Annotated in this window: 55 protein-coding genes (1 of these 55 running past the window's edge); 35 read left to right on the top strand and 20 right to left on the bottom strand. The window is 36.7% G+C overall.

The features are described from left to right. From QOL71_RS03455 to serS, 11 genes are all read left to right on the top strand, one after another. Nucleotides 1-1,619 carry the 3' portion of a peptidylprolyl isomerase gene (locus QOL71_RS03455; RefSeq protein WP_283415585.1) on the top strand. The gene continues 541 nt to the left of window position 1, outside the view, so only the last 1,619 of its 2,160 coding nucleotides appear in the window; its start codon lies beyond the left edge, outside the window; the stop codon is at nucleotides 1,617-1,619. 119 nt (nucleotides 1,620-1,738) lie between these two features. Then, a complete protein-coding gene (locus QOL71_RS03450) occupies nucleotides 1,739-2,692 on the top strand; it encodes an MlaD family protein (protein ID WP_283415584.1) in 954 nt (317 codons plus the stop codon). A gap of 3 nt (nucleotides 2,693-2,695) precedes the next feature. Then, a complete protein-coding gene (locus QOL71_RS03445; RefSeq protein WP_283415583.1) occupies nucleotides 2,696-4,012 on the top strand; it encodes a 4Fe-4S dicluster domain-containing protein in 1,317 nt (438 codons plus the stop codon). Between the two features lie 49 nt (nucleotides 4,013-4,061). After that, the gene (locus QOL71_RS03440) at nucleotides 4,062-4,847 is read left to right on the top strand and encodes a (Fe-S)-binding protein (protein WP_283415582.1); all 786 of its coding nucleotides are present in this window, start codon (nucleotides 4,062-4,064) and stop codon (nucleotides 4,845-4,847) included. 142 nt (nucleotides 4,848-4,989) lie between these two features. Then, entirely contained in the window at nucleotides 4,990-5,478 is a 489-nt protein-coding gene (locus tag QOL71_RS03435; protein ID WP_283415581.1) for a hypothetical protein, read from the top strand. A gap of 28 nt (nucleotides 5,479-5,506) precedes the next feature. Further along, nucleotides 5,507-6,223 carry a class I SAM-dependent methyltransferase gene (locus tag QOL71_RS03430; RefSeq protein ID WP_283415580.1) on the top strand — a complete coding sequence of 239 codons (717 nt, stop codon included), beginning with the start codon at nucleotides 5,507-5,509 and terminating at the stop codon, nucleotides 6,221-6,223. A 16-nt stretch (nucleotides 6,224-6,239) separates the two neighbouring features. Beyond that, entirely contained in the window at nucleotides 6,240-7,361 is a 1,122-nt protein-coding gene (locus tag QOL71_RS03425; RefSeq protein ID WP_283415579.1) for a glycosyltransferase, read from the top strand. Next, nucleotides 7,361-9,007: an asparagine synthetase B family protein gene (locus QOL71_RS03420; protein WP_283415578.1), complete on the top strand. Its 1,647-nt coding sequence runs from the start codon at nucleotides 7,361-7,363 to the stop codon at nucleotides 9,005-9,007. The genes QOL71_RS03425 and QOL71_RS03420 overlap by 1 nt, the downstream gene beginning before the upstream one ends. A 32-nt stretch (nucleotides 9,008-9,039) precedes the next feature. Then, nucleotides 9,040-10,251, top strand: a complete 1,212-nt coding sequence (locus QOL71_RS03415) for an oligosaccharide flippase family protein (protein ID WP_283415577.1) — start codon at nucleotides 9,040-9,042, stop codon at nucleotides 10,249-10,251. A 21-nt stretch (nucleotides 10,252-10,272) separates the two neighbouring features. Continuing rightward, nucleotides 10,273-10,779, top strand: coding sequence for a hypothetical protein (locus QOL71_RS03410; protein WP_283415576.1), 507 nt, complete (start codon nucleotides 10,273-10,275; stop codon nucleotides 10,777-10,779). A gap of 69 nt (nucleotides 10,780-10,848) precedes the next feature. Further along, nucleotides 10,849-12,120 carry a serine--tRNA ligase gene (gene serS, locus QOL71_RS03405; RefSeq protein WP_283415575.1) on the top strand — a complete coding sequence of 424 codons (1,272 nt, stop codon included), beginning with the start codon at nucleotides 10,849-10,851 and terminating at the stop codon, nucleotides 12,118-12,120. Nucleotides 12,121-12,383: 263 nt separating this feature from the next. On the opposite strand, the gene QOL71_RS03400 is transcribed toward serS, so the two are convergent. Both QOL71_RS03400 and ruvC read right to left on the bottom strand, forming a co-directional pair. After that, entirely contained in the window at nucleotides 12,384-14,510 is a 2,127-nt protein-coding gene (locus QOL71_RS03400) for a helix-turn-helix domain-containing protein (protein WP_283415574.1), read from the bottom strand. Nucleotides 14,511-14,629: 119 nt separating this feature from the next. Next, complete coding sequence (ruvC, locus tag QOL71_RS03395; protein ID WP_283415573.1) at nucleotides 14,630-15,184, bottom strand: crossover junction endodeoxyribonuclease RuvC; 555 nt, start codon at nucleotides 15,182-15,184, stop codon at nucleotides 14,630-14,632. Nucleotides 15,185-15,286: 102 nt separating this feature from the next. Here ruvC and QOL71_RS03390 point away from each other — a divergent pair, with 102 nt between their 5' ends. Next, nucleotides 15,287-18,019 carry a M16 family metallopeptidase gene (locus tag QOL71_RS03390; protein WP_283415572.1) on the top strand — a complete coding sequence of 911 codons (2,733 nt, stop codon included), beginning with the start codon at nucleotides 15,287-15,289 and terminating at the stop codon, nucleotides 18,017-18,019. Between the two features lie 80 nt (nucleotides 18,020-18,099). Here the strand turns inward: QOL71_RS03390 and QOL71_RS03385 are convergent, their stop codons facing one another. The 5 genes from QOL71_RS03385 to QOL71_RS03365 all read right to left on the bottom strand — a co-directional run bounded on the left by QOL71_RS03385 (nucleotide 18,100) and on the right by QOL71_RS03365 (nucleotide 21,974). Further along, on the bottom strand, nucleotides 18,100-18,828 hold the full coding sequence (locus QOL71_RS03385) for a DUF3108 domain-containing protein (protein WP_283415571.1): 729 nt from the start codon (nucleotides 18,826-18,828) through the stop codon (nucleotides 18,100-18,102). Between the two features lie 269 nt (nucleotides 18,829-19,097). Further along, entirely contained in the window at nucleotides 19,098-19,544 is a 447-nt protein-coding gene (locus QOL71_RS03380; protein ID WP_283415570.1) for a DinB family protein, read from the bottom strand. Nucleotides 19,545-19,549: 5 nt separating this feature from the next. After that, nucleotides 19,550-19,930 (bottom strand): VOC family protein, encoded by a 381-nt coding sequence (locus QOL71_RS03375; RefSeq protein WP_283415569.1) that lies wholly within the window; start codon nucleotides 19,928-19,930, stop codon nucleotides 19,550-19,552. A gap of 12 nt (nucleotides 19,931-19,942) precedes the next feature. After that, nucleotides 19,943-20,980: a ferrochelatase gene (hemH, locus tag QOL71_RS03370; RefSeq protein ID WP_283415568.1), complete on the bottom strand. Its 1,038-nt coding sequence runs from the start codon at nucleotides 20,978-20,980 to the stop codon at nucleotides 19,943-19,945. Nucleotides 20,981-21,095: 115 nt separating this feature from the next. Continuing rightward, nucleotides 21,096-21,974, bottom strand: coding sequence for a NifU family protein (locus QOL71_RS03365; protein ID WP_283415567.1), 879 nt, complete (start codon nucleotides 21,972-21,974; stop codon nucleotides 21,096-21,098). 313 nt (nucleotides 21,975-22,287) lie between these two features. On the opposite strand from QOL71_RS03365, the gene QOL71_RS03360 reads away from it, so the two are divergent. From QOL71_RS03360 to QOL71_RS03350, 3 genes are all read left to right on the top strand, one after another. Continuing rightward, a complete protein-coding gene (locus QOL71_RS03360; protein ID WP_283415566.1) occupies nucleotides 22,288-22,806 on the top strand; it encodes a gamma carbonic anhydrase family protein in 519 nt (172 codons plus the stop codon). A 39-nt stretch (nucleotides 22,807-22,845) separates the two neighbouring features. Continuing rightward, nucleotides 22,846-23,763 (top strand): YihY/virulence factor BrkB family protein, encoded by a 918-nt coding sequence (locus QOL71_RS03355; RefSeq protein WP_283415565.1) that lies wholly within the window; start codon nucleotides 22,846-22,848, stop codon nucleotides 23,761-23,763. A gap of 129 nt (nucleotides 23,764-23,892) precedes the next feature. Next, on the top strand, nucleotides 23,893-24,981 hold the full coding sequence (locus tag QOL71_RS03350; protein ID WP_283415564.1) for a DUF4407 domain-containing protein: 1,089 nt from the start codon (nucleotides 23,893-23,895) through the stop codon (nucleotides 24,979-24,981). Nucleotides 24,982-25,008: 27 nt separating this feature from the next. Here QOL71_RS03350 and QOL71_RS03345 read toward each other — a convergent pair whose 3' ends face one another. Then, nucleotides 25,009-25,356 (bottom strand): hypothetical protein, encoded by a 348-nt coding sequence (locus QOL71_RS03345; protein ID WP_283415563.1) that lies wholly within the window; start codon nucleotides 25,354-25,356, stop codon nucleotides 25,009-25,011. Between the two features lie 248 nt (nucleotides 25,357-25,604). On the opposite strand from QOL71_RS03345, the gene QOL71_RS03340 reads away from it, so the two are divergent. From QOL71_RS03340 to QOL71_RS03325, 4 genes are read left to right on the top strand one after another with little or no spacing between them, the layout of a single operon-like run. Beyond that, nucleotides 25,605-26,108 (top strand): phage tail protein, encoded by a 504-nt coding sequence (locus QOL71_RS03340; protein WP_283415562.1) that lies wholly within the window; start codon nucleotides 25,605-25,607, stop codon nucleotides 26,106-26,108. Between the two features lie 17 nt (nucleotides 26,109-26,125). After that, nucleotides 26,126-26,698, top strand: a complete 573-nt coding sequence (locus tag QOL71_RS03335; RefSeq protein WP_283415561.1) for a phage tail protein — start codon at nucleotides 26,126-26,128, stop codon at nucleotides 26,696-26,698. A gap of 30 nt (nucleotides 26,699-26,728) precedes the next feature. Beyond that, nucleotides 26,729-27,310, top strand: coding sequence for a phage tail protein (locus QOL71_RS03330; protein ID WP_283415560.1), 582 nt, complete (start codon nucleotides 26,729-26,731; stop codon nucleotides 27,308-27,310). Nucleotides 27,311-27,321: 11 nt separating this feature from the next. Continuing rightward, nucleotides 27,322-28,014 carry a T9SS type A sorting domain-containing protein gene (locus QOL71_RS03325; RefSeq protein ID WP_283415559.1) on the top strand — a complete coding sequence of 231 codons (693 nt, stop codon included), beginning with the start codon at nucleotides 27,322-27,324 and terminating at the stop codon, nucleotides 28,012-28,014. Nucleotides 28,015-28,081: 67 nt separating this feature from the next. Here QOL71_RS03325 and guaB read toward each other — a convergent pair whose 3' ends face one another. From guaB to QOL71_RS03290, 7 genes are all read right to left on the bottom strand, one after another. Further along, a complete protein-coding gene (gene guaB / locus QOL71_RS03320; RefSeq protein WP_283415558.1) occupies nucleotides 28,082-29,542 on the bottom strand; it encodes an IMP dehydrogenase in 1,461 nt (486 codons plus the stop codon). A 170-nt stretch (nucleotides 29,543-29,712) separates the two neighbouring features. After that, the gene (locus QOL71_RS03315; RefSeq protein WP_283415557.1) at nucleotides 29,713-31,353 is read right to left on the bottom strand and encodes a BamA/TamA family outer membrane protein; all 1,641 of its coding nucleotides are present in this window, start codon (nucleotides 31,351-31,353) and stop codon (nucleotides 29,713-29,715) included. 71 nt (nucleotides 31,354-31,424) lie between these two features. Then, on the bottom strand, nucleotides 31,425-32,219 hold the full coding sequence (locus tag QOL71_RS03310; protein WP_283415556.1) for an SDR family oxidoreductase: 795 nt from the start codon (nucleotides 32,217-32,219) through the stop codon (nucleotides 31,425-31,427). Nucleotide 32,220: 1 nt separating this feature from the next. Continuing rightward, nucleotides 32,221-33,444 carry a 3-phosphoshikimate 1-carboxyvinyltransferase gene (locus tag QOL71_RS03305; RefSeq protein WP_283415555.1) on the bottom strand — a complete coding sequence of 408 codons (1,224 nt, stop codon included), beginning with the start codon at nucleotides 33,442-33,444 and terminating at the stop codon, nucleotides 32,221-32,223. Between the two features lie 80 nt (nucleotides 33,445-33,524). Beyond that, on the bottom strand, nucleotides 33,525-33,851 hold the full coding sequence (locus QOL71_RS03300; protein WP_283415554.1) for a nucleotide pyrophosphohydrolase: 327 nt from the start codon (nucleotides 33,849-33,851) through the stop codon (nucleotides 33,525-33,527). Beyond that, complete coding sequence (locus tag QOL71_RS03295) at nucleotides 33,851-35,233, bottom strand: hypothetical protein (protein ID WP_283415553.1); 1,383 nt, start codon at nucleotides 35,231-35,233, stop codon at nucleotides 33,851-33,853. The genes QOL71_RS03300 and QOL71_RS03295 overlap by 1 nt, the downstream gene beginning before the upstream one ends. Nucleotides 35,234-35,360: 127 nt before the next feature. Continuing rightward, on the bottom strand, nucleotides 35,361-35,960 hold the full coding sequence (locus tag QOL71_RS03290; protein ID WP_283415552.1) for a T9SS type A sorting domain-containing protein: 600 nt from the start codon (nucleotides 35,958-35,960) through the stop codon (nucleotides 35,361-35,363). A gap of 220 nt (nucleotides 35,961-36,180) precedes the next feature. On the opposite strand from QOL71_RS03290, the gene QOL71_RS03285 reads away from it, so the two are divergent. From QOL71_RS03285 to QOL71_RS03235, 11 genes are all read left to right on the top strand, one after another. Further along, on the top strand, nucleotides 36,181-38,262 hold the full coding sequence (locus tag QOL71_RS03285; RefSeq protein ID WP_283415551.1) for an alpha-ketoacid dehydrogenase subunit alpha/beta: 2,082 nt from the start codon (nucleotides 36,181-36,183) through the stop codon (nucleotides 38,260-38,262). Nucleotides 38,263-38,507: 245 nt separating this feature from the next. Further along, entirely contained in the window at nucleotides 38,508-39,107 is a 600-nt protein-coding gene (locus QOL71_RS03280; RefSeq protein WP_283415550.1) for a TetR/AcrR family transcriptional regulator, read from the top strand. A gap of 91 nt (nucleotides 39,108-39,198) precedes the next feature. Further along, nucleotides 39,199-40,281, top strand: a complete 1,083-nt coding sequence (gene paaE / locus QOL71_RS03275) for a 1,2-phenylacetyl-CoA epoxidase subunit PaaE (protein WP_283415549.1) — start codon at nucleotides 39,199-39,201, stop codon at nucleotides 40,279-40,281. 293 nt (nucleotides 40,282-40,574) lie between these two features. Then, nucleotides 40,575-41,534 (top strand): 1,2-phenylacetyl-CoA epoxidase subunit PaaA, encoded by a 960-nt coding sequence (paaA, locus tag QOL71_RS03270; protein ID WP_283415548.1) that lies wholly within the window; start codon nucleotides 40,575-40,577, stop codon nucleotides 41,532-41,534. A gap of 60 nt (nucleotides 41,535-41,594) precedes the next feature. Continuing rightward, nucleotides 41,595-41,882, top strand: a complete 288-nt coding sequence (paaB, locus tag QOL71_RS03265) for a 1,2-phenylacetyl-CoA epoxidase subunit PaaB (RefSeq protein WP_063970555.1) — start codon at nucleotides 41,595-41,597, stop codon at nucleotides 41,880-41,882. Nucleotides 41,883-41,966: 84 nt separating this feature from the next. After that, nucleotides 41,967-42,722, top strand: coding sequence for a 1,2-phenylacetyl-CoA epoxidase subunit PaaC (paaC, locus tag QOL71_RS03260; RefSeq protein ID WP_283415547.1), 756 nt, complete (start codon nucleotides 41,967-41,969; stop codon nucleotides 42,720-42,722). 127 nt (nucleotides 42,723-42,849) lie between these two features. Then, nucleotides 42,850-43,335, top strand: a complete 486-nt coding sequence (gene paaD / locus QOL71_RS03255; protein ID WP_283415546.1) for a 1,2-phenylacetyl-CoA epoxidase subunit PaaD — start codon at nucleotides 42,850-42,852, stop codon at nucleotides 43,333-43,335. Nucleotides 43,336-43,496: 161 nt separating this feature from the next. Continuing rightward, nucleotides 43,497-44,651, top strand: a complete 1,155-nt coding sequence (locus tag QOL71_RS03250) for a 3-hydroxyacyl-CoA dehydrogenase NAD-binding domain-containing protein (RefSeq protein ID WP_283415545.1) — start codon at nucleotides 43,497-43,499, stop codon at nucleotides 44,649-44,651. A 36-nt stretch (nucleotides 44,652-44,687) separates the two neighbouring features. Then, a complete protein-coding gene (pcaF, locus tag QOL71_RS03245) occupies nucleotides 44,688-45,893 on the top strand; it encodes a 3-oxoadipyl-CoA thiolase (protein ID WP_283415544.1) in 1,206 nt (401 codons plus the stop codon). 99 nt (nucleotides 45,894-45,992) lie between these two features. Then, complete coding sequence (gene paaZ / locus QOL71_RS03240) at nucleotides 45,993-48,038, top strand: phenylacetic acid degradation bifunctional protein PaaZ (protein WP_283415543.1); 2,046 nt, start codon at nucleotides 45,993-45,995, stop codon at nucleotides 48,036-48,038. Nucleotides 48,039-48,118: 80 nt separating this feature from the next. Further along, nucleotides 48,119-48,874, top strand: coding sequence for an enoyl-CoA hydratase/isomerase family protein (locus QOL71_RS03235; RefSeq protein ID WP_283415542.1), 756 nt, complete (start codon nucleotides 48,119-48,121; stop codon nucleotides 48,872-48,874). Nucleotides 48,875-49,143: 269 nt separating this feature from the next. Here QOL71_RS03235 and QOL71_RS03230 read toward each other — a convergent pair whose 3' ends face one another. The 5 genes from QOL71_RS03230 to QOL71_RS03210 all read right to left on the bottom strand — a co-directional run bounded on the left by QOL71_RS03230 (nucleotide 49,144) and on the right by QOL71_RS03210 (nucleotide 52,410). Then, a complete protein-coding gene (locus tag QOL71_RS03230; RefSeq protein WP_283415541.1) occupies nucleotides 49,144-49,491 on the bottom strand; it encodes a hypothetical protein in 348 nt (115 codons plus the stop codon). A 96-nt stretch (nucleotides 49,492-49,587) separates the two neighbouring features. Then, entirely contained in the window at nucleotides 49,588-50,271 is a 684-nt protein-coding gene (locus QOL71_RS03225) for a response regulator transcription factor (protein WP_283415540.1), read from the bottom strand. Nucleotides 50,272-50,275: 4 nt separating this feature from the next. Further along, nucleotides 50,276-50,998: a sensor histidine kinase gene (locus QOL71_RS03220; RefSeq protein ID WP_283415539.1), complete on the bottom strand. Its 723-nt coding sequence runs from the start codon at nucleotides 50,996-50,998 to the stop codon at nucleotides 50,276-50,278. A gap of 23 nt (nucleotides 50,999-51,021) precedes the next feature. Next, nucleotides 51,022-51,648 (bottom strand): hypothetical protein, encoded by a 627-nt coding sequence (locus QOL71_RS03215; protein ID WP_283415538.1) that lies wholly within the window; start codon nucleotides 51,646-51,648, stop codon nucleotides 51,022-51,024. Between the two features lie 3 nt (nucleotides 51,649-51,651). After that, nucleotides 51,652-52,410, bottom strand: coding sequence for a hypothetical protein (locus QOL71_RS03210; RefSeq protein WP_283415537.1), 759 nt, complete (start codon nucleotides 52,408-52,410; stop codon nucleotides 51,652-51,654). A gap of 260 nt (nucleotides 52,411-52,670) precedes the next feature. On the opposite strand from QOL71_RS03210, the gene QOL71_RS03205 reads away from it, so the two are divergent. The 5 genes from QOL71_RS03205 (at nucleotide 52,671) to QOL71_RS03185 (ending at nucleotide 57,237) form a co-directional block, all read left to right on the top strand. Further along, nucleotides 52,671-52,922 carry a type B 50S ribosomal protein L31 gene (locus tag QOL71_RS03205; RefSeq protein WP_283415536.1) on the top strand — a complete coding sequence of 84 codons (252 nt, stop codon included), beginning with the start codon at nucleotides 52,671-52,673 and terminating at the stop codon, nucleotides 52,920-52,922. 117 nt (nucleotides 52,923-53,039) lie between these two features. Next, nucleotides 53,040-54,200, top strand: a complete 1,161-nt coding sequence (locus QOL71_RS03200) for a GlmU family protein (RefSeq protein WP_283415535.1) — start codon at nucleotides 53,040-53,042, stop codon at nucleotides 54,198-54,200. A gap of 139 nt (nucleotides 54,201-54,339) precedes the next feature. Beyond that, nucleotides 54,340-55,992 carry an Ig-like domain-containing domain gene (locus QOL71_RS03195; RefSeq protein ID WP_283415534.1) on the top strand — a complete coding sequence of 551 codons (1,653 nt, stop codon included), beginning with the start codon at nucleotides 54,340-54,342 and terminating at the stop codon, nucleotides 55,990-55,992. Continuing rightward, nucleotides 55,989-56,429, top strand: a complete 441-nt coding sequence (locus QOL71_RS03190; RefSeq protein WP_283415533.1) for a heme-binding domain-containing protein — start codon at nucleotides 55,989-55,991, stop codon at nucleotides 56,427-56,429. Before QOL71_RS03195 ends, QOL71_RS03190 begins: the two co-directional genes overlap by 4 nt. A gap of 61 nt (nucleotides 56,430-56,490) precedes the next feature. After that, a complete protein-coding gene (locus QOL71_RS03185; protein WP_283415532.1) occupies nucleotides 56,491-57,237 on the top strand; it encodes a DUF3575 domain-containing protein in 747 nt (248 codons plus the stop codon). Nucleotides 57,238-57,671: the final 434 nt, after the last annotated feature.

Genomic DNA, 57,671 nt, shown 5'->3' with positions numbered 1-57,671 from the left:
AAAAAGAAGCGGAATTGATGATGAAGTTCCGTGATGATATGGCAAACATCGATTTTGTAAAAGTTGATTATTTAGAATTCTCTAAAAAGAATGATGTAAAAGTTACAACACAAGATCTTGCAGATTATATCAAACAACATCCGACGAGATTCAAAGCTACAGCAAGCAGAAATTTAGCTTATGCTTATTTTCCTGCGACACCAAGCGCTCAGGATGATGCTGCAACTTTGAACGAGTTGAACAAGCTATACCTTAAAGGGACGGACGCTTCTAACGGGACTGAAAACTTCCAGAATACAAAGAACGATTCTATGTTCGTTGAATTGAATTCTGATGTGCCATTCATTCCTCAGTATGTTAGTCCAACGCAATTGCCGGCAGAATTGAAAGATAAAATTGCAACAGCGGCTATCGGACAGATTTTTGGACCATACAAAGAGCAGAATCTATATGTAGTTTCAAAATTATTAGATAAAAAACCGTCTGATTCTACAGAAACAAGACATATTTTGATTTCTTACAAAGATACAGAAATCGGGAAGCAAGATAAATCTGTTACAAGAACCAAGGAACAGGCTAAGAAATTGGCAGACAGTATCTATGCGGCCGTGAAAGCTAATCCGGCAACTTTTGCAGATGATTTGAAATTCTCTGATGACAAAGGTTCTGCAGCACAAGGTGGTAACGTTGGATGGACCACGCCAGCTCAGCCGAAATTTGTACCGGAATTCCAGAAGTTTGTGAATGATTCTCCGAAAGGTGCAACTGGTGTAGTAGAAACACAGTTCGGTTATCATATCATCAATATCCTTGACAAAAAATCAGGCTCTATGACTTACAAAATCGCTCACTTGGCGAAAAATGTAAAAGCATCAGACAAAACTGAAAATCAAGTTTTGACCCAGGCTACAAGATTTATACAGCAAACAGAAGGAAAGAGCTTTAATCAATTCAAAAACTTAGCTGAAAAAAATAAATACAGATTCGACAATCCTAAAACTGTAGGCCGTTTCCAAGGAACGCTTCCGGGACTTAATACGGATAAAGATGCTGATGTCATTGCATGGGCTTTTGATAAAAAAAGAGAAATTGGTGATACAGATATTTTCACGGTAGAAGGAACAGGTGACAGAATTGTTGCTTATGTTGTCGGAAAACAAGACGAAGGTCTTGCAGATCCTGAAACTGTAAGAGATCAGATTGAACCAATTGTGAAAAATAAAGTTCTTGCGAAGAAAATTATTGAAAAAATCAATGCCGGAAAATATACATCGCTTGATCAGGCTGCGAAAGCTTTTGGAACAACAAAAGGCAATGCGGATGTTAATTTGTTCAATCCTTCTGTAAACGGTGCTATGGAACCAAGAGTTGCAGGAGCTGCATTCGGTGTTGCAACAAACAAATTGTCTCAGCCAGTTGAAGGAATGACAGGTGTATATCTTGTGGTTAAAAAATCTGTTAAAACGAACAAACTGCCAGGAGATATCAAACAAATTACTGAGTCTATCAAACAACAGAATTCTCAGCAATTCACAGGAGCTTTCTTGAAGAGTCTTCAAGATAATGCTAACATAAAAGATTACAGAATTGAAGTTTGGGACAAAACTGCTCAACGATAATTTGGCATAATATTGAAAAACAACAAAAGCGGCACAATTGTCGCTTTTGTTGTTTTTTTATTTATAATAATTATAACTCCAATATTCTTATATTTGCTAATTAGTAAACCAATTAAAACGTGAAGTTAAGTAAAGAATTAAAAGCAGGACTGATTGCAATTTTTGCCATTATTGCTTTCGTGATATTATATCAGTTTATGAAAGGGAAAAATCTCTTCACTACAGATAATGTTTTTTTTGCAAAATATGATAATGTAGAAGGCTTATCAGTATCTAATCCGGTCTCAATCAATGGATTGAAAGTAGGACAGGTTGATGAGATAAAACCGATTACTTCAAAAGACGGAAGATTACATTTTGTAGTTAAATTAACAGTTGATAATACGTTTCAGTTTTCCAACCAATCTACTGTTGAGATCTTTGAACCAGGATTAATGTCCGGCAAGGAAATGAGAATCAATCTGTCATATGGCGGAACAGTTGCAAAAGACGGAGATACGCTGAAAGGAAATTATCAGCTGTCGATGCTTAACTCTCTGTCATCTCAGGTAAAACCGGTTAAAGATCAGCTTTCCGGCGTCTTGTTAAAATTAGATTCAACTTTAGCAAGTACCAACAAAATTGTCGATGAGCAAAACAGAAGAGAAATCAAATTGCTGTTAGCTAATCTCAACAAAACAATCGAATCCTTCAAAGCAACATCCGATAGGACCAATGCAATTTTAGCTTCTAATGAGAATGGATTACATGAAGTAGTTGCCAATGCCAATCAGACATTATTAACGGCCAATAAAACTTTGGACAAATATGGTTCGGTTGCAGAACGTGTCGATATCAACAAACTGAATGGAACAATCGATCAGTTTAACCAGACAGCTAACAAGCTAAATAACGTTATTTCCGGCATACAAAACGGAGAAGGTTCCCTTGGTAAATTGATGAAAGATGAAGAACTTTACAATAATCTAACAAAAACTTCAAACAATCTTAATCAGCTGGTAGAAGATGTGAAAGCGAATCCAAAAAGATATGTTAATTTCTCAGTTTTTGGTAAGAACTCAGATAAAAAGTAATTTATGCAATACATTGACAATGTTATTTTTGTAATTCTATTGATTGCCGGCTTTGGACTCTTCGGAAAAAGTCTGAAAGAGCTTTACCGTAATATCAAACTCGGGAGAGAAATCGACCGAACCGACAGAAAAGCAGAACGATGGGCAATTATGACCAGAGTAGCGCTTGGACAGAGCAAAATGGTAAAACGTCCAATTGCTGGGATTTTACACATTTTCGTTTATGTTGGATTTGTTATTATCAATATAGAATTGCTGGAGATTATCATTGATGGAATTTTCGGAACGCATAGATTTTTGCAGGGAATTTTAGGAGATTCTTTTTACTCTTTCTTTACTTCAACATTGGAAGTTCTTGCGGCATTGGTTGTATTTGCAGTAGTTATATTTTTTATCAGAAGAAATTTTTATGGTGTCAAGAGATTGACAATGAAAGAACTGTTCGGTTGGCCAAAAAAAGATGCTAACTGGATTCTGATTATCGAATTTGCTTTGATGGTCGCTTTTTTCACAATGAACGGAGCTGATCATTATGCAGATTCTACTCGTTTTGCAAGTAATTTTCCAATTTCAGAACATTTGTTTCCTTTCTTTGGAAATTTCAGCTTGGAAACACTTCATGTAATTGAGAAATCGGCTTGGTGGTTTCATTTTGTAGGGATTTTGTTCTTCATGAATTACCTCTATTATTCTAAGCATCTTCATATCATTTTTGCATTCCCGAATACTTGGTTTTCTAATCTAGAGAAAAAAGGAAAATTCAACAATTTGGATTCAGTAACCAAAGAAATCAAATTAATGATGGATCCGAATGCCGATCCTTATGCAGCTCCTCCGGAAGGTGAAGCAGAAGCTCCTTCAAAATTCGGAGCGGAAGATATTTTTGACTTGAATCAGCATCAGCTTTTGAGTGCTTATTCCTGCACAGAATGTGGACGCTGTACTTCGGTTTGCCCGGCAAATATTACAGGTAAAAAACTGTCTCCAAGATTGATTATGATGAAAACCAGAGACCGTCTGGAAGAAGTAGGAAAAAATCTTAATAAAAATGGAGGTAAGTTTGTCGATGATGGTAAAAAGTTACTGAACGATTACATTACCAAAGAAGAACTTTGGGCATGTACAACCTGTAATGCCTGTGTAGAAGCCTGTCCGGTTTTGATTGATCCTTTGTCTATCATTTTCGAGATGAGAAGATTCTTGGTAATGGAACAGTCTGCAGCGCCACAGGAATTAAATCTGATGATGACGAATGTTGAGAATAATGCCGCACCTTGGCAATATAATCAGGCTGACAGACTGAATTGGACCAACGATTAATCTTGAAGCAAAGATATTTTACATTAATACAAAATACATTTTACAACAAATGGATTTCACTATAAAAACAATGGCAGATTATGCTGCGGAAGGCAAATCTCCGGAAGTTCTCTTCTGGGTTGGTTGCGCCGGAAGTTTCGATGATCGTGCGAAAAAAATCACACGAGCATTCTGCAAAATCCTTAATAAAATCAATGTAGAATTTGCTGTTCTTGGTCAGGAAGAATCTTGCACCGGCGATCCTGCAAAACGTGCCGGAAACGAATTTGTTTTCCAAATGATGGCTTTGACCAATATCGAAGTTCTTAACGCTTACGATGTCAAAAAGATCGTTACGGCTTGTCCGCATTGTTTCAATACTTTGAAAAATGAATACCCAAGTCTTGGCGGAAATTATCAGGTTTTGCATCATACCCAATTCCTGAAAGATTTGATGAATGAAGGAAGATTAAAAATCGAAGGTGGAAGCTTCAAAGGAAAAAAAATTACGTTTCACGATCCTTGTTATCTTGGAAGAGGTAATGACGAGTATGAAGCACCAAGAATGCTTCTGGAAAAGTTGGATGCAGAATTGTTGGAAATGAAGCGTTGCAAAACCAACGGTCTATGTTGTGGAGCTGGTGGAGCACAGATGTTCAAAGAACCGGAAAAAGGAAATAAGGATATCAATATCGAAAGAACAGAAGAAGCACTGTCATTCGAGCCAAAAGTAATTGCAACTGGTTGTCCGTTTTGTAATACGATGATGACCGATGGCGTGAAACATTTCAATAAAAATACTGAAGTAGAAGTCAAAGATATTGTAGAGCTTTTGGCGGAAGCAGAAGATTTATAAAATCGCGTAAAATAAAATTTAAAAACCTCAGAATTTCTGAGGTTTTCGTTTTAAGGGATTTAGATAAAAATCCGTAATTTTATAAATTGAAACAACAAATAAAATTGCAGTCAGGCGATTTTGTAAAAATAAATTCATTATTATGAAAATCGAGGAATCCAATATTGTAGAAACAAACGATTACCGCGTTATTATATATCCAGCATCAAGACCTTTTACGGCAAAAGAAAGTAAGACCATTGCGGAAAAATTATATGATTTTTTAGGCGATTGGGCGGCTCATGGCAAAGCATTATCTTCATCGTTCAAGATTGAAAAAAATCAGTTTATCATTATTTGCGTTGATGAGGAAAAAGAAGCGGCTTCGGGTTGTAGTATTGATGCGCTTGGAAAGGTAATGAGAGAGTTGGATGCAGAATTTGATTTGGGATTATTTGACAGGATGAAAGCCAGTTATGTGGAAAATGGAGAAGTTAAGACATTAAAGTTATCAGACTTCAAAAACAAGATAAGAATCGGCGAATTGTCAACAGATATTGAAGTTTTTGATTTTTCTAAAAATACTTATCTCGATTTTCTAAGTCATTTTTTGCAACCATTCAGCAGAAGCTGGGCATCATCAATCAAATAATTTTATTGGGAATACATATTCAGTTTCTATGAATAATGATAAAATCAAGGATTTTTACAATGATTTCGTAAGCTATCAAACCCAATCAGGAGTCAACGAAAGAATCTATACTTTATATAAAAAAATGCAATCTCTGGGCCTTAATTCTGATTCCAATATTCTGGAATTAGGATGTGGAATTGGAGTAATGACAAAGCTGTTGACCAATTCTGTTAAAACCGGATATATAGAGTCAGTAGATCTGAGTGATAAGTCAATAGAATTAGCAAAATCAAAAATACACAAACAAAACGTATCATTTTATACAGATGATGTAGTAAGCTATCAGCCAAAGAAAAAGAAGTTTGATTTCATAACTTTATTTGATGTCATAGAACATATTCCTCTGGAACTTCATCCTGATCTTTTCAGGAATTTGTCAGAAATAGCTGATGATAATACGAAGATCTTGATTAATATTCCTAACCCTGATTTTATTGATTTCCATATGCACGATGAGTCTGCGTGGCTACAAATTGTGGACCAGCCGATTCCTTTGCATTTCGTTGTAGCTAACTCAGAATCTAATGGTCTTCAGGTTTCTAACTTCAATACTTATAGCATTTGGGTGGAGAATGATTATCAGTTTTTTGTCATTCAGAAAAAACAACCTTATAAGAAAGTTTTACTCAGTGAAAAAAGAACGATTGCCAAAAAAATATCGAATAGATTAAAAAATATCTATATTGGTTTAAGATACAGGTAGTTTTCAAAACTTAATCATGAAACTCAAAGTCCTTTTCATTTCTTCCTGGTTTCCCAATAAGCTGGAACCAACCAACGGTAACTTTGTGCAGCGACATGCAGAAGCCGTTGCAACATTGCATGACGTAGAAATATTGCATACAATCGGAGATTTTGCCCAAAAAGAAACTTTTATTTTTGATGACAAAGTGGTAAATGGAATCAGAACTCTCATTGTTTATTATAAAAACTCAAAAAATCCTGTTCAGAATTTTTTGCGGAGAATGAAAGCTTATAAATCAGGGTTTGCTAAGATGCAAAAGCCTGATCTGGTACATGCTAATGTTCTTCATAATAATATGCTTTTTGCGGTTTATCTGAAGAGAAAGTATAAGATTCCTTTTGTTGTAACCGAACATTGGACAGCGCTTAGAAAAATCAATCATGCAACAACGTCTTTAATAATCAAAAAAATAGCAACGTTTATTGGAAATCGAGCTTCAGTAATTTTACCGGTCAGCAATGATTTGAAAATCAGCCTTGAAGAATTGGGAGTCAAGTCGCCGATGAAGGTCGTGCCCAATGTTGTAGACACCAGCCTTTTTGAGCCGGATCATTCTGCACAGGAGATTTTTACATTTGTGCATATTTCCAACTTAATTCCGAGAAAAAATGCAGATAAAATACTAAAAGTTGCTATAAAATTATTGAAGGAAGGCTATCAGTTAAAACTGAAAATAGGTGGCGACGGCGATACAAAACCATTACGGGAAATTGTGAAAAAAGAAGGTTTTGAAAATCACATCGAGATTTTTGATACGTTAACGCTAACCGAAGTTTCTCAAAAACTAAAAACTTCGGATTGCTTTATTCTTTTCAGTAATGATGAGAATCAGCCTTGTGTGATTGCAGAATCTTTTGCTTCCGGAATCAAAGTGATTTCTACAAACGTTGGCGGGATTTCGGAATTTTTCCCGGAGAATTTCGGAATACTTGTCGATAGGCCGGACGAAATTCTTCTGGAAAAGGCAATGAAACAATTAATCGAAAACCAGTCTCCACGAGATATTGAAAAAATATCAATTTATGCAAAACAGACTTTTTCCAAGGAAAGTATTGCAACACAGTTCACGGAGATCTATAAAAATGTGATACGTTAATGTCGGGATTCAGGATTCATATTGTTGATAATCATGGCAAGACGTCGTCATTCTTTGTTAAGGATTATGACTCTTTTGTGATTAATGATGACCAGGTTGAAATTGCTGTTGAAGGTGTCATTCTCAATAAAAAAAAACTTTTACAAAATTCCGGATTCTCGGATTTCACAGATTTTTTTCTGGATCTTTATCAAAAAGTGAATGTGAATTCTATTAAAGAACTGGACGGAGAATTCCGTGGCTATATTTGGGATAAATTAGGACATAAACTTTTTGTTTTTACTAATCCGACTTCTACGCAAAGTGTTTTCTACACAAAGCATGATCAGCAGATATTTATAGATTCCTCTCTTGTTCGGCTAACCAAAACTCTTAAGGAAAATAAAATCTCTGTTACGCCGGATATTCAGAATATTTACAAGCTGTTGACTTTCGGAAATATGCTGGAAAACGATACACCGGTAGAAAATATTTTCAAAATACTGGACGGCCATTTTATAGAGGTTGACCTGAATAATCTTGCAATCGTTGAAAAAAAATATTTTGATCTGGAAGGAATCGATTATTATAAAAGCTCCAGAGAAAATGCAATTCACGATCTGGATTCAATATTTTCAGACAATATTCTTATGGAATATGAGAAGGACAACGAATTGAATTCAAAGCATTTTGCCTTACTAAGTGGAGGATTAGATAGTAGAATCGCTTTACTGTATGCGAATCAGCTTGGAGAAAAGCCGGATGAAGCGTTTTGTTTTTCACAATCTGGATATCTTGACGAAACGATCTCAAGACAAATAGCAAAAGATAATGACATTCCTTATACTTTTCAGTCTTTGGACGGAGGAAGTTATCTGAACTATATTGATCAGCTTACGGAATTATCACAAGGTTGCGGACTTTTTACTGGTGGCATCCATATCCAATATGCTTTTGAAAATCTAGAAAACAAAGATTTTAAAATTATTCATAGCGGATCCATTGGAGACGGTATTTTAGGCGGTTTTAATACAGTTCCTTATAAACAAAAGCCGGGAGAATTTAAGATTGTTATTAATGGCAAATTTCTTCCAAAAGTTAAATCAGATTTCGATAAGATTCTAAATCAATATGAGTCCGAAGAACTTTTCTATCTCAGAAATGTTGCTTATAACAGGACTATTCTTGGATCTAGAGTGATACAGCAATTCGGTTACCAGACATCACCGTTTATGTCCAAAAAAATATTGGAATTTGCGATCAGTCTTCCCGAAAAGTGGAAAATCAATCAAAAACTCTATCTGGATTGGTTGAATCAATGCATGCCAAATGCTGCTGATTATATCTGGGAAAAAACGGGCATGAAACCTAACGCCCAATGGAAAAGTACGATCGGTCCGAAAGTGAAAAAAAGAATTTCCAAAATATGGAATGCCAAAATCACTAAGAAACCTAATAAAACAAGTATGTATCCTTATGAGTTTTATTATAATAACTCCCGGGATATCCAGAATTATTATCAGAATTATTATTCGGACAACATCTGGCGACTGGAAAACTATCCTGAACTAAAAAATGATGTCCGGCAATTATTTGAGCAAAAAGATTTTTTTCAGAAAAGCCAGGGAATCAATATTTTGGCTATTTTTAAATTATTTTTCAATTAGTGGGGAACTTATCCGACTTTCTTAGAAATTTTTTGAAAAACAAAGGTCATTTCGTCTTTGGATCATTGCTTATTGCTAAAATTTGTGGATTTATAGGTTCTGTTGTAATCATAAGATTATTGCCTGAAAAAGATTTTGGTTTGATAAGTATTGTCGCTTCGTTATTTGCTGTTTTTTTTGCCTTCAGCGGATTTGGCAGCCAGCAGATTCTTCTCAGATACGGATCTATTGTAAAAACAGAAGAAGAAAAGAACAAACTGTCTTCATATCTTCTAAAACAAGGCTTTTTCTATCAGATTTTGTTGAGTGTTATTTTCCTTATCACATCACTTTTTTATCTGGACAAATTTGAAAAAATCATTTGTCTTTTTGTGGCGTTTGCAATCAGGTTAATTGGCTATTTTTTTTACAATCATATTCAGTCACAATTAAGAATTAGTGGAAAAAACAAAGAATTTGCAAGATTGAATAATATCGTTAATATCTCAGGTTTGCTCCTGATTATTATTCTTACTTATTTTTTTGGAATTACGGGATATTTGATAGCGCTGGTTCTGGCACCGTTCACTGCATTGTTTTGGTTTAAAGATATTAATCTGTCATTAGATACTGATATCGGTTTCCCCAGAAAAGAACTATGGAAATATGGTCTTTTTACAGCGGGAACAGCCGTTTTGAGTGATGCTTTATTTTCTTTGGATATTATATTAATGGGATTTTTGATGACCGAATCTTCTGTTGCAGATTACAAAGCGGCAATTCTGATCCCTTCCAATCTTACATTCATTGCATTGACTTTTATGCAGAGCGATTTTCCTGAACTAGCCAAAAATCACAACGATAAAAAATTTCTGAGCTACTATATATCCAATTATTATAAAATATTCATTCCGCTATGTGTAGCGATTTTTGGAGTCCTATATTTTTTGAAAGATGATATTGTAGTTTTATTTTTCGGCGAAAAATATAAAGGAATTGAACCGGCATTCATTATCTTAACATCAGCATTTTTGCTCAATATGTTGCTGAGAAATCTCTACGGAAATCTTCTTTCTGCGGTTGGAAAAATGGAATATAACACGATTATCTCTGCTTTAGCATTAGTTATTTTATTAGGATTATCATTGGTTTTAGTTCCGAAATACGGAGTGGAAGGAATGGCAATCGCACAATCGGTAACATTATTGACAACAGGATTATTATTAATGTCCGGATTCTTTTCTTACATCCGAAAATTGTCATGAAAGTATTTTATCTTTGCAGGGATGAAACTAAAAATATCCATAATTTTATCGGCAATAGTTCTCTTATTCTCTTGTAGAGGAGATGGTGATGATGTCCAGACAATTGATCAGGTTCTGAGACTTTATGTGAAAAATTCTACAGGTCAGGATCTTTTAAATTCTAAAATACCTGGTTCATATTCTTCCGTTACGTTATTGGATCAATTGGATGAAATAACTGCCAATAAGCCTATCTCCGGCTATTCTCTGCTCAAAGATGCAGATACTGTTGTTTATATGGATTATGCTGCGGGCGCTATCAGGCTGTTAAAAGACTCTATCAGCCCGGAACTTAAAACTTACAAATCCCGGTTTATAATCAGATATTCAAAAACGGCTAATTCTCAAACCGTAAATGATGACGACATCATTGAGATTGAATACAAATGGACACCTTCTGTGTTCGAATTATCCAAACTTTGGTACGATAACGAACTCAAATTCACAAAAGTTCAGGGACAGCCAAACATTGTCAGAATCGTGAAATAAAATCCTTAAATTTGCAATTGTCAGAAAAAATTATTCTGATACGAAATACTATCAACCAACAACCCAACTATGTTACAGGTTAATTTTTTGCGCGAGAACAAAGAGCGCGTTTTGGAAGGCTTGAAGAAAAGAAACTTCAAGGAATTAGATTTGGTCGATGCGGCAATCAATGCTGACGACGAAAGAAAAAAACTGCAATTTGAGCTGGACTCACAACTTTCCGAGATGAACAAAATTTCGAAAGAAATCGGAATTCTGATGAAAGACGGTAAAAAAGAGGAAGCTGAAGCTGCAAAATCCAAAACTTCGCAATACAAAGAATCGAGCAAAGAATTGGAATCCCAACTGAAAGAAGTTGAGAAAAACCTTATCAACATCCTCTACCAGATTCCAAATATTCCTTACGAGAAAGTAGTTGCCGGCGTTTCTGCCGATGATAATGAAATCGTTTATGAATCTACAACAGTAGAAGGTCTTGGCGAAGGCGCCATTCCACACTGGGAATTGGCTAAAAAATATAATTTAATCGATTTTGAATTGGGCGTGAAAATTGCCGGCGCAGGTTTTCCTGTTTATCTGGGAAAAGGCGCACGTTTGCAGAGAGCTTTGGTTCAATATTTCCTGGACAAAAATACAGATGCCGGTTATCTGGAAGTGAATCCGCCACACGTGGTGAACGAAGCTTCCGGTTACGGAACGGGACAATTGCCTGATAAAGAAGGACAAATGTATTATGTTGGAGCAGATGATTTATACCTGATCCCAACAGCTGAGGTTCCTGTTACCAATATCTACCGTGATGTCTTGCTGGACGAAAAAGATTTGCCGATCAAGAATACTGCTTTTTCGCAGTGTTACAGAAGAGAAGCGGGAAGTTACGGTGCACACGTGAGAGGCTTGAACAGACTTCACCAATTCGAAAAAGTGGAAATTGTGAGAATCGAGAAGCCGGAAAATTCTTATGCTGTTTTGGAAGAAATGGTAGAACACATCAAATCCATTCTGGAAGATCTGGAATTGCCGTACAGAATCCTGAGACTTTGCGGTGGCGACACAGGTTTTGCTTCAGCAATGACTTACGACTTCGAAGTCTGGAGTGCGGCGCAGGAAAAATGGCTGGAAGTAAGTTCTGTTTCCAATTTTGAAACGTTCCAGGCTAACCGTCTGAAATGCCGTTATAAAGGTAATGAAGGTAAATCCCAATTGGTTCACACCCTTAACGGTTCTGCAATGGCTTTGCCAAGAATCATGGCAGCTTTGCTGGAAAACAACCAAACGCCGGAAGGTATCAAATTACCAAAGAAAATCGCAGAGTATGCGAGATTTGAATTGATTAATTAATTTGAGGAATTAGAATTTATCGCAAAGGCACAAAATTCTATTTTACATAAATCTTAAAAGTCGCAAATTGTACTTTTGCGACTTTTTTGTATTTATATTAAACTAATCTTTGTCATTCCAAAGGAATCTCGACAGTTAAGTTTAGATTTCCCACGGAATGACAAACTTAATGCAAAAGTATTATTGAGGCAAACGCCTTTGCGAACCTTAAAAATATTTTCAAGAATGTCAAAAAACCTTGCGAAATTTGCGTTTAGAATAAATTATTTCTTCAAATTCAAAAAATAATTCCAGATCAATCGGATTTCTCCGTAATCAAAATCTGAAGGCAAAATAGACTTCCAATTGTTTACATTATCCTGAGGATTAGAATTGAATAATTTTTCGAAAGCTTCTATTTTACTTTTTGGATAGATTCTCAGCAAATCATTTCTGTCCAATAAATTTTGCTCGGCATATTTTGAAAGATGACCGAAAATTGTAGAGTTCACTAATCCTCTTTCTTTAGCAATTTCAGCAACAGTTTTCCCATTTTGGAACAATTGATACGTCAAAACGTGAGTTGGAACTTTCTTGATGGCCATAGAGACTTCAATATCTTTTTCTTTATCGAATAAAGGCGTTTCCAATAGGTAAACCTCTTTCAAATCCTTCAGATAATCTTCAATATCATCCAGCCATACGCGAAAATCTTCATTAAAAGCTTTCAACCCTTTAACACCTTTGGTCTCCGAATAGAAATCCTTGAGTGGAGAAAACACCTTCTCATTCACATTCGTGAAAAAGAAATTAACCGCACCTTTTGCTTTAATTTCAATCTCAATCCATTCTTCCTCACCTTGCAAGAATTTCTGAGTTTTCTGAACTAAGATTCTCTCGAATTTTTGAAAGATAGTGATATAATTTTCAATGTCAGCTTTCAGACAATGATAGAGATAATCTGCTTTTTCTTTGTCAATGAACTTACTGCTTCGGCTAATCACCATCCAGTTTTCCAAAGCGGACTGAAACCAGACACAATCAATCCTTCTAATGACTTTTTGGATGCTGTAATCGTATTTTTCCGCATTAATGATTTCCTCAATTTTTGCATTGGCATGCGTTTCATCCTGGAATTTCGAAACCCTTTTATCACTGAAAATAACTTCAGGTGTGATTTTGGATTTAAGGACGATTCCTTCCAACGTTCGACAACGTGATAATGCAACATAAACCTGTCCGGAAGCGAAACTTTTTCCTGCGTCGATGATCAATCGGTCAAACGTCAAACCTTGACTTTTATGGATCGTAACCGCCCAAGCCAAACGGATTGGAAACTGTTTGAAGCTTCCCAGAACTTCTTCTTTGATATTTTTCTCATCATCCAAAGAATATTTTTTCTGTTCCCAGGTTTCCGCTTTTAGTGTGATTTCTTCTTCGCTTCCGTCGAGAACGACAGAGATTTCGTCCTCATCGAGATAAGAAATTTGTGCTAATTTTCCGTTGTAATATTTTTTATCGGACGAAGTATCATTTCGGATGAACATGATCTGCGCACCGACTTTCAGTTCCAGAACTTCATCATTCGGATATTGCGTTTCCTTGAATTCTCCTACGACATCGGCTGCATAGGAATGAAGTTTTCCGCCCAGTTCTTTTAATTTTTTCTGATTGATATCATCCGCCATTTTGTTGTGCGAACAGAGATAAACATAGGCTTCATCTTTCGGATCGAAGTCGGGCTGATACCTTTTGTTCAAAGCTTCAAAATCGATATCTTCTATTATTCCGTCTCGGATGGCATTTAGGATTTCCAGGAAATGTTCATCGGTTTGTCGGTAAACTTTGGTCAGCTCCAGCGTGATAAAATTACTTCCTTCCAAAGCTTTGGCGTTAAAAAAGAAAGGTGAAGAATAATACATTGAAAGAATGTACTCATCTCTTACAACCGGCGGCAACTGGTAAAGATCACCAATAAATAACATCTGAACGCCTCCAAACTTTTGCTGATTCCGACGGACATGTCTCAATGCAAAATCCATCATATCCAGAACATCGGCACGCAGCATTGATGCTTCATCAATAATGATGATCTCGATTTCACGGAGTAGTTTCAGCTTGTCTTTCCGGTATTTGAAATGCGGCATCAGATCCGCAATGTTGTTGGCAAGATTCTGGTCGATTCTTTCCGTGGTTGGCAGAAAAGTCCTGAGCGGCAAACCAAACATAGAATGAATAGTTACGCCACCTGCGTTAATTGCAGCAATCCCGGTTGGCGCTACAACAATGTGTTTTTTCTTGGTTTTTTTTACAAAATCATTCAGAAATGTAGTTTTCCCGGTTCCGGCTTTTCCTGTTAAAAAAATGCTTCTGTTGGTGTGTTCTACGATTTCAAAAAGAGAGTCATTCATCGATCCAAAGATAAAGAATCAGGAGAAACGAATCAAGAAATAAGAATCAAGGAAAAGATTTAATAAAAAGGCTTCAAGAGCCTGAGCCTGACAAAGATCTATCAGTCGTCAACCAACTACTACTTAATCCTATCCGGATTTTGTTTCAAAAAGCTATCCCAGCCGGAGTAAGATTTATCAGTAGAGATATTTCCTGAGTTGAAGTGGTGACAAACGGCAACGGCTAATCCGTCAGATGCATCCAGATATTTTGTCGGGAATTCTTTCAGTTTCAGGAGATTTTGCAGCATTCCTGCAACCTGTTCTTTGCTGGCATTGCCGTTTCCGGTTATCGCCATTTTTACTTTTTTGGGAGAATATTCTGTAATCGGAACATTTCTGTGAAGGCTTGCGGCCATTGCAACGCCTTGAGCTCTTCCCAGTTTCAGCATACTCTGAACGTTTTTTCCAAAGAAAGGCGCTTCCAAAGCTGTTTCATCAGGGTGGTATTCATCAATTAATGCCAGAGTTTTGTCGAAGATAATTTTAAGTTTGGTTTCGTGATTTTCATATTTTTTAAGAATCAATTCGTGAATTGCAATTAGTTCCATTTTATTTCCCTTAACAGAAATAATTCCAAATCCCATAACACTTGTCCCCGGATCGATACCCAAAATTATTTTTTCGACTAGCATAATGGCAAAATTACGTTAATGTTTTCATAAAAACCTGTCTTTACAATATATTTTCACAATGAAAGTTATTAAATTTAGAAACCAAAAAATTAACAATCAAACATGAAGAATTTTTTACTGACTGCGGCAGTCGTATTCTACGCAGGTTATGCAACACCTGTGTTTTCTCAAAAAGCCGAAACACCAAAATTTATTAGTAATACGGAGGGAATCAAAGAATATTCCCTGAGTAATGGGATGAAGGTCCTTCTGATGTCTGACCCTTCTCAGAGTAACGCTGTTGTAAACATTGTTTATAATGTTGGTTCCAAGCACGAAGGTTATGGCGAAAAAGGAATGGCTCACTTGCTGGAGCATATGTTATTCAAAAGCACCAAAAAGTTAGGCGATATCAAAAAAATGCTGTCCGACAAAGGTGGAAATGCTAACGGGACAACCTGGTATGACAGAACCAATTATTATGAGGTTTTCCCTTCTAATGATGAGAACTTGAAATGGTTTCTGGAAATGGAAGCCGACAGAATGGTAAATGCCACAATTCTTCAGTCGGATCTGGATAAAGAATTTTCTGTTGTAAGAAATGAATTCGAGATTGGGGAAAATAGCCCAAGTGGAGTTTTAATGGAGCGTATTATTTCTGCTGCATACCTTTGGCATAATTACGGAAACAGTACAATTGGGAGCAAGGAAGATGTTGAAAGAGTAAAAGCTGTGACACTTAGAAAGTTTTATGAAAAATATTACCAGCCTGATAATGCGACTTTGATTGTTGCAGGAAAATTCGATGAGAAAAAAGCGTTGGAATATATTGCGCAATATTTTTCCACCATTCCAAAGCCTGCAAGAGTTCTGGAAACTCCTTACACAGTAGAACCGGCTCAGGACGGCGAACGTTTTGTGGAACTGAAGCGTGCTGGTGACAGCAAGGTAGTTGGAGCATTGTACCACACTGTCCCTTATGCGGATAAAGACTATGCGGCGCTGGACGCTTTGCAAGAGATTTTGACCGCTGATCCGTCCGGATATCTTTACAAAGCGATGATCGACTCTCACAAAGCAGCGTCAGTCTACGCTTATCAGCCGCTGGTTAGAGATGCAAGTTATATGTATTTTGGTCTGGATATACCGGCGGACAAAGATCTGAAAACAGCGGAGAATGATTTCCGTGCAGAGCTGGATAAAATCGCTACCATCAAATATACAGAACAGGATGTTGCAAGAGCAAAAGCTAAAATCCTAAAGCAAATAGAGAACATCAAAAATAATACGATTGGTTATGCTGTTAATCTGACAGAGATCGTTGGTGCCGGGAACTATAAGCTCGGAATGCTTTATCGTGATACGGTAGAAAAACTGACTGTTGCAGATATCCAGAGAGTTGCGACCAAATATTTCAAAACCAATAACAGAACGGTGGGTGTTTTCATCCCTTCAAAAGATGAGGTTAGAGTTAAAAATATCGAGTACACCGATGATCAGATCGCAACGTTGACCAAGGATTACAAAGGGAAAGCTTTGGAAAGAGAAGCAGCTCCTTTCGAAGCCAGTATCAAAAATCTGAAAGCCAATCTCACAGAAGGGAAATTGAGCAACGGGATGAAATATGGCTTGATCAAAAAAGACATCAAAGGTGGCAAAGTACTTGGTAGTTTCCGTTTCCCTGTAAGTAATGCAAAGGATCTGAATGGAAAGGCTGATGTCGGCTCTCTAATGGCTCAGGTGCTTAAAACCGGGACTAAATCTCATACCAAGGAACAAATCCAGGATATGCTGGACGAATGGAAGTCTAACATCAATTTCGGATTCAGTGGCCAGACATTGTTTGTGAATTTCAGCACGTACAAAGAAAGTTTGCCAAAAGTAACATCATTAATCAAAGAAATTCTGACCGAATCTACTTTCCCGGAAGCTGAATTAGTAAAGACTGTGAACGAGTATAATACTTATTTGGAAAGTTCATTGAACGATCCGCAGTCTATCGCTTTCACAGAGATCGAAAAAATCACTGAGAATTATCCTAAAGAAAGCATCTATTACACAGCTTCTACACAGGAACAGATTGATAACAATAAGAAAGTGAAAAGAGAACAGCTGGTTGATTTCTACAACAAAATATTGGGAGGTAACAATGGTGTTGGTTCTGTGATTGGTGATGTAGATACTAAAACAACAGCTGCATTATTAGAATCAACTTTTGGAAAATGGAATTCAAAATCAACTTACGAGTTCATCAAACCAGAATTATTCGCTACCAAAAAACAAGACAAAGATTACCTTACTCCGGATAAAGAGAACGGAGCAGCGGTTGGGAAGATCAGTTTCTCTATGGATAGAAAATCTCCGGATTATCCAGCCTTTGTGATTGCCAACGAAATGTTAGGAAGTGGAGGTTTCTTAACGGCGAGAATCCCGACAAGACTTCGTGAGAAAGAAGGAATCAGCTATGGTGCAGGCTCTTACATCAACATTCCAATTGATAACAACGTAGCGTCTTGGGCTTGGTATGCGTTCTTCAATCCGACAAAAAAAGAAGCAGTGAACAAAGCTTTGAAAGAGGAAGTGAACAAAGCAGTTAAAGATGGTTTCACAGAAGAAGAATTCAAATCTAACTTAACGTCTTGGCTTAACTCCAGAAAAACCGGTCTTGGAAACGATAATACCTTGATGGGATTGGTAAATTCTCAACTTCAATATGGTCAGTCTTTGGACGAGTATGATGCTTTAGAAACAAAAGTTTCTGCGCTTAAAGTCTCTCAAGTCAATGATGTCCTTAGAAAATACATCAGCGAAGACAAGATGACTTCAGTTTTTGCGGGAGATTTCAACAAAAAATAATCTCTTAATTATTATTATAGAAACCCTTTCAGAGTTCCAAATTCTGAAAGGGTTTCGTTTTTTATGGGCAGAAAGAATTTTTACTTGGCGCGCTCCATCAGCATTTTTCTTGGGCCTATATTTATTTCCTGCTTCAAGATATCCCTGGTTTTCATATCAATATAATACTTGCTGACAGCCTGTTTAGAGGAAATGTCATCGGTGGCTGTCACTACCCATACATCTATATGGTTAAGCTTGTCTTGTTTTGCATCCAGAACATAAGCCTTGATGACACCTATTGCTGTTTTTGGATTATAATCAAAAATTGAAATTTCTGTTTTGTAGCCTTGTTTAAGTGGCATCCATCTTATAAGCTGTGGATAAAGATTGCTGTCGAAATAGTCGTTTTTGACAGTTTCATTGATGGTGATTTTATTGTTGTCTGCTTTATCCAGATAGAAACCTGTAACATTGGTCTTCGCGAAGTTAAGTTCAATATCCCGCTGCATATTGTAGGACGTATGTTTGACTGGTTGAAAATTTTTGATTTCGCTAACAGACTCGTCCACCCAATCCGGCTGGTTTTTCATTGTAACAGTAGTCGTTACAGATAACGTTTTTTCTTTTTTACTGATTTGAGTAGAGACTTCGCCAATTTCTATTTTGGCTGTATCTTTCACAGCGAACCATTTCATCTTATAAGTTTCATCCTTGACCAGTGAGTGGTCTATGTTGTTGTGCGCCGGTGTCTGGAAGACGTCCTGGGCATAGACGATACTTGTCATCATAGAAAACAAGATTGCGAATAAAGAAAGCTTAGTTGTCATAAAGTTGTTTTAACTATTAGTCAGCTAATTATCTTATATGTTACCATTCATTAAAGTATTAATACCGAGAAATATAAGCATTCAAAATTATAAATTTATCTGCCCAATTGATATCGATCTATATGGTTAAAAAACAAAAAATAATCGAAGGAACCAGAGATGTAACACCGAGGTAACAGAACAGCATATCAAATATTACTGTCAAGACGGCAAAAATAATTCCTGAATCTCAACCAAAAACCACCTCAGATTCTTGAAGTGGTTTTGTATTACTTTTCTACCAGTCGTCTATGATAATTGATCTGCCCGAGATGGTAATTCAGATGCGTCGCCAGATGAACAAGGAAATATTCCGTTGACGTTTTTTTCCCTAAAACCAAAAGCGGATATTCTTTTTTCAGATCCTCATCAGATACAGACTTCAGAGAGTCTTTAATTATTGCAATGGTATCCTTAAGATCAGCAATTAGTTTATCTCTGGGAACATTTTTATCAGCAAATTCCAAATCCCGGTTTCTTACATAAGCAACTCCTCCGATTTCTTTTCCAATGTAAGTTTTGAGATTGCCAATAAGATGCAAAGCAAGATTCCCAGCCGAATTAGAAACGCTGCCTTCCACTTTCCATATATTAGATTCCGATTGATAAAGATTAAGTTCCTCAATGACTTTGTTCAGGTCTCTTTTAAAAAGTGAGATTAAAGTTTCGTTTAACATCGGTTTTAATTTTTGATTCTAAGATCAGAAACAATGATTTTGTAATGGTCACAATCTTCGAAGCAGATGCCGTTTTCTTTCCAGTAAGGATTTTTTGGTTCAATGATGGGAACTTTATGATATTCCAGATTTGCAACAATGTTCTGAAATTCTTCCAGAGTCTCTGGATAGAAAACCAAAATATCATCTTCATCAAATTGAGATTCCGGAATATTATTATCTTGAGTGAATTCCAAATGCCAGTTTTCATTGTGCTTGCCAAGAAAAACACCATCATAACCGTTATGGTCTTTAAAATCTCCAAGAACTTTAAAGTCCAAAACTTTAGTATAAAAGCCAATCAACTTCTCCAGATTCTGAGTATGTCTTGCGTATCGGAAAACCATTGGATTTAGAAATTAATGAAAATAAAAATCGTCCAGCTTTTCTTCACAAAGTGTTTTCACCACATTCACCCAACTTTGTTCCTCATTCAAACACGGGATATAATCGAATCTTTCACCTCCACCGTGAAGGAAGATTTCCTTGCCTTCTTCAGAAATTTCTTCCAAGGTTTCGAGACAATCGGAAACGAAAGCCGGGCAAACTATTGCCAGTTTTTTGATGCCTTTCTTGCCAAGACCTTCCAAAGTAGCATCTGTATAAGGTTCCATCCATTTGTCTTTTCCCAGTCGGGATTGGAAAGTCACCAATGCTTTCTCTTTTGGAATGCCCAATTTCTCACAAACCAACTCCGTCACTTTATAACATTGGTGTCTGTAACAGAATTTGTGCGAAGGATTGTCTTCTTTCTGACAGCAATTATTCATATTGCAGGTCTTCGTGGGGTCGGTTTTGTAAATATGACGCTCCGGAACACCGTGATAAGAAAACTGCAACAGGTCAAAATCTGCAGGCAGTTTCTCTCTGATACTTTCTGCCAGAGAATTAATGTAAATCTCGCGGTCATAAAACGGTTCTACATAATTAATTTTAATGTCCGGAAAGAATTTTAGTCGAACTTCCTCGGCTTTGTCAATCACCGTTTCCGTCGTGCTCATTGCGTATTGAGGATAAAGCGGGAACAAAGTAATATTTGTAACACCTTGGTCTACCAATTCCTGAATGCCGGTTTTGATTGATGGCTCCGCATAGCGCATTCCCAGACCAACCGGAACATCCACCAATTCCTGAAGTTTTTCCTGCAGTTTTTTGGAAATCACAATCAGAGGCGAACCTTCGTCTGTCCATACCGTTTTGTAAGCTTCTGCTGATTTCTTTGGTCTGGTTTTCAGGATAATTCCCTGGACCAATAATGCGCGGAAAATCCAGCGGTAATCGATGACTTTTTCATCCATCAGGAACTCATCAAGATATTCTTTAACATCTTTGACATCAGTAGATTTCGGCGAACCGAGGTTGACTAGGAGAATTCCTTTTTTGTTGCTATTTTCCAAAATGAGTTTTTAATAATTTTTAAAAATATTTAATTCTCGCAGATTTTTCCGATATAGCCGATATAAATCTTACTTTAAAAATCTGCAAAATTCGCCAAATCTGCGAGAACCTATTTTATCCATTTACAGCTTCCACATTCTCCACCAATTCCGGAACGAATTGTTTCAGAATACTTTGGATGCCGTTTTTCAGAGTTGCAGTGGAAGATGGACAACCGCTGCAAGCACCTTGAAGAAGCATTTTGGCGGTTTTGTTTTCTTGATCGTACTCAATTAAAGAGATTTTCCCGCCATCGTTTTCTACAGCAGGTGCTACATATTCGTTCAGGATATCACTGATTTTCTGCTCGTCGTCCGTATATTCTCTGTTGATGATTTTCAAGACAGGATTTTCGTGCTGATGAGGATCCAGATTGGAAATTGTTTTTCCTGCCTGCAAAAATTCTGCGATGAAAGAACGAACCTGATTCATAATCTCGTGCCATTGGAATTGCTCATCTTTGGTAACCGCAACGAAATTGTCGCTTACATAAACTTCCTTCACAAAATCGAAAGCGTCGTATAATTCCTTTGCCAAAGGCACTCCGTCAGATTCTTCCTTAGACTTGACTTCAATAAAACCATCCATCAGCATCTTGCTGGAGATGAATTTCATCACCGCAGGATTCGGTGTCATTTCCGAATAGATCTGGTAAGCTTCTTTTCTTTTCTGAAGATAGATTCTCGGGTTGGCCAGCAATTCGTCTTCGATGATATTTTTAAGACTTTCTGCAACGTGTTCCCATTCCACAGTATCTTCTTTTGCTACTGCAATAAAATTGGCTGTGATGAAAATCCTGTTTACAAAAGGATAGTTGAACAATTCCTGAGCTAACGGAATCTCGGAAACGTCAGAATCTCTGTCCAGTTCCAATGAACCTGGAATCAAAGTGTAATCCGTGACGAACTTCATTACTTTCTTGTTTTCCGTAGGTTCTATAATGATTTCTCTCATTTTAAGTATATTGAACTACAAAATTATCGTAATTTGGTGGAAGAAAAAAGCTGATAAATCCCAATGTTATGTTAAGTTTTGATTATGAGAAGCTTTGCGGATTTTCGATTTTTTCTATTGGTTTGATTTTGGCTGAATGAATGTTAAAATTGGATTGAAAGACCAATCTGCGCCCCGGCCTGAGTGGAGCTCTTTTTGTTCTCGCGAGGAAAGCTTCGGCACAAAAAAGCGGGAACGGAGGACGGATAAAGGCGCCCAAATAAATATCACTTAGAAAATCAATTATCATTTATTAATTATCAATTATAAAAATATGGCAATCATCAGAGAACTTTTAGGCAAAACGCCTCAACTTGGAGAGAATACTTTTGTGGCGGAAACGGCTGTGATTATCGGCGATGTGACGATGGGAAAAGACTGTAGTATTTGGTACAATGCGGTATTGAGAGGCGATGTTCATTATATCAAAATGGGCGATAAAGTCAATGTTCAGGACAATGCGATGATACACTGCACTTATCAAAAAAGTCCGACAACGATTGGAAGTAACGTGTCGATTGGACATAATGCTATTGTCCATGGCTGTACAATAAAAGATAATGTGCTGATAGGGATGGGCGCGATTGTAATGGATGATTGCTTAGTAGAAAGTAACTCGATAGTGGCTGCAGGTGCGGTTGTAACTGCCAATACGCATATTCGTGAGGGTGAAGTCTGGGCTGGCGTTCCCGCAAAAAAAGTAAAAGATATTTCTTTGAATTTAATCGAAGGCGAAATCAACCGCATTGCTAATAATTATGTGAAGTACTCCAGTTGGTATAAAGAAGACTAAGTTGGTATAAAGATTGAATTTTCCATCAAAAAGTAAAGAATGAAACATCTAAATTCTTTTTGGGAAATTCTGAAAGAAACATTTAGAGAATGGATGTCATCATCGGCTGCTAAAGATAGCGCAAGTATGGCCTACAATGCCATATTTTCTTTGCCCGGGTTGTTGATTATCATTATTTGGATTGCGGGGCATTTTTTTGGTGAGGAAGCGGTGAATGGTGAAATCCGCCGTCAGCTGCAGGGAATAATGGGCTATGATGGTGCCAAAAGTATCCAGGATATTATCAAAAGTGCGATGATCGATAAAGAGAATTTCTGGATGAAAGCACTTGGAGTGGGGACTTTGGTTTTTGGTGCAACCAGCTTGTTTTTCCAGATGCAAAGTACGCTCAACAATCTTTGGGATGTTGAGGCGGCTCCCAAAAAAGCCTGGCAAAAATTTATCCTTGACAGAGCTAATTCGCTTGGAATGATTCTTATTATTGCATTTCTTCTTTTGGTAAGCATGCTTCTTTCGTCATTTATCGGTCTGGCTAATGATTGGATTACCAGATATTTTGGGCTAGAAACTTATGTGATTGTTCAGGCAACCAATTTTATTCTTGGTTTAGCCATTGTCACGGTTCTGTTTGCATTGATGTTCAAAGTTTTACCGGATGTGGAAATCAAATGGAAATCAGTGTGGATCGGAGCTGTTGTTACAGCATTATTGTTCAATGTTGGCAAAATGCTGATGAGTTTTTATTTTGATTTATCAAAGCCAACTTCTATTTTCGGAGCGGCGGGAACTGTAATTTTGCTGATGATGTGGATTAATTATTCCTGTCAGCTGGTGTTTTTCGGAGCAGAATTCACTAAAATTTTTGCCTATAAAAAAGGACACAAGATTGTTCCGTCCAAGCATGCCAAATGGAGTAAAGAAAAACTCTATAGAGATTCTGAACAAAAAGAGATATAATCAACTTCTAATTGCTTTTCAGGATTATTATAAAATAGATGTTGGTACAGATTTGGTTATTAGGTTTTACCTAATACTATTTGTAACAAATTAACGTTTTAAAATACAAATTATGATGAATTTAAATAAATGAAAAATACTAACACTCATAAAATGAATTGGTTTCAGCATTTTCTGATGATTTGTTCCGGAGGGAATATTCATTTGCTGAAAAAGTCACCATCCGAATGGAACAAGTTTGCCGGAATCGGAGGTATCGTTTTATTTACCGCTATTTTTGCGACGTTGTCTGCAGGATATGCAATGTTCACGGTTTTCGATAATCTTTGGGCATCTGTAGGATTCGGGATTCTTTGGGGACTGATGATTTTTAATTTGGACAGATATATTGTGTCTTCAATAAAGAAAACCGGAACCTGGTGGAATCAGATTCTGATGACAATTCCACGTTTGATTTTAGCGACATTTCTTGGGATCATTATTTCAAAACCTTTGGAACTGAAGATTTTTGAGAAGGAGGTTAACAAGCAACTGAATACAATCATTCAAAGGAATAAGAAACAATTGCAGGCAGAAATGAGCGGAAGAATTTTGCAACAATCCGGACCTTTTGATCTGGAAAAGAAACAGATCCAGACCCAAATCAAAAACTATCAGATGGCTTACGATTCTGCTTCTGTGGAATTAGAGAAAGAAATTCTGGGAAAACAATCCGGCTTAACCAGCGGAAAAGTGGGTTACGGATCTAATGCCAAAAGAAAAGCAGAACTGAAAGAGCAAAAACGTGCCGACCTGGAAAATTATCAAAAACAAATGCAGCCGAGATTGCAATACTTGGATACAGAAATTTCCAAAGTTTATTCTAACCTTGAAACCGAAAGGAAATCAACTGAAGGTATTGAAGACAAATTCAATGGATTTGCTGCAAGATTACAAGCTTTGGATGAATTGGGCAAAAATTCGGCAATCATAGCGTTGGCAGCAAGCTTTATTATGGGATTGTTTATTGTTTTGGAAATTTCGCCGGTATTGATTAAACTAATTTCTTCGGTTGGCCCTTATGATTATCTTCTGGAAAAAACTGAAAATGAATTCAAGCTTTATTCTAAAGAGAAGATCAGAAAAGGAAACTCATTGACGGATTATCGAATTGATGATTTTGAGGATGACCTTAAAATCCGGAAAGAAAGAAAACGAAATCATCAAAATAATACATAAAAGAAAAGCTTCCAAATTGGAAGCTTTTTATTTTAAATTACCCACAACAAAAGGCTGTTCGGCATTATCATTATAATCTCTCATAAAGCCAATTTCTGTATTTTTTGTAATCACAGATTTTGATGTTCCTGAAAAACCATCCCCAAAATCGATACTGAAATCGATATAGCTCAATCGATTCTTGGTAAATTTCATTTTATTGAATACCAAGATGATGTTTTTGTCCTTCAGATTTTTCTGAAGACTCATCAGGTCTTTTCTTGTCATCTCTTTGTTGAAAACAACGGCTATCACTTTCTTATTCGAAGTAAAAGAAAGCATACTAAACACAAAAAGTGATAAAAATAATAGCGAGAAAAGTGTCGTCTTCTTCATTGCAAAAAACTAAGTTGCAAATTTAGAAAATGTTTCATTATAAAAATGTTTTTTTTAACTGTTTTTTGATAAACTGACGTAAAATTTCTAACATCTGATAACTTTAAAAAATAAATTTTCCAGTTCGTTTTTTTATTAATTTTATAGAAATAATTCATATGAAAAAATTATCTATTCTGATTTTCATTATGATAGGATTTTCTTTTTCTATCTTAATTAAATCACAGCAACCTTTTATAGGTCAGATTATGTTTGTTCCTTACAATTTTGCTCCGGTAGGCTGGCACGATTGTGATGGTTCTTTGCAGGCTATATCAGAAAATGAGGCTTTATTTGCTTTAATAGGAACAACTTACGGTGGAGATGGGCAGACTACATTTGCGCTTCCCAATGCTAAAGGAAGAGTAATTATTGATGATGGACAAGGACCTGGGCTGAGTAATTATCAATTGGGGCAAATGGGTGGCTCAGAAACAGTTACCTTAACCGTCAATCAATTACCGAGTCATAATCATTCAGTAATGGGAACTTCGGTAGAAGGTAATCAAAATTCTCCTGCAAACGGAGTGCCTGCCAATACTAAGGTATTGGATAAAGAGTATTCTGATTCTAATGCACCAGAATCCAAAACGACTATGAAATCTAGCATGTTAACTGTTGCAGGTGGATCCCAGCCACATAATAACATGATGCCTAGCTTGGCTATGAAATGTGTTATTTCCTTATATGGAATTTTTCCTTCACATAATTAATCATAAATTTAATTATCATGAAAAAAATAAAAATTAAAATATTGGTTTTTTTATTGATGTTATCTCTTAAATTGTCCGCACAAGGAAGTGACCCTTTTGTAGGACAAATTATGTGGGTTCCCTATAATTTTGCACCCAAAGGCTGGGCAGAATGTAAAGGACAAATATTACCTATTTCTCAAAATACAGCGTTATTTTCTTTATTGGGTACTACTTTTGGGGGGAATGGACAGACAACTTTTGCATTACCAGATATGCAGGGCAGAACTATAATAGGAGATAGTGCTGATTATCCTACAGGAACAACAACTGGTGAGGCTAATGTTACATTACTCTCTACAGAAATCCCTGCACATACTCATGTTGTAAATGCCGTAAAAGTAGAAGGGAACCAAAATCTTCCTTCAGGAAATTTCCCGGCAGACACAAAAGCAGGTGATCCGGAGTATTCGGATGCTGTGGCTAATACAACTATGCACCCCCTCATGATTAATCCTACAGGTGGTGGACAGCCTCACAATAATATGCAACCTTATGGAACCTTAAAATGTATTATTGCATTACAAGGTGTTTATCCGCAAAGACCATAGCATTAATTATAATCAGTAATTTAAAATATCATGAAAAAATATATTTTATTAATGATAATTCTTTTAGGATTTTCTTCCGGAGAATTAAAAGCACAAGGTGATGGTACGCCTTTTCTGGGTCAGATATTATTTGTTTCATTCAATTTTGCACCAAAAGGCTGGGCAGACTGCAATGGGCAAATATTATCAATTGCCCAAAATCAAGCGTTGTTTTCTTTGCTGGGGACAACTTATGGTGGAAACGGATCGACAACTTTTGCCTTGCCTAATATCCAAAGCCGGGTTCTTCTTGGTGATGGCAGCGCCTATACATTGGGACAAAACGCTGGTGAAGAAAATCATACTTTAACGCTTAATGAGATGCCGGCTCATAATCATTTGGTAAATGCTGTGACATCAGACGGTAATAAAAGCTCTCCGGAAGGTAACCTCCCGGCAAATACTAAAGTTCTTGATAAAGAATATGCAAGTTATGGAAGTGGAAATATGACAACAATGAATAACGGAGTAGTAGGTCCAACCGGAGGAAACCTGCCACATAATAATCTGCAGCCATATGTAACTTTTAAATGTATCATTGCTCTGCAAGGGATATTCCCTTCCAGAAACTAAAAATTAAAGTCATGAAAAAAATATACATTCTTTTAACAATGGTTTTTTCACTGTGCTCAACTTCTGCACAAATAATTACTTTTAACGGATGCCATGGTTTGTTTAATGACCAGAATTTTATATTTAATAATACTGCTACAGATGGTAATGGTAAAAAAATCTACATAACAACGCCTGTAGATGGTGATCAATCTTGTGGTGGATTGGGAACTTGTGAATTCAAAATTCAATGGAACAATGCACTTACAAGATGGGAATTTTTGGCAGATTCTGGAAATGGAGATTTTATTAATCCATATTTAATTTATTATAATTCAACAGGAAATAATTCTGCAGCTAATCCACCGAATACTTCAACGGGATCATGGGTAGAGAATGTCTTAGTTACTGAAAATGCATGTGGAGGAAATCTTACACCTTCTAACTCTGTGATGACTGGCGATTTGCATACATCTACACTTGCAGTAAACGATTTTTCAAAAGGGCAGATACAAATGTTTCCTAATCCTGTTTTGGATTATATTACTATAAAAGGAATTGACAATGCTAAAAATATTGTAATTATTAATATGGAGGGTCAAGAAATTTTAAAAACTGATTTTAAAGATCGGTTAGATGTAACTCAGCTTCAAAAAGGAGTTTATTTTCTTAGAATTAATGACACTTATGGGAAATCTTATAGCTTGAAATTTATAAAGAAATAGATATCATTTTATTTTAATAATAAAAAGGCTGCATTTTTGCAGCCTTTTGTTATTTTGAAAATGTGTTTTATAATGAGTAATTAGGCGCTTCCTGTGTGATAATAACATCGTGTGGATGAGATTCCTTCAATCCGCTTCCTGTAATCATTACCAGTTTCGAATCTTTTTGCAACGCTTCAATATCTTTTGCGCCGCAATATCCCATTCCAGCACGAAGACCTCCGGTCAATTGAAAAATCACATCTTCCAGTTTTCCTTTGTGAGGAACTCTGCCTTCGATGCCTTCCGGAACAAATTTCTTAGCTTCACTCTGGAAATAGCGTTCTTTTCCACCACGTTTCATTGCAGAAAGAGAACCCATTCCTTGGTAAGATTTGAATTTTCTTCCCTGGAAAATAATTTCTTCTCCCGGAGCTTCATCAGTTCCAGCTAAAAGTGAGCCTAACATAACTGCACCGGCGCCACTTGCAATGGCTTTTACGATATCTCCCGAAAGTTTGATTCCACCATCAGCAATAACCGCTACATTTTTCTTTTTGGCAAATTCGTAAACGTTGTAGATTGCGGAAAGTTGAGGAACGCCGACACCTGCAACAACTCTGGTTGTACAGATGGAACCTGGTCCAACACCAACTTTCAAGACATTTGCACCCGCTTTTATCAAATCTTTTGCGGCGTCTGCTGTTACGATATTTCCACCAACAATATCCAAATCAGGGAAAGTTTTTCTGATTTCTGAGATTTTGTCCAAAACACCTTTCGAATGGCCATGAGCTGAATCGATGGCAACAATGTCAACACCGGCTTTTACCAATGCTGTGATTCTTTCAATCGTGTCTTCACCAACGCCAACGCCGGCGCCGACAATCAATCTTCCGCTTTGATCTTTGTTGGCATTTGGATATTCTAATTGATTATCGATATCTTTAATCGTAATCAATCCAACCAGTCTGTTTTTCTTGTCAACAATTGGTAATTTTTCAACTCTGTTTTTAAGAAGGATTTCTTTGGCTTTTTCCAGATTGGTGGTTTTGTCCGAAGTAATGAGATTATCTTTTGTCATTATTTCTTCCACTTTTGCGGCAAGATTTTCCTGATATTTAACGTCACGATTGGTAATGATTCCAATCAATGTGTTGTTTTTGTCAACAACAGGCAATCCGGAGATTTTATATTTTGCCATCAGTTCTTTGGCTTCTGCTAAAGTGTGATCTTTGGACAATGTAACCGGGTCAGAAATCATTCCGTTTTCTGAGCGTTTTACACGATTGACCTGCGCAGCCTGTTCTGCAATTGGCATATTTTTGTGAATGAATCCAAGACCACCAACTCTCGCCAATGCAATTGCCAAATCAGCTTCCGTAACCGTATCCATAGCAGCGGAAACAATCGGAACGTTAAGCGAAATTTTGTCTGTAAGTCTTGATTTTAATGAAACCTGATTAGGTAAAACTTCTGAATAAGAAGGGACTAGAAGCACGTCATCGAAAGTGATGGCTGTCTCTACAATTTTGTTATGAATAGACATCTTTACTTTCTTTGCAAAATTAAGTTATTTTTATGTAATTTGAAAATATCGTAATTTATTTGATAAATAATTAATATTCAGAGAAATGATGACGAATTAAATAATTGATGGTTGATAAATGATTTTCAAATTCTTATTAGTATCAACTATCATTTATCGCTTATCACTGATTAAAATCTGCTGAGAATTCCCCAATGGATTTTTATTTCGTTGAATTTGAAAGGATTACCGAACTCATTTCCGTTGGAAATCTGGAAACTCATCAAACCAATGGGAAGAAAAAAATTGAAACCCAACCCTAAACTGTAAAGCTTGGGCGTGATTCCCAATGCTTTGTTGGACATTTGTCCGTACTGCGCAAAGATGTCGAAAAAGGCCTGATCATTGACAAGATAACGGTATTCGGCGCCGGCAAATGCGTAGAAATCGCTGACGAGACTTTGCTCATTGAAGCCGCGCAGCGAATTCCAGCCGCCAAACCGAAAAAGTTCGTTGGTTGATAATTCGTTTTTGGAACTGAGCAACGCGGATTCTCCCTTGATATTGAGAAAGTGATTTCCGGACAAATTGAAGTTGTATTCTGCAAAAATGAAATACCGAATTTGGTCAAATTTTTCCTGCGTGTCGTCGTAAGTCGTTTTCAGGAAATCGGCTTCCAGACGGATGTTGCTTTTGTTTATAAATAGTGGAATGTCGCTCCCTTCCTGATACTGATAATAAATGCCAATCCCTTTTTTGCTGTAATCCCGACCACTCGTGTACAGTGAATCCAGAATCGCAGAAGACTCAAAAGTTCCTTTGAGACCGAGTTTTTGCTTCGGTGAAATATGATAATAAATGGCGGGTAAAAATTTCACATTCGCAAATGTGGAATCCTGACGGAAGATATTGACATTCACGTTCAGGCCAACATTGCTCCCGAACGTGTACGGAATGTCGGTTTGCAAATCAAAAGTCTGGCCTTTGTCAGGATTTCTCTGCCAATAGATGCCAATACTTTCGAAGCTGTTGAACATATTTTTCATCTGGACATTCAGGGTTCCGTTGACCGTAAATTTCTCAGTTTTATCATTTCCAAAACCAATCATTCCGTCAAATGTATTGGTTTTCCGTTTTTGGGTGAAGAGAAAAACCTGTGTCGAATCTTTGGTGAATAATGTCTGAGGCGGCTTTTCCAACGACACAAACTGATGATTTTGCAAAGATTGATTCATAGAAACCAGATTCCTGTCATCGTAGTTTTTGCCGAGATATTGTTTGTTGAGGTTCTTAACGAATTGTTTCGGTAAACGCGTATAGCCTTTGAAAACAATGGCGTCAATTTTTCTTTGAGAAGCCGGAACAACTGAGATTTTAACCGATGGAATTCCGTTTTCCATTTTCCGGAATTTGGTTTTCACGCGATTGAAGGCAAAACCTTTGTCCCGATATTTTTGATTGATGTTTTTTTTGAGTGAGTCTAAATTTTTGGTGTAAATCTCATTCTTTTGAAACTTCAAATCTGTAACTAAAGAATCTGAAAATTGGACTTTAGCCTGATTGAAATTGGGACCTTTGTCGTAATAGATTTCTGTCCGATTGTCTATTTTTTTGACGTCTTTCAGTTCTGTAAAGAAGTAAGAGTTCTCAGCCAAAGAATCCAGGAATTTGACTGCTTTTGCCGAATCGGAAACGATTTTTTTAACATTGGTTTCTTTATCGATGAGCCAATATTCTTTTTTCTGCGCGTTAAAAAGAACACAGAAAAAACAAAAGATAATGGCAATTAAATAATCGATTTTAACCACAATGTTCACAATGATTTTACACAAAGAACACCATTATTAAGCTCATTGTGAACTTTGTGAAAACTTAGTGTCTTTGTTGGTTATATAACAAAAAATCAATCCATTTTATTATACTTCTTCATCAGATTTTCATAAGTATTCTGAGGAAGAATCCATTTCAGAGGAACTCCGATTTTCTGTCCAAATTTTCCAAAATAATAATGCGCTTTCCATTTGGATTTGCCCAAAAGTTGTTCAACATAAACTGCAACATCCAAAGGTTCTGTTCCATCGCCAACGTGTGAATTCATTAAAGCATAAACTTTATCAAAGACATTTTTGTAAGGCTCGGAAACTTTTGTTTTGACACGATTTTCTGCAATATTGGTTTTGATATCGCCTAAATGGAGCGAGCAAACGTGGATGTTCCAAGGATAAACTTCGTAACGCATTGCTTCCGTCACTTTGTCCAGAGCCGATTTGGAAGCGGAATAAAATCCTCTGAAAGGTAATCCCATTTCGGAACCGATGCTGGAAACATTAATGATTTTTCCTGATTTCTGTTCCCGCATTTTTGGAAGAACCGCTGTCATCATCTGAACAGCGCCAATCAAATTAAGATTGAATAACTTCGTAATATCTTCTTTTGCTGAATCTTCAACTGCGCCAACCATTCCCATTCCGGCGTTATTAATCAGAACATCAATTCTGTTTTCAGTTTTCAGGATTTCAGAAATCGCATTGTCGATTTGGTCTTTTTCGGTAATGTCTGTTGGAATTGAAACAAAATAATCAGAGTTCACGACCTTTCGGCTCAAACCGTAAACTTTGTTTCCTTTCTTTCCGAAATATTCTGCCAATGCGAATCCAATTCCGGATGAAGCGCCTGTGATGATGATGACTTTTGACATATTATTCAGTTTCTTTAGTTACGGATTTAAAATCCTCCCAAAATTCAGGATACGATTTCTCTACAACATCTTTATTTTCGATATTCAGTTCTTTAATCAAAGCAAACGGCGCAAAAGCCATTGCCATTCTGTGGTCGTTGTAAGTTGCAATCGAAATGTTTTCTTCTGGTTCTATGAATTCCGAAGATTCAATTTTTTCTACTGTGATGTGCGTTTTTCCGCCGATTTTAAACAACTCGTTTTGAAGTGCTACTAATCGGTCGGTTTCTTTCACTTTCAGAGTATGAAGTCCTGTGATGACGAATGGGATTTTCAGCGCAGTTGCGGTAACACAAAGGGTTTGCGCAATATCGGGACAATCGTTCATATCAAGAGAAATCAATTCAGGATATTCGAAAGCTGGCTCGGGCAGCAAAGAAATCGAATTTTCTGCATAATCAGAAACCGTATTGATTCCGAAATATTTCCAATAGATTTCCTTAATCACGCTATCGCCTTGTAAGGACAATGTATGATAACTTCTAAGATTAATCGATTTTCTGCCAATTGCTGCCAAAGAATAGAAATAAGAAGCTGAAGACCAGTCACTTTCTACCTCGTAATGTTCTATTCTTGCATTTTCCGGATGAGGTAAAATTTCGATTCTACTTTCTGCAAAATGAGATTTGATTCCGATTTCGTCCAGAATTTTCAAAGTCATTTCCAAATATGGCCGAGACGTGATCTCGCCTTCCAATTCCAGTGTCAATCCATTTTCTAACTTTCCTCCTATTAAAATCAAAGAAGTCAAAAACTGGCTGGAAACATTGGCTGAGATTTTAACCAAATTGTTTTCAATCTTCTTTCCGATGATTCGCAACGGCGGAAAACCTTCTTTTTCAAGATAAGTAATGTCCGCGCCAAGAGATTGAAGCGCATCAACTAAAGGTTTGATAGGACGGTTTTTCATCCTTTCAGAGCCTGTCAAAATGGTTTTTCTGTCTTCAAAAATGGAATAATACGAAGTCAGAAATCGCATCGCTGTGCCGGCGTGATGGATATCAATGGTTTCGGAGTCCGATTCCAGAGCTTTTTTCAACAAAGTGGTGTCCTGAGAATTGGAAAGGTTGAGCATGTCAATATTCCCAAAGAGTTTCCCTAAAATCAAAAGACGGTTCGAAATACTTTTCGAACCGGTAATTTGTATATTTTTTCCGTCTATTAATTCTGATTTTTTTAATATCATTTTTCTGCATTGATGTAAAACGTATTATAGTATTAATGATTCAAATTCGTGAATACATTTTACATTAATACGTTGTACAATTATTTTAATTTTTCATTATTCTGATGTCGGTCTTTGTCTCTATCAGTTTTAATTTTCATTTTTTTATCGAAAGCCGATTGCAAATCCGTCCCAGTTTGATTAGCTAAGCAAAGTGTTACAAAAAGAACATCAGCCAATTCTTCTCCCAGATCTTTGGATTTGTCGGATTCTTTTTCTGACTGCTCACCATATCTTCTGGCGATGATCCTCGCAACTTCGCCTACTTCTTCTGTCAGCATAGCCATATTGGTCAGCTCATTGAAATAACGAACGCCAATGGTTTTTATCCATTCATCAACTTGTTTCTGAAGAGTTGTGATTTCCATTATTGATAGGCACCTAAAGTTGCAGGATAAGTCCGAGTAATTCCTACAATATCTTTAATAGTATTGTTATTATTTAGATTTGTACCCTTCTTTTTTGCAGGCGAGTCATCCTTCACTCTAAGATTCATTTTCTGGGTGAAATAATTCTGGAATTTCGGATCTTCATTTTTAATATTAGAATTATCAGGATTCAGGCCGGAATTAGAAGTGAACTTTAATAGAGAGTTTTTAAAATCTGTAATAAAACTTCCGCCATCAACTTTAGTAAATGCAATCATATCTGGAACATCACCATACACGATAGAATTTTTTACATTCAAAACCGGATTTCCTACAACTCGTTCATCACCGTTTTGATAAATATTACTGGCAAAGATTCCAACAGCAGGCATTGACGAATTCAGATCCCAATAATTTGCAATGGTGCAATAATTAAGGTTATAAGTTCCACCACCGGCAATTGCGAGGTCAGCCTCACCACAGTTGTTCATCACTAAATTATTAGCAGTAATATTAGCAGCAATACCATAGATTCCTATGTTTTGGAAAGTATGGATGATTGTATTATTAATTTTTGCATCATTCTTTTTCAACTGAAGGCCGACGTTACCGCCAAAGATTCTGGCGTAATTCATATTAAGAAGAGATCCTTCTTCCATTTTGATGCCGTTCCAGTTGGCAGGAAGCGTGTCATATTTTGTGTCACTTCTATCGCCCCGGAAAATTACTTCGTTGCTCAATTCACCATTTACAGTCAATCCGGAATTTTTTGCGAAATTCATACCGCTGTTTTTCCGGAAATAGACTTTCGTGCCTTTTTCCATTGTCAAAGTTTTACCTTCTGCAACATTCAGATTACCGAAAATTACTTTTACTTTGTCTTTAGTCCAAGTTGTATTTTCGTTAATTGTTACAGGGTTTTCTCCAGTTTGAATAAAATACTCAGCATCCTGAACGACAGAGAATAGTGTTACTTTTTGTTCGCCGGCTGGTGAGCTGAAAACCACTTTGTCTTCGGCAATTGCTTCCGGAGCATTGGCAACCGGCGCAATTTCTACAAAAACATATAGACTATCTTTTCTTCTCAAGGCTACGTTTTCGAAACTAGTTCCTGTTTTTCCATCCACATTGATTCTGTAAAGAGAAGAATTTCCACCTTCAAGCGCAATTCTTGGAATCAGAACATCCTTATTTTCATTATTATAAACCTTCACGGCATAAGTTTCCGAACGCATTTGGTTATAAACTGTATCGCAAAAAACGGTGTCAGTAGAGAATCTCAAAAGCTGAGTGGGGGAATCGAAAGAAATATCATCACGATTACAGCCTGCCAAAAGCAAAAGTGACCAAAATGCAATTCCAAAAAGTATTTTAATTTTCATTTATCTTGTTTAATCTTCAAAACTACAAAATTTAAATTTTTATTTTGTGAAGCGGATGATATTTTTAATAATAAAGAAAAAACCCTTTCAGAGTTTCAAACTCTGAAAGGGTTGCCGTTTTAAATCATTACTCTTTTATAAATTTCTTATTTATCAGGACACCAGATTTGGAAGTTACAGTAATGATATGAGTTCCTTTTTTAAGTTTTGAAATATTAATGGATTTTTCTGAATTGGGAATTTGTTTAACAATTTTTCCGGAAAGGTCTGTTATTCTGATATTTGAAACTTCTTCTGAGAAAGTGAGATTGTCTTTCGCAGGATTTGGCGCAATAGTGATGGGTTTCAAAGAAATATCCTTAGCATCTAAAGCAGGACCATTTACTGTATATGAAACAGCTTCTGATTCTATATTTCCTGCGTAAACAGCTCTTACATAAACCGTAAATGCGTTAGTGAGAAAATCACACCCATCAGTAATCCCCCAACGTGAATCACATCCTAAAGAAGTCTCAGTTTGAAATCGATATAATTCATTGCCACGATAGATATTGTATCCAATCAGTTCATTACGAGGTGTTTCTGGTTCTTGCCAAGAAAGGGAGAAGATATTATTGTAAGGAAATATATGGGTGTGAAACCAATTAAGATTTTGAACAGGATTCGTTTGTGAAACTACTAAATTACAAGCAATAATTGTAAAAATAAAAAGGAAATATTTTTTCATAAGTATTAGTTTAATTAGTTCAAATATAGCATTTTAAATGTTGTGATTTAATATCTGATGTTCAAAATTTTAATAATTATTCAATGTAATGTAGGTTTATATAAAACAATCACAAAAAACTAACTAACATTTGTTAGTTTGATAAAAAAGTGTATTTTTGAATAAACCGCATTCAATTATCAAAACTGAGAACAATAGATTGAATGTCAAATGTTTAAATATGCAAATCACTGAAAAACATTTTTTAAACAAAGAAATTAACCTGACTGATTTACTGAAATCAGCTTATCGTCTGATGTTTACAGCCAAAACGATGACCGATTTGTTTGAACAGGAAAAAAAAATCACTTCGAAATATGTTCACGCCACTTCTCGCGGACACGAAGCTATTCAATTGGCTGTAGGAATGCAGTTGTTACCACAGGATTTTGTGAGTCCTTATTATAGAGACGATTCAATTTTGTTGGGCGTTGGATTAACGCCTTACGAATTGATGCTTCAGCTTTTAGCCAAAAAAGATGATCCGTTTTCCGGTGGTAGAACTTATTATTCTCATCCTAGTTTGCGACGAGGCGATTTTCCGAAAATGATTCACCAAAGCTCCGGAACAGGAATGCAGGCCATTCCAACCACCGGAATTGCAATGGGAATGAAATATAAAGAGGAAATCGGAATTGATGATAATTTTGAACAAAAGCCAATCGCAGTTTGTTCACTCGGCGATGCAAGCTGTACAGAAGGCGAAGTTTCTGAAGCATTTCAAATGGCCGCTCTTAAACAATTGCCAATTCTTTATCTCGTTCAGGATAACGAATGGGATATTTCTGCCAACGCCAAAGAAATCCGTGCACAGGATATTACAGAATATATGAGAGGTTTCAACGGCATCGAAACCAGAACCATCGACGGAACAGACTTTATCAAATCTTACGAAACAGTAAAAGAATGCATCAGAATCATCCGTGAAGAAAGACGACCAATGTTGATTCATGCAAAAGTTCCTTTGCTCAATCACCACACTTCTGGTGTAAGAAAAGAATGGTACCGCGATGATTTAGAAGAATGCGCAAAGAATGACCCTTTAATCAAATTAAGAAATAAACTTTCAGAATTTAGTATAGAAGATTCTGAAATTGAATCGATTGAAAAAGAAGTTGCTGAACTGGTACGAATCGATTTTGAAAATGCTGTTTTAGCGGAAGACCCAAAGCCTGAAGATACTTACAAACACGATTTCGCACCAACACCAATTACCGAAGAAAAAGGAGAACGTTCTCCAAGCGGAAAAATCCCAACCGTAATGGTAGATTGCGCATTATTCGCCATCAGAGAATTGATGCAGAAACATCCGGAAGCTTTATTGTATGGGCAAGATGTAGGTTTAAGATTAGGCGGTGTTTTCCGTGAAGCGATTACTTTAGCCGCGCAATTTGGGGAGAAACGGGTTTTCAATACGCCAATTCAGGAAGCATTTATCGTTGGTTCAACAGTCGGGATGAGCGCCGTTGGATTGAAACCGATTGTCGAAGTTCAGTTCGCAGATTACATTTGGCCGGGCTTGAATCAGCTATTCACGGAAGTTTCCAGAAGCTATTATTTGTCTAATGGAAAATGGCCGGTGTCAATGATTCTGCGTGTTCCGATTGGCGCTTACGGAAGTGGCGGACCTTACCACTCGAGTTCTGTGGAAAGTGTTTTGACGAATATCAAAGGTATTAAAATCGCTTATCCTTCAACAGGCGCAGATTTAAAAGGTCTAATGAAAGCCGCTTTCTATGACCCAAATCCTGTTGTGATGCTTGAGCACAAAGGACTTTATTGGTCAAAAATCGAAGGAACAGAAGCAGCAAAAACGATAGAACCGGACGAAGATTACATCATTCCGTTTGGAAAAGCCAGAGAAGTTTTGCTTTGTGATAATCAAAAAGATAAGCCAACTGTGACAATCATTACTTATGGAATGGGCGTTTATTGGGCTTCGAATGCAGCGAAACAATTTGATAATCAAATAGAAATTATCGATTTAAGAACACTCGCACCTTTGGATGAAAACTGTGTTTTCGAAAGTGTGAAAAAACATAACCGATGCATCGTTTTGACAGAAGAGCCTGTAAACAATAGCTTTGCACAAAGTCTGGCAGCGAGAATCAGTGAAAATTGTTTCAGACATCTGGATGCGCCTGTAAAAGTAGTTGGTGCAAAAAATCTTCCTGCAATTCCTATCAATTCTGAATTGGAGAAAGAAATGCTGCCGAACACAGAAAAATTAATTAAAGAAATAGAACAATTATTGAAATATTAATTAAACCACAAAAGGGACAAAAGGAATTTTAAAAATCAATGATATAAAGAGCAAAAAAGATAATTCTCAAACCATTTTGTCTTTTTTGGACTTTTGAAGAACTTAAAGAAATATGTATAACTTTTGTGACTTTTGTGGTTTAAAAACTTAGCTGAGCGTCAGCGCCTTTGTGACCCTTAAAATATTTTCAATAATGTCAAAAAAAATCTTTGTGGATTTTGTGTTAAATAAACAAGATTAATAAAATGGAATTAGATTTAATTACAGATAAAAAAATTAAAATCAATAAAAAAGAATTGATTTTGTCAGAAGCCGCCAAGCTTTTCAAAGAAAAAGGTTTCGGCGGAACAAGTATGCGCGACTTGGCAGAAAAAGTCGGAATGGAAGCCGCAAGTATGTACAATCACATCAAATCCAAAGATGAAATTCTGGAATTGATTTGTTTCAAAATTGCCAATCAATATATTTCCCAATTGCAGGAAATCGAAAATACCAACCAAAGTTTTCAGGACAAATTGAGAGCAATTATCGGACTTCACGTTCAGTTGATTATCGAAGATTCGGCATCGGTTTCTGTAGCGAATAACGATTGGAAATATCTTTCCGAAGAGAAGAAAAATCAATACAAACAAATCAGAAAATCTTATGAAAAGAGGTTTGCCAACATCATAGAACAAGGAATGGGAAGCGGAGAATTCAAAAAAATGAATGTATCTGTAGCTCTTTTCACGATGTTATCATCAATCCGATGGATAGAATTATGGTACAAACCAAGCCGCGACATCACACCGCAGGAATTGGAAGATGGTTTGAAAACTTTGCTAATGAATGGTTTAAATAATTAATTTAAATCTTAGCTATGCGTAAGCGGCTTTGCGGACTTAAAAACATATAGTTAATCAAAAAAAACTTAGCGCACTTTGCGTTAAAAAATAAATGTCAGTAGTTTTTCATCCTTTAAGAGTAAAAAAAGTCAAGAAAGAAACGCAGGATTGTGTTTCGGTGAGTTTTGATGTGCCTGCAGAATTAGCAGAACAATTCAAATTCACACAAGGACAATATTTGACATTCCGACAAATGAATGGCGAGCAAGAACTGCGTCGTTCCTATTCTATTTGTGCAAGTCCGTGCGAAGGCGAGTTAAAAGTGGCTGTGAAAAAAGTTCCAGAAGGTTTGTTCTCCTCTTTTATGAATGACAGTCTGAAAGAAGGCGATGTTTTGGAAGTGATGCCGCCAATGGGAAAATTCTATACAGAACTCAATCCTGAAAACAAAAAAACATACATTGCTTTTGCTGCAGGAAGTGGAATTACACCAATTATTTCGATTATCAAATCAGTTTTGAAAAACGAGCCTCAAAGCCAATTCATCCTGATTTATGGAAACAAGAATAAAGGAACAATTATTTTCAAAGAAGAAATAGAAGCTTTAAAAAACCGTTTTATGGAACGATTGAGCATTTATCACATTCTCAGCCGAGAAGTGGCAGATGCTGACTTGTTGAGCGGAAGAATCAATTCTGAGAAAGCGGAATCATTCCTCAGGAATATAATTCCGGCCGAAAAAATCGATGAGGTTTTCCTTTGCGGACCGGAAGAAATGATTCTGAGTGTGAGAGATACTTTAATCCAATCCGGTGTTGAAGCTAAGAAAATTCATTTCGAATTATTCTTCAGTACGGCTTCTGCTGAAAAGAAAAAAGAACACGAGCTGGCAATAAATCAATCTGATGATAATTTTAGCAAAGTCACTGTGAAATTGGATGCAACCGCTTTGAAATTGGATTTGGCTTATCACGGACCAACGATTTTGGATGCGGCTTTACAAAACGGCGCAGATTTGCCTTACGCTTGCAAAGGTGGAGTTTGTGCGACTTGCAAGTGTAAATTAGAGAAAGGTGAAGTAGAAATGGACATCAATTATTCTCTCGAACCGGACGAGATTGCAGCAGGGTTTATTTTGTCTTGCCAGGCACATCCGAGATCGGAAGAAGTGGTTGTGAATTTTGATATTAAATAAAATAATAATTATGGCAGCTTAATCCGCCTTCCGCTCCCAATCTTTTTATTTTTTTGCAAAAAATAAAAAGGATTTCCGCTCAAGTCGGGCTGCAGATTCGGTGTAAAATAAGTAAGGCTATAACCACAAAGTTTGTCATTCCGTAGGAATCTAACCTTAGCTGTAGAGATTCCTACGGAATGAAAAATGATAATTTAGAATTTTTCTTAGCTAAGTTTTACGCCTTTGCGAACTTAAAAACAGTTAGTAGTTAAAAAAACTTTGCGCGCTTTGCGTTCAAAAAACAAAAGAAAATGGAAACAACAGAAATCAATTTAGAAGAACATTTTCAGAATAAAATAGATAACGAAATCCGTATTGAACCAAAAGACTGGATGCCGGATGCGTACAGAAAAACTTTGGTTCGCCAGATTTCTCAGCACGCGCATTCAGAGATTGTAGGGATGTTGCCAGAAGCCAACTGGATTACGCGTGCACCAACACTCAACCGGAAAAAAATCTTGTTGGCAAAAGTCCAAGACGAAGCCGGACACGGACTTTATTTATATTGTGCTGCCGAAACTTTGGGCGTTACAAGAGATGAAACGATTAGCGATTTGCATTCCGGGAAAGCCAAATATTCCAGCATTTTCAACTATCCGACTTTGACGTGGGCGGATATGGGCGCAATCGGATGGTTGGTAGATGGCGCCGCGATTCTGAATCAGGTTCCGCTTTGTAGAGCGTCTTATGGACCTTATGCCAGAGCGATGGTCAGGATTTGTAAAGAAGAAAGTTTCCATCAGAGACAAGGTTACGAGCTGATGATGAAGTTGGCTCAAGGTTCGCCGGAGCAGAAAGCAATGGCTCAAGATGCATTCAATCGTTGGTGGTGGCCAACTTTGATGATGTTCGGACCCAAGGATGCCGACTCTGGAAACACAGAACTCTCGATGAAATGGAGAATCAAACGTTTCACTAATGACGAGCTGAGACAGCGTTTCGTAGATGTTTCCGTGCCACAGGCTGAATATCTGGGCTTGACGATTCCAGACCCAGATTTGAAATTCAATGATGAAACAGGACATTACGAATTCGGAGAAATCGATTGGGACGAGTTTTGGAAAGTGGTCAAAGGAAACGGACCTTGCAACAAAGAAAGAATCGAAACCCGCAAAAAAGCCTTCGATGACGGCGCTTGGGTAAGAGAAGCCGCAACCGCTTATCACGAGAAAAGAAAACTAAGAGAAGAACAAAACAGAAAAACAGTTTAAAATAAGCAGAACGATGAAAGACTATTATCTCTCATCTATCTGTCTCTAATCTGAAATATTATGCAAAATACAGAATGGCCACTTTGGGAGGTTTTTATCAGAAGCAGACAAGGTCTTGATCATAAACACGTTGGAAGTCTTCACGCCGCTGATGCAGAAATGGCAATACAAAATGCGCGCGATGTTTACACGAGAAGGATGGAAGGCGTTAGCATCTGGGTTGTAGAATCCAAGCACATCCATGCCACCAATCCCGATGATTCCGAAGCCTTTTACGAACCTTCGGAAGACAAAGTATATCGTCATCCGACGTTTTACCACGTTCCGGAAGAGGTGAAAAATATGTAAAAAAATTCCCCTCCCTTGGAGGGGCAGAATTTCAAATATTTTGAAATTCGGGGTGGTTTATAACGTCAATTACAAATAAAACCAATGAACAATAATTATCTCAATTATATATTACAGCTCGCCGACACCAGCCTGATACTCGGTCAGCGCCTCTGCGAATGGTGTGGAAAAGGTCTAGTCTTGGAACAGGATATTGCAATGTCAAATATTGCTCTGGATTTGTTGGGAGAATCTTCCAACTATTATCAGTATGCAGCCAAAATTCAGAATGAAGGGAAAACAGAAGATGATTTAGCTTTCCTGAGAAACGAACGTGAGTTCAAGAATTTGCTTTTAGTTGAAAGAGAAAATGGACATTTTGGAGATACGATTGCAAGACAATTTTTTTTCGATGCCTATCATCATCTTCTATTGACGGAACTGAAACATCATTCCGATTTGAAACTCGCTTCCATTGCCGAAAAGTCTTTGAAAGAAGTAACTTATCATTTAAAATGGAGCAGCGAATGGATGATTCGTTTAGGCGACGGCACAGAAGAAAGTCACAACAAAATCCAGAAGTCAGTGAATGACTTGGTGGACTTCACAGATGAAATGTTCATCCCAACTAACTGGGAGTTAGAATTAATTGAACAAAACAGCATTCCGGATATCAGAACTTTCCGAACCCAATGGGAAACAAAAGTTCTGGAAATCCTGAATGAAGCAACTTTGTCTGTTGATTTCTCAAAATCGAGACAATTAACAGGCGGAAAAGAAGGAAAACACACAGAGAAAATGGGTTACATCTTAGCCGAAATGCAAATGATGCAACGCACTTATCCTAATATGGAATGGTAGAATTATAAGCAAAGGCGCAAAAGCTGTGGATATAAAACTGCCTTAAGTCGCAAAATATAGCGCACAACTTTGCGACTTAAAACATTGAATTAATCAAAATTATTCATCGCCTTTGCAATAAAATAAAATGACAATTACGGAAAAAAATATATGGCAAATCTTAAAGGAGGTTTCCGATCCGGAAGTTCCCGTTCTCAATCTTTTGGATTTGGGAATTATCCGTGATGTGAATCTTAATGAAGATGAAATCGAAGTGATTGTGACGCCAACATATTCCGGCTGTCCCGCCACATCAATGATTAATATGTTGATTAAACTGAAACTGATTGAAAAAGGTTTCAATAACATAAAAATTACCAATCGACTAAGTCCGGCTTGGACCACCGATTGGATGACGGAAGAAGGAAAACAAAAACTGAAAGCTTACGGCATCGCACCACCTGTTTATTCAAAAAATAATGACGAATTATTCTCAAAAACAGATGAGGTCGAATGTCCGCTTTGTAGTTCGAAACGTACGCATTTGGTAAGTCAGTTTGGTTCCACAGCGTGCAAAGCATTATACCAATGCGATGATTGCAAAGAACCTTTTGATTATTTTAAATGCCATTGATGTTGTCAGTTTATAGTTGTTAGTTATAAAGTTGTTTTTCTTCGCTAAGTTTTACGCCTTTGCGAACTTAAAAACAGGTAGTAGAAAAAAAATTTATGCACTTTGCGTTAAAAAACTTGAAAGTCATTGTACTTTTTACATAATACATTTTACAAAAAAGAATGAAAATAGGAATAGTTGGTAGCGGCGCAATGGGAAGCGGAATAGCACAAGTTTTGGCAACAGCCGGAAACGAGGTTTTGTTGTACGACAGCAATCCGATTGCCGTAGAAAAAGCGGGACAAAATCTCGAAGCGCAGTTCCAAAAATTAGCCGAAAAAGGAAAGCTGACTTACGAAGAAGCGGAAACTTATTTTGATAATATCCGATTGAGCGATAAATTATCAGAACTCAAAGATTCAGAATTAATCATCGAAGCGATTATCGAGGATTTAGAAATCAAAAAAGATTTATTTCAAAAATTGGAAAGTTTGATTTCCGAAGATTGTATTTTGGTGACAAACACGTCATCCTTATCCATTGCATCCATTGCATCGGCTTGTCAGAAACCAGAACGTGTAATTGGAATTCATTTTTTCAATCCTGCACCTTTGATGGCTTTGGTAGAAATTATTCCTGCTGTCCAGACTAATAAAGACTTAATTTTAAAAACAAAAACTTTAGTAGAAAGCTGGGAAAAATTACCGGTAATTGCAAAAGATACACCTGGATTCATCGTCAATCGTGTGGCAAGACCATTTTACGGCGAAGCAATCAGAATTTCAGAAGAAGGTATCGCTGATTGTGCAACCATTGATTTTGCAATGACGAGCTTAGGCGGATTCAGAATGGGACCATTTCAATTGATGGATTTTATTGGTCACGATGTGAATTACCGAGTGACGGAAAGTGTCTTCAAAGAATTTTTCTATGACCCAAAATTCAAACCGTCATTCACTCAAAAACGATTATTCGAAGCGGGATTTTTCGGGAAAAAGACTGGAAGAGGATTTTATGATTACTCCTCAAATGCGGAGCAAATAAAACCCAATGAAAATCCAGAAGTATTAGAATTAATATTCAAAAGAATCTTGGTAATGCTGATGAATGAAGCCGCTGACGCTTATTTCTTAAACATCGCTTCCGCAGAAGACATCGATTTAGCAATGACAAAAGGCGTGAATTATCCAAAAGGTCTTTTAAAATGGGCAGATGAATTCGGATTAAAAAATCTCCAAAACGAACTCGACGAACTTTATGATTTCTACCACGAAGACAGATACAGATGCAGTCCGGTTATCAGAAATTTAGTAAAACAAAATAAAAAATTTTATTAAAATCATTTATCGATTATCATTTATCAATCATAAAAAATGAACAACGTATATATAATAGATGCCATCCGAACGCCAATCGGAAAACTTAAAGGGAGTTTATCTTCTGTTCGTCCCGACGATATGGCGGCTTTTGTCATCAAAAAATTATTGGAAAGAAATCCTAATATCGACCAAAGCAGAATCTACGATGTTGTTTTAGGCTGCGCTAATCAAGCGGGTGAAGACAATCGGAATATTGCAAGAATGTCGGCATTGCTTTCTGGTTTGGATTATCGAGTTCCCGGCGAAACGGTCAACCGACTTTGCGCTTCCGGTTTGTCGGCAGCGATTAATGCTGCAAGAGCAATCCAAGTTGGCGATGCTGATTTGATGATTTCTGGCGGTGTTGAAAATATGACACGCGGTCCATTAGTGATTTCAAAATCGGAAAGTCCTTTTGGTGGCGATGCTAAAATCTATGATACGACTTTCGGTTGGCGATTCATTAATCCGAGAATGAAAGAAATGTACGGCGTGGATGCAATGGGCGAAACTGCTGAAAACCTGGCAGAGCGTGATAATATTTCCCGGGAAGACCAGGATTTGTTTGCTTTTAATTCTCAACAAAAAGCTAAGGCTGCACAAGAAAACGGAAGATTGGCACAGGAAATTGTTGCCGTTAATATTCCTCAGAGAAAAGGAGAGGATTTGATTTTTGATAAAGATGAATTCCCGAAAAATGACACTACTCTGGAAGGCTTGTCAAAATTAAGAACTGCTTTCAAAAAAGATGGAACGGTCACTGCGGGAAATGCTTCCGGATTGAATGACGGTGCGGCGGTAAACTTATTAGCATCAGACAACGCCATTAAAGAATTTGGATTGACGCCAAAAGCAAGAATCATTTCGAGCGCGGTTGTCGGTGTTGAGCCAAAGTTTATGGGAATTGGTCCGGTAAAAGCAGCCAAATTAGCATTGCAAAAAGCAGGCTTAAGCTTTAATGATATCGATGTTATTGAACTGAATGAAGCATTTGCTGCACAAAGTTTAGCGTGCATCAGAGCTTGGAATTTAGATGATAACGACCATAGAATCAATCCGAACGGCGGCGCCATTGCGCTTGGGCATCCGCTGGGAATGAGTGGCGCAAGAATCCTGAATTCTGCAATGTATGAATTACAAAATCAAAATAAAAAATATGCACTGGCAACAATGTGTGTTGGTTTGGGGCAAGGTTTTGCAGTGATTATTGAGAAAGTTTAAAGCAGACAGATAGATGATAGACTAATAGATAATAGAAAATTAGTTCTGTGATTAAAAGTCTCTCATCTATCCGTCTATTATCTATAAATCTAAAAGAATATGCAACTAGAAAATTACGCGCTCGGAAGGTGGATAAAAGGAGAAGGAGAAGGGCAGGCTTTATATAATTCTATCAATGGGGAATTAGTCGCCACTGCGACTTCCAAAGGTTTGGATTTTGGCGAAATGATGGATTACGCCAGAAAAATTGGTGGTCCGGCTTTGAGAAAATTGACATTTCAGGAAAGGGGGCTGATGTTGAAGAAACTCGCTTTTCATTTGATGGAAAAGAAAGATATTTTCTACAAGGTGAGTTGGGCAACAGGTGCAACCAAAGCTGATTCCTGGGTGGATATCGAAGGCGGCATTGGAAACCTGTTCTCGAATGCATCGCTGAGAAGGCAATTTCCTGACTTACCTTATTATATCGATGGCGATGCAGTGAAGCTTTCTAAAGAAGGAACTTTTATCGGACACCATATTTGCACACCTAAACGTGGTGTTGCGATTCATATTAATGCCTTTAATTTTCCGGTTTGGGGGATGTTGGAGAAAATAGCGGTCAATCTGTTGGCTGGCGTTCCGGCAATTGTGAAACCTGCTACAGCAACAAGTTTTTTGACCGAAGTTGTGGTTAAAGAAATTATCGCTTCTCAAATTTTACCGGAAGGAAGTCTTCAATTGATTTGCGGCTCAGCCAATGGAATTCTGGATCATGTGACAATGGAAGATGTGGTGACGTTTACAGGTTCGGCTTCCACAGGGAAAATGCTGAAATCTCATCCAAAAATTATTGAAGAATCGGTGCCTTTTAACTTGGAAGCAGATTCTTTGAACGCAATGGTTTTAGGCGAAGATGCAAAACCCGGAACAGCTGAATTTGATTTGTTTATTAAGGAAGCGACTCGCGAAATGACAACAAAGGCTGGACAAAAATGTACGGCGGTCAGAAGATTATTAATTCCTGCCAATTTGGTTGAGGATGTGCAGATTGCGCTTGGACAAAGACTTTCAACCGTTGTCATCGGCGACCCGAATGTCGAAGGTGTAAGAATGGGTGCTTTAGCGAATAAAGACCAGGTGAAAGAAGTTTCCGAGAAAGTTCAGGAATTATCTAAAACTCAGGAAATCGTTTTCGGAAACCTGAATGATTTTGAGGTCAAAGGTGCGGACAAAAACAAAGGCGCATTCATTTCCCCGATCTTATTCCTTAATTCCGACCCTTTTAAATACACGGATTGTCATAATATCGAAGCTTTTGGACCAGTCAGCACCTTAATTCCTTATAATAATTTGGAAGAAGCAATTGAACTGGCAAGAATGGGAAAAGGTTCTCTTTGCTGTTCGGTGGTGACGGCTGATGATGATTTTGCAAGAGATTTTGTCATCGGAGCTGCGTCTATGCACGGCCGAATTCTGATTCTCAATTCAGACTGTGCTAAAGAAAGTACAGGTCACGGTTCGCCTTTACCGATGCTGATTCACGGCGGTCCGGGAAGAGCTGGCGGTGGTGAAGAAATGGGCGGAAAGCGAGGTGTTCTTCATTATATGCAACGTACGGCGATTCAGGGTTCTCCAACGACTTTGACACATATCACGCAGCAATATCAATACGGTGGAAAACAATGGGAAGATAATATTCATCCTTTCAGAAAACATTTTGAAGAACTGAAAATTGGCGAAACTTATATCACTGCGAAACACACGGTTACAGAATCTGATATTACCAATTTTGCGAATGTTTCCGGTGATAATTTCTATGCGCATATGGATGCAACGTCTTTGGAAGGAACGATATTCGAAGGTAGGGTTGCTCACGGCTATTTCATTTTGAGCAAAGCCGCAGGATTATTTGTAGACCCGAGAAAAGGTCCTGTTTTACTGAATTATGGTTTGGACGAATGCCGTTTTGTGAAACCCGTTTATCCCGGAATGACAATTGGCGTGAAGTTTACCTGTAAAGAAAAAATCAGTCAGGAAAAACGTGATGAAGAAGATATCGCCAAAGGAATCGTGCGATGGCTAGTCGATGTTTATGATGAGACTGGAGAGACTGTCGCGATTGCTACGATTTTGACAATGGTAAAAAAACTTAATCAAGAATAAACTTAAGAAACAAAGAGAAAAGAATAAAGATAAAAGATTGCGATACGAAATTTTTATTCTTTCAATTTTAATATTAATCAATGGAAGCATACGTAAAATCAACCATACAAAACGGAATCGGAACTATTGAGTTTTTTCATCCGCAAAGCAACTCGATGCCGAGTTCTCAACTTAAAAATCTGGTAGAAGAAATTAATGACCTCAGTAAAAATGATGAGGTCAAAGTTATTATTCTGAAAAGTGGCGGCGAAAAAGCATTCTGTGCTGGCGCATCTTTTGACGAATTAATTTCCATTAAAGACTTCGAAACTGGGAAAACTTTTTTCTCCGGCTTCGCCAATGTTATCAATGCGATGAGAAAATCCTCAAAACTGATTATAGCAAGAATCCACGGGAAGGCTGTTGGTGGCGGAGTTGGAATTGCGTGTGCGGCGGATTATACATTTGCAACGGAAAACGCTTCGGTTAAGTTGAGCGAGTTGGCGGTCGGAATTGGACCTTTCGTCATCGGACCTGTTGTAGAAAAGAAAATAGGGACTTCGTCTTTTGCGCAATTGGCAATTAATGCTACCGAATTCTATTCTGCAGAATGGGCGAGAGAAAAAAATATGTACCAAGATGTTTATGAAACGCCAGAGGAAATGGATGCGGAAATCAATCTCTTGGCAGAAAAATTGGCTAAATCAAATCCAGAAGCAATGTCTCAACTGAAAGAGATTTTCTGGAAAGGAACAGAACATTGGGATGATTTATTATCGGAAAGAGCAGGAATTAGTGGAAATCTTGTTCTCTCAGATTTTACTGTAAATGCTATTAATCGATTTAAGAATAAATAAAAAACCGCCATTCATTTTGAGTGGCGGTTTTAATTTAAACTAACTAAAACTATTAGTTTTACTTAAGTTTTCATCATTATTAGTTTATCTTAATTTTTTGATCAAATGGTTCGCTTTTGTTATACCAAAATTAGTAAGACATTTCTGATTCTGGTAGTGTATAAATTACCAATTTTAAAATTCAGTATTTATACGTAATAGGTTTTATTTTATAAAAAAGCCTCATCAAAAAATGATGAGACTTAAAAATGTATGGATTGGTTGGTTTTTCAGATTTGTTCCAGAAAATTGTGGTTGTAAGTTTTCAGGACTGCCGGTTTTTCATTTTTACCGTTTCTCATCCGCATGACTTTGAAAACATTTTCCCTGGTTTGGATTACTTCGAACAAGCTATGATTTGTCCCGATAGAAATAAATGGCTTTGCAACGAAGGTTCCTCTTGGCGTTCTCACTGTTGCAGAGACTTCGATAATCGGACAAATTCCACGTTTTTCTGATTTCCAAATAGTGTGAGGCTTTACAAAAAAATAGTGATTGGAACAGAAAACTGTCATATATGAAATCTCACCTGTAATGATATAGTCCGTCGAATTGATTATTTCTAATGGGGTAGACATAAGGTAAATGTTGATTAATTTATTTTTTACATTTTCTTATGTCAAAGTAATAACAAATATGAAGATTATATTAGAGTAGAAATACTGAATTTGTGGTTATAACTTGATTGGAACAGGATGGATGTCATTGATAACCGCATAAATAACGATCCCAACCGTATTTCTTGCCCCTATCTTATCAAGGATTCTTTGGCGGTGACTTTCCACAGTCCTTGGACTCAGGAAAAGAATCTCGGCAATTTCCTGATTGGTTTTCTCTTTACAGATCAGCTTTACCACATCTATTTCACGTGCGGTCAGCGTTTCTTCGTTTTCGAAAAGCGATTTCTTTCTTGCCGGGGAATTCAGATAAGTGCTTAGCATCTGATGATCCTCTTTTGTAAAATACATTCCGTTTTTGTAAACAGCTTCAATAGCTTCTATGAATATAGCTTTGCTGGAGTTTTTTGGTAGAAAGGCAGAGACGCCTAACTTTACCATATAACCAAGAACACTGCTTTTGTAATGAGATGAAAGAATAATAATCTTAAGCTCAGGATAACGTTTTTTCAGGATCTCTACCAATTCGAAACCGTCCATTGGCTGCATTTGCACATCAATCATGGCAATATCCGGAAAATTATCGGATGTGGTATTTTCCAGATGAGACAATGTTTCTGCACCTCCGGTTGCCATAAAATCTACCGAGATATTCTCTTTTGCTGAGAGCAGCATTTTAATTCCTTCCAAAATCAGTTGCTCATCATCAACCAAAATAATTTTAATTTTTTCACTCATCATTTATTTAATTAGGAATATTAATAATTAAACGGCTTCCAAAACCTATCCTGTTTTTCCATTTGTAGAAGCCTTTCACAGAAACAATTCTGGATTCGATGTTTTTAAGGCCCATTCCTTTGCTGGCTTTCTGATAATCAAAACTTTCTCCGTTATCAGAAAGGATTATTGTAAGGTTTTTTTTGTGCTTTCTTATATAAACAATCACTTCATTAGCATTAGAATGTTTGAGCACATTGGTTGTAAACTCCTGAATCACTCTATAGATCTGTACCTCTGTAAAAATGTCCTTTTTCTCATATTTCGAATCTATATTAAGGATAAGATTGAGGTTATTGGAAAGACTGGTCACCAATTCCTGCAAATATAGGATTAATCCCAGTTTTTCAAGATTAACGGGATAAAGAGAATGTGAAATATTTCTGGTTGAATCTATCAGTTCTGTAATTTGTGAGGTAATCACTTTTTTAGAAGCTTCCTGGTTTTCTGGCTCAAGATTATTCAGCCAAAGCGAAAGAATGTTCAGCCGGTTTCCGATATCATCGTGGACAGAAATGGCGATTCTTTTTCTTTCGTCTTCCTGTCCTTTTATGTTTTCCAAAGTTAATTCTTTCTGATGTTCGATCTCTGCCTGAAACTGTAGATCCTTTTCCTGGATAATCCTTTGTATGAAACTTTTGTAAGCGAGTAATATAAAGGATATGATGATGATTAAAACAATAATCAACACAACCAGAAAAATGATATTAAGTTTTACTTCTTTAATTGTAGAAATGTTTTAATTAATAAAGCATAAACGATACAGACCAGTAAGTTATTGATCACCCAAACTGTTGCGAATTGATCTTTTGACAAAAAAATAAGCTGGTTCTGGATCAGAAACATAAATATGCTCACTGTAAAATATAAAAAGAACATTTTATCGTTCAGTTGGAACGGACTTTTTGTTTTCACATTCTTAATATCTTGGATCAAAGAATAGCTAATCAAACTAATCATTATTATATTGGAAATGGCTTTGGAATAATCATTATTATATTGATGCTGAGCCAGGATCCTGTCCGCTGTCAGAAAAAATAAACTTAACAGCCCGGTTACTATAAAAGATTTTTTACTGAGATTTAATTTTTTAATAAATATTCCTGTGACGGTGAAAAATTCCCCTGCAATATAGACTGGATATAGGAAAATATTGCTTTTAATCCCAAACAAAGGAATGAAAATATACGAATTGGACTCAATAAAAGCAATGAAAATGATATAATAGATATACCATTTTTCATTCTTTGTAAAGACTCCGAATTTAACAATCCCAATGATAAGTGCTATAAATAATAGGACAACTGACAGCTGTCCTAAAATATCATACAATGTTCCCATAAATTATCCACCTGGTGAAGTAGTGTACGGAGGATATGGTTTTGTCCAGTCGTAAGTGTTCGATGGGTCTGGTTGTACTGCATAAACACCTCCGGGAGCATTGATTCTTGGGTCATTTTCATTGGCAACAAAAATTAAAGTCGCTAATAATCTCTGATAAACTAAAGAATATTTGAAACCAAAAACACATACAATGTCGTGTACATTTTCTTTGTTGTGTATAAGATCAGCTTTAGGAATATAGAAACTTTGGAAGAGTCTTTGTCCTTTGAACTCCAAAGATTCTCTTTGCAAATAATCCATTGCATTTTCTTTCCAGGACTCTATTTCTTCCACAGCTTTTAACTGCCCTGTAATTGGTTTATCCATAATTGGAAAATCAATATCAGAATCTTCTTTGCCTTTGCTCAGGTCTTTTGTCAGGGTATAAGTGCTCGTTAAAGTGTAAGTTTTGGTTTGCTTTAACGTAAGATCACTTTCCAGATATTGCAAAGGAGAAAACTCATAATTGTCTAATTTTATCACATCGCCGGTGCTTGTCCTTGGTGTTAAAATCAAAACCAGTTGATTTTCCCAGACACCAATATCTGCACGGAAATAAGTTTCTTCTTGATTTTCTTTATCAAACCACTCTATCTGTTCGCGGGATAAGATAAAGACCTGTTCAGGTGAGATTACTTTTTGTATTTCGGAATAGTTCGACTTAACTTCTGCCCATCTTTGAACAGCAGTTGTGTAATCCTCAAGAGTTAAGATTGCCATAAGTTATTATATAATTTTAGTTGGGGATAAAAATATACAAACAATTTTAAAGAGGCAATATCAATAAGTGATTATTAATAAATATGAGATGTGAATTATGTCAATTGTTCAATGAATTTTAAAATCAAGATAAAATCTTATTTTATTAAACTAAAAATTTGCATAATGAAAAATAATTCCTATTTTTGCATCCTCAAAACCAGAGTTAGGATCCATTACATCCGATGCTCATATTATAACAAATTTTAAAACTTCTGAAAATGAAACAAGGCATACACCCAGAAAATTATAGATTGGTAGTTTTCAAAGATATGAGCAACGACGAAATGTTCCTTTGCAAATCTACTGCTGAAACTAAAGATACTATCGAGTTCGAAGGTCAAGAATATCCTTTGATCAAAATGGAAATCTCTTCTACTTCTCACCCTTTCTACACAGGTAAAACTAAATTGGTTGACACTGCAGGTAGAGTTGATAAGTTTATGAACAAATACAAAAAATTCGCTAAGTAATCTTAGTTAATTTGTACAAATATCAAAGCCTTTCGGAGTTCCGAGAGGCTTTTTTTATTATTTTTGTACCAAGTTGGGTAAAACCAACAACTATCAACTAACAACGATAAACCAAAGATGCAACTCGTATTTTCAGACGCACAATATTGGGAAGATTTTCTTCCGCTTACTTTCACAAGACCAGTTGCAGAAATGCGAATGGGAATCCTGACTTTCTCAGAAAGATGGAAAAAACTGCTTGAGATTGATGATGTTTTCTACATCACAGAAAATTACCTTCAGAACAAATATAAAAAACCGGAGCCTAAACAAAGCTTGTTCATTGTTCCGAATTTCTTTCCTTCAGATGAGGTTTTGAAACAGATTAAAGAACTTCAGCCCGGCGAAGCTTTGGTTTATGAGAACGAAGTGTTGGTGGCCAATATCAATATGGACAATTTCTCTTTGAATCAAATCTCCAAAATGACCGACATCCACGAGAAATTGTTTTTCATTGAGAAGCCTACCGATATTTTTTCTTATAATGACAAAGCGATTGACTTCGATTTTAAATTGTTGACGGAAGGAAGGCAATCTCAGGAATTATCTTCTACCAACGGATTCATTGGAGAAAAAGAAAACCTTTTCATAGAAGAAGGAGCAATGGTAGAATTCTCAACGTTGAATTGCAAAACCGGGAAAATCTACATCGGGAAAAATGCCGAGATTATGGAAGGTTCCAATATCCGTGGATCATTAGCACTTTGTGAGGATTCTAAGATCAATCTCGGAACCAAACTTTATGGCGGAACGACAATTGGACCGCATTCCAAAGTGGGCGGCGAAGTCAATAATATTGTAATTTTTGGTTATTCTAATAAAGGTCATGACGGTTTTGTAGGGAATTCGGTGATTGGTGAATGGTGTAATCTTGGCGCAGATACCAATTCATCCAACCTTAAAAACAATTATGCATCGGTAAAACTTTGGAATTACAGGAAGAAAAGATTTCTGGACACAGGTTTGCAATTTTGTGGACTGATAATGGGTGACCATTCCAAAACAGCAATCAACACGCAGTTGAATACAGGAACTGTTGTCGGAGTTGCAGCTAATATTTTTAAATCAGGATTTCCACCAAACTTAATTGATAACTTCTCCTGGGGCGGAATGAAAGGCGATGAAAAATTCAAACTGGAAAAATCTTACGAAGTCGCAGAAAAAGCAATGGAACGCAGAAAAATTGCTATTACCGAGACCGATAAAGAGATTTTGAAGCATATCTATAATGAGTTTTAGTTTAAAACTCATTTTTTGTTTTCAATTTAACTTAGTTTATAATCGGTAAAACAGTTTTATCTCAAAGTTTCCTTATTTTTGCGGTTAAGTAAAATTGATTTTATTCTTAGTGACTAAAATCTAAAATCTATATCTTATAATGAAGCAGTTTCTTCTTTGGCTTTTTGCAGCATTGTTTTTGGTGAGTTGTGCCAGAGTTGGTTCCCCTGTGGGAGGAAATAAGGATACGATTCCGCCAAAAATGATTGGATCGAATATTGACTCGGCAAGAATCAATGTGCCAAGAGATATCAAAAAGCTCAGAATTGATTTCGATGAATATATTACGTTGAAGGATATCAGCAAAAACCTGATTGTTTCTCCACCAATTAAATATACCAAGATTATCCCTTCATCTACAGGTAACAAATACCTGCAGATCGAATGGAAAGATTCCCTTCAGGCTAATACAACTTATAATTTTAATTTTGGAAATTCGGTTGTTGACCTTAATGAGAGTAATGCTCTGCCTTATTTTAATTTTGCCTTTTCGACGGGTGAAAAGATCGACGATTTGTACATCAGCGGAACTATTTCGGATGCTTTAGGGGATAACAAAAATTCCGAGGGCAAAGAAAAAAATCTTGTAATTGGCCTTTATCAGGTAAAAGACACAATGAACTACCGTCAGAAGCCGTATTATATTACCAAAGCTGATCCTGACGGCTATTTTGAATTGAATTATCTGACTCCGGGAAAGTACAGAATTATTGGTTTTGATGACGAGAATAACAACTCGATTTACGATTCAGGAAAAGAAGGTATAGCCTTTCAAAAAGAAGAAATTAATCTTGAAAATAGTATCTCGGGTCTCAAGCTTAAAACTTTTCCTTCTCAAAAAACGGTTAAGTATAAAGAGATGTCGGTTTCTACTGGTGGGGTTTTGATGACCTTCGAAGGCAATCCGGAAAAAGTAGTGGTGAAAACCGTTGGTGACAAACCTGCTGATTACAAAGTGACGCACAAAGCCAAATCGGATTCTGTAAGAATTTGGTTTGATGCGGCGAAAGAAAATATCGGCGCAACAGTCAGTGAAAATCTGAAATTCTCTTACGATACAGGTTCCAAACAAGATACAATGTCTGTATTTTATAAAAAACCGGCTAAAGAAGATATGACGATTGCCAATCCTTTTTCTAACAAATTGGCCCCGGAAACAGATTTTAGATTCTCATCCAATTATATCATTAATAAAATTCAGCCTGAAAACTGGAAATTAGAAGCTGACAGCACCGCTCAGGATTTTACTGCAAGAATTTCAGAATTGGATTCTACACAAGTTATTATTAAATCTAATTTTGTTTCAGGGAAAAAATACAAATTAACGGTTCCGAAAAATACAGTCATATCTTTTTATAATAGACTCAGTGAAAGTGTCCGGTTTGATTTCGAAGCTGCGAAGCCGGAAGAATTTGGAAGTTTTACCGCCAATGTCATCAATCCACCGACTCAGAAATTTTGGATTCAATTACTCAATGAAAAGAACGAACCTGTTTATCAGCAATACACCAACCAGCCTGTTGTGAAATTCATTAATCTAAAACCGGGCTCATACAGACTCAGGATGTTGGTTGATAATAATGATAACGGTTATTGGGATAGTGCAGATTTTGCAGCAGGTACTTTGCCGGAAGATGCTTACTTATTTAAAAAAGCAGGAGATAAAGAGGTAATGAGTAAGATTAATGTCCGCCCAATGTGGGAGATTAATGAGAATTGGGATATTACTAAAGAAGAGCAACCTGTCAATTGAAAAAAATAATATTTTGGATCGCCGTAGTTTTTGTGGCAATACAGTTCATTCCTGTTGATAGGCAAAACAAACCTATCGATAGTAAAAATAACTTTGTTGACATCTACAAAACGCCGCAACATATCAAAGTCATTCTTAAGAATGCTTGCTATGATTGCCACTCAAACGAAACGATATATCCTAATTATGCTTACGTTGCTCCAATTTCCTGGACGATAAAAGATCATATTAATGAAGGTCGTGAGCATCTCAACTTTTCTGAATGGGGGATTTATAATAAAGAACTTAAGGAAAACGCTATCGAAAAAACGGTAAGTTCAGTCCGTGATCTTCAAATGCCATTACCTTCTTATATTGGTTATCATCCTTCAGCAAATCTTACCACAAAACAAAGAACGGATTTGGAAAATTATTTTTCCAGTTTAAAATCAAAGTAGTCTTAATGTGATTTTTATTAATAAAGCAAATATTTTATATATTTGGCAAAAAATAGAAGTTATGGATAAGCTATTAATTGCAATGGCTCTAATTTGTTCATTTGTCGCAAAATCTCAACAGAATGATGTTGATGATCAGGATGAGAAGAGAAATCTTATAAAAGTAAATCTTACTTCCATTGCTTTTCGTAATTTCCAGTTTGCTTATGAGCGAACTATTACCAAAAGATTTGGTGTACAGGTTTCTTATGGATTCATTCCAACTGGGCAGGTTCCGTTAGTCGACGAATATATCAAAGATGAGAATATCAACAATATAAAAATGAGTAGTAGTAATTTTACCTTAGAACCAAGGATTTATCTTGGCCGGGGCTACGGACACGGTTTTTATTTAGCGCCTTATTATAGATACTCTCATTTTAATATAGATAATCTAACCTATAACTATAGATCGGAAGACCCTGAACATTTGGGTGAAAAGATTCCGATTGCATTTACCGGAAAAACCAATTCGAATAATGTTGGTTTAATGATTGGAGCGCAGTGGTTGTTAGGAAGAAAAGATAACTGGGTTTTAGATGTTTGGTTTATCGGCGGTCATTATGGAGGTGCTACGGGTACTATCACAGGTAGATCCGGCAGGCCATTAAGTCTATATGAGCAGAATCAGTTAAGGAAGGATATTGAAGATTTGGATGTCAGTTTGTTTGATTATAAAGTGACTACAAATTCGAGTGGTGCGGTAATAGATTTGGATTCTAAATGGCTTGGGGTTAGGTCCGGAATTTCTTTCGGCTATAGGTTTTAAAATAATGGATATAAAATAAAAAGTGGCAATTCTTAAGGGGTTGCCATTTTTTTATTTCCCATGTAATCTATAACAACAAGGAATTGTCTGAAAAAAATCTATTGTTGGGATTTTAATTAACTTTAATTTTTCTACAAATCTGAATCTTTATCAATTGTTGATAATAAAGATAAATTTGCTGTTAATAATAATAACTCAAATTAAATTCGCTATTAATTAAAAAATTAATTAGGTTGATAGTCAGTGTAGTTATCAAATACCTGTTTAATTTTTGCGGATATAATTTGCGGATTAAATAAATAGCCCTACTTTTGCAACCGCAAATCAGAAGTGATGAGCAGCGCAGGAGAGCAGTAATATAGTGATGGTTTGGTTAATATGTTTTTAGGAGCAGGTTAAAAAAAACATTTCAAAAAATTTGCTGTAATAAAAAG

It is taken from the genome of Epilithonimonas pallida (assembly GCF_900182975.1).
GTDB lineage: Bacteria > Bacteroidota > Bacteroidia > Flavobacteriales > Weeksellaceae > Epilithonimonas > Epilithonimonas pallida.
The sequence above is the reverse complement of the archived record's forward strand: the minus strand, read 5'-3'. Positions and strand labels throughout refer to the sequence as shown.

What these genes read in the sequence shown, in the direction of transcription:
- QOL71_RS03445 (WP_283415583.1), top strand. Translation starts at nt 2,696, where the DNA reads ATGCAATACATTGACAATGTTATTTTTGTAATTCTATTGATTGCCGGC.
- QOL71_RS03440 (WP_283415582.1), top strand. Translation starts at nt 4,062, where the DNA reads ATGGATTTCACTATAAAAACAATGGCAGATTATGCTGCGGAAGGCAAA.
- QOL71_RS03435 (WP_283415581.1), top strand. Translation starts at nt 4,990, where the DNA reads ATGAAAATCGAGGAATCCAATATTGTAGAAACAAACGATTACCGCGTT.
- QOL71_RS03430 (WP_283415580.1), top strand. Translation starts at nt 5,507, where the DNA reads ATGAATAATGATAAAATCAAGGATTTTTACAATGATTTCGTAAGCTAT.
- QOL71_RS03425 (WP_283415579.1), top strand. Translation starts at nt 6,240, where the DNA reads ATGAAACTCAAAGTCCTTTTCATTTCTTCCTGGTTTCCCAATAAGCTG.
- QOL71_RS03420 (WP_283415578.1), top strand. Translation starts at nt 7,361, where the DNA reads ATGTCGGGATTCAGGATTCATATTGTTGATAATCATGGCAAGACGTCG.
- QOL71_RS03410 (WP_283415576.1), top strand. Translation starts at nt 10,273, where the DNA reads ATGAAACTAAAAATATCCATAATTTTATCGGCAATAGTTCTCTTATTC.
- serS (WP_283415575.1), top strand. Translation starts at nt 10,849, where the DNA reads ATGTTACAGGTTAATTTTTTGCGCGAGAACAAAGAGCGCGTTTTGGAA.
- QOL71_RS03400 (WP_283415574.1), bottom strand. Translation starts at nt 14,510, where the DNA reads ATGAATGACTCTCTTTTTGAAATCGTAGAACACACCAACAGAAGCATT.
- ruvC (WP_283415573.1), bottom strand. Translation starts at nt 15,184, where the DNA reads ATGCTAGTCGAAAAAATAATTTTGGGTATCGATCCGGGGACAAGTGTT.
- QOL71_RS03390 (WP_283415572.1), top strand. Translation starts at nt 15,287, where the DNA reads ATGAAGAATTTTTTACTGACTGCGGCAGTCGTATTCTACGCAGGTTAT.
- QOL71_RS03385 (WP_283415571.1), bottom strand. Translation starts at nt 18,828, where the DNA reads ATGACAACTAAGCTTTCTTTATTCGCAATCTTGTTTTCTATGATGACA.
- QOL71_RS03380 (WP_283415570.1), bottom strand. Translation starts at nt 19,544, where the DNA reads ATGTTAAACGAAACTTTAATCTCACTTTTTAAAAGAGACCTGAACAAA.
- QOL71_RS03375 (WP_283415569.1), bottom strand. Translation starts at nt 19,930, where the DNA reads ATGGTTTTCCGATACGCAAGACATACTCAGAATCTGGAGAAGTTGATT.
- QOL71_RS03365 (WP_283415567.1), bottom strand. Translation starts at nt 21,974, where the DNA reads ATGAGAGAAATCATTATAGAACCTACGGAAAACAAGAAAGTAATGAAG.
- QOL71_RS03360 (WP_283415566.1), top strand. Translation starts at nt 22,288, where the DNA reads ATGGCAATCATCAGAGAACTTTTAGGCAAAACGCCTCAACTTGGAGAG.
- QOL71_RS03355 (WP_283415565.1), top strand. Translation starts at nt 22,846, where the DNA reads ATGAAACATCTAAATTCTTTTTGGGAAATTCTGAAAGAAACATTTAGA.
- QOL71_RS03350 (WP_283415564.1), top strand. Translation starts at nt 23,893, where the DNA reads ATGAAAAATACTAACACTCATAAAATGAATTGGTTTCAGCATTTTCTG.
- QOL71_RS03345 (WP_283415563.1), bottom strand. Translation starts at nt 25,356, where the DNA reads ATGAAGAAGACGACACTTTTCTCGCTATTATTTTTATCACTTTTTGTG.
- QOL71_RS03340 (WP_283415562.1), top strand. Translation starts at nt 25,605, where the DNA reads ATGTTTGTTCCTTACAATTTTGCTCCGGTAGGCTGGCACGATTGTGAT.
- QOL71_RS03335 (WP_283415561.1), top strand. Translation starts at nt 26,126, where the DNA reads ATGAAAAAAATAAAAATTAAAATATTGGTTTTTTTATTGATGTTATCT.
- QOL71_RS03330 (WP_283415560.1), top strand. Translation starts at nt 26,729, where the DNA reads ATGAAAAAATATATTTTATTAATGATAATTCTTTTAGGATTTTCTTCC.
- QOL71_RS03325 (WP_283415559.1), top strand. Translation starts at nt 27,322, where the DNA reads ATGAAAAAAATATACATTCTTTTAACAATGGTTTTTTCACTGTGCTCA.
- guaB (WP_283415558.1), bottom strand. Translation starts at nt 29,542, where the DNA reads ATGTCTATTCATAACAAAATTGTAGAGACAGCCATCACTTTCGATGAC.
- QOL71_RS03310 (WP_283415556.1), bottom strand. Translation starts at nt 32,219, where the DNA reads ATGTCAAAAGTCATCATCATCACAGGCGCTTCATCCGGAATTGGATTC.
- QOL71_RS03305 (WP_283415555.1), bottom strand. Translation starts at nt 33,444, where the DNA reads ATGATATTAAAAAAATCAGAATTAATAGACGGAAAAAATATACAAATT.
- QOL71_RS03300 (WP_283415554.1), bottom strand. Translation starts at nt 33,851, where the DNA reads ATGGAAATCACAACTCTTCAGAAACAAGTTGATGAATGGATAAAAACC.
- QOL71_RS03295 (WP_283415553.1), bottom strand. Translation starts at nt 35,233, where the DNA reads ATGAAAATTAAAATACTTTTTGGAATTGCATTTTGGTCACTTTTGCTT.
- QOL71_RS03290 (WP_283415552.1), bottom strand. Translation starts at nt 35,960, where the DNA reads ATGAAAAAATATTTCCTTTTTATTTTTACAATTATTGCTTGTAATTTA.
- QOL71_RS03285 (WP_283415551.1), top strand. Translation starts at nt 36,181, where the DNA reads ATGCAAATCACTGAAAAACATTTTTTAAACAAAGAAATTAACCTGACT.
- QOL71_RS03280 (WP_283415550.1), top strand. Translation starts at nt 38,508, where the DNA reads ATGGAATTAGATTTAATTACAGATAAAAAAATTAAAATCAATAAAAAA.
- paaE (WP_283415549.1), top strand. Translation starts at nt 39,199, where the DNA reads ATGTCAGTAGTTTTTCATCCTTTAAGAGTAAAAAAAGTCAAGAAAGAA.
- paaA (WP_283415548.1), top strand. Translation starts at nt 40,575, where the DNA reads ATGGAAACAACAGAAATCAATTTAGAAGAACATTTTCAGAATAAAATA.
- paaB (WP_063970555.1), top strand. Translation starts at nt 41,595, where the DNA reads ATGCAAAATACAGAATGGCCACTTTGGGAGGTTTTTATCAGAAGCAGA.
- paaC (WP_283415547.1), top strand. Translation starts at nt 41,967, where the DNA reads ATGAACAATAATTATCTCAATTATATATTACAGCTCGCCGACACCAGC.
- paaD (WP_283415546.1), top strand. Translation starts at nt 42,850, where the DNA reads ATGACAATTACGGAAAAAAATATATGGCAAATCTTAAAGGAGGTTTCC.
- QOL71_RS03250 (WP_283415545.1), top strand. Translation starts at nt 43,497, where the DNA reads ATGAAAATAGGAATAGTTGGTAGCGGCGCAATGGGAAGCGGAATAGCA.
- pcaF (WP_283415544.1), top strand. Translation starts at nt 44,688, where the DNA reads ATGAACAACGTATATATAATAGATGCCATCCGAACGCCAATCGGAAAA.
- paaZ (WP_283415543.1), top strand. Translation starts at nt 45,993, where the DNA reads ATGCAACTAGAAAATTACGCGCTCGGAAGGTGGATAAAAGGAGAAGGA.
- QOL71_RS03235 (WP_283415542.1), top strand. Translation starts at nt 48,119, where the DNA reads ATGGAAGCATACGTAAAATCAACCATACAAAACGGAATCGGAACTATT.
- QOL71_RS03230 (WP_283415541.1), bottom strand. Translation starts at nt 49,491, where the DNA reads ATGTCTACCCCATTAGAAATAATCAATTCGACGGACTATATCATTACA.
- QOL71_RS03225 (WP_283415540.1), bottom strand. Translation starts at nt 50,271, where the DNA reads ATGATGAGTGAAAAAATTAAAATTATTTTGGTTGATGATGAGCAACTG.
- QOL71_RS03215 (WP_283415538.1), bottom strand. Translation starts at nt 51,648, where the DNA reads ATGGGAACATTGTATGATATTTTAGGACAGCTGTCAGTTGTCCTATTA.
- QOL71_RS03210 (WP_283415537.1), bottom strand. Translation starts at nt 52,410, where the DNA reads ATGGCAATCTTAACTCTTGAGGATTACACAACTGCTGTTCAAAGATGG.
- QOL71_RS03205 (WP_283415536.1), top strand. Translation starts at nt 52,671, where the DNA reads ATGAAACAAGGCATACACCCAGAAAATTATAGATTGGTAGTTTTCAAA.
- QOL71_RS03200 (WP_283415535.1), top strand. Translation starts at nt 53,040, where the DNA reads ATGCAACTCGTATTTTCAGACGCACAATATTGGGAAGATTTTCTTCCG.
- QOL71_RS03195 (WP_283415534.1), top strand. Translation starts at nt 54,340, where the DNA reads ATGAAGCAGTTTCTTCTTTGGCTTTTTGCAGCATTGTTTTTGGTGAGT.
- QOL71_RS03185 (WP_283415532.1), top strand. Translation starts at nt 56,491, where the DNA reads ATGGATAAGCTATTAATTGCAATGGCTCTAATTTGTTCATTTGTCGCA.